General features: G+C 63.0%; 41 protein-coding genes and 3 pseudogenes. 21 read left to right on the top strand and 23 right to left on the bottom strand.

Annotation, left to right across the window (positions count from 1 at the left end; translation table 11 throughout):
• The 7 genes and pseudogenes from RIA72_RS10575 to RIA72_RS10540 all read right to left on the bottom strand — a co-directional run.
• Positions 1-294 (bottom strand): annotated as a pseudogene (locus tag RIA72_RS10575) (IS66 family transposase); the annotation flags it as partial.
• 40 nt (positions 295-334) lie between these two features.
• Positions 335-892, bottom strand: a pseudogene (locus tag RIA72_RS17475) (transposase); the annotation flags it as partial.
• Positions 893-1,513: 621 nt separating this feature from the next.
• Entirely contained in the window at positions 1,514-3,001 is a 1,488-nt protein-coding gene (locus tag RIA72_RS10560) for a recombinase family protein (RefSeq protein WP_350032142.1), read from the bottom strand.
• The gene (locus tag RIA72_RS10555; RefSeq protein WP_350032141.1) at positions 2,946-3,233 is read right to left on the bottom strand and encodes a recombinase family protein; all 288 of its coding nucleotides are present in this window, start codon (positions 3,231-3,233) and stop codon (positions 2,946-2,948) included. The genes RIA72_RS10560 and RIA72_RS10555 overlap by 56 nt, the downstream gene beginning before the upstream one ends.
• Positions 3,234-3,562: 329 nt before the next feature.
• Positions 3,563-4,117: a hypothetical protein gene (locus RIA72_RS10550; RefSeq protein ID WP_350032140.1), complete on the bottom strand. Its 555-nt coding sequence runs from the start codon at positions 4,115-4,117 to the stop codon at positions 3,563-3,565.
• Positions 4,118-4,372: 255 nt separating this feature from the next.
• Positions 4,373-6,688 (bottom strand): TonB-dependent receptor, encoded by a 2,316-nt coding sequence (locus tag RIA72_RS10545; protein ID WP_350032139.1) that lies wholly within the window; start codon positions 6,686-6,688, stop codon positions 4,373-4,375.
• A 130-nt stretch (positions 6,689-6,818) separates the two neighbouring features.
• On the bottom strand, positions 6,819-9,023 hold the full coding sequence (locus RIA72_RS10540) for a molybdopterin-containing oxidoreductase family protein (RefSeq protein WP_350032138.1): 2,205 nt from the start codon (positions 9,021-9,023) through the stop codon (positions 6,819-6,821).
• Between the two features lie 627 nt (positions 9,024-9,650).
• Between RIA72_RS10540 and RIA72_RS10535 the strand changes: the two genes are divergently transcribed.
• From RIA72_RS10535 to RIA72_RS10525, 3 genes are all read left to right on the top strand, one after another.
• Positions 9,651-10,235 carry an RNA polymerase sigma factor gene (locus tag RIA72_RS10535; RefSeq protein ID WP_350032137.1) on the top strand — a complete coding sequence of 195 codons (585 nt, stop codon included), beginning with the start codon at positions 9,651-9,653 and terminating at the stop codon, positions 10,233-10,235.
• A gap of 148 nt (positions 10,236-10,383) precedes the next feature.
• A complete protein-coding gene (locus RIA72_RS10530) occupies positions 10,384-11,646 on the top strand; it encodes a spinster family MFS transporter (RefSeq protein ID WP_350032136.1) in 1,263 nt (420 codons plus the stop codon).
• A gap of 139 nt (positions 11,647-11,785) precedes the next feature.
• Positions 11,786-12,439 carry a TetR/AcrR family transcriptional regulator gene (locus tag RIA72_RS10525; protein WP_350032135.1) on the top strand — a complete coding sequence of 218 codons (654 nt, stop codon included), beginning with the start codon at positions 11,786-11,788 and terminating at the stop codon, positions 12,437-12,439.
• Positions 12,440-12,482: 43 nt separating this feature from the next.
• Here RIA72_RS10525 and RIA72_RS10520 read toward each other — a convergent pair whose 3' ends face one another.
• From RIA72_RS10520 to RIA72_RS10500, 5 genes are all read right to left on the bottom strand, one after another.
• A complete protein-coding gene (locus RIA72_RS10520; protein ID WP_350032134.1) occupies positions 12,483-13,070 on the bottom strand; it encodes a flavin reductase family protein in 588 nt (195 codons plus the stop codon).
• Between the two features lie 166 nt (positions 13,071-13,236).
• On the bottom strand, positions 13,237-14,652 hold the full coding sequence (locus tag RIA72_RS10515; RefSeq protein ID WP_350032133.1) for a TolC family protein: 1,416 nt from the start codon (positions 14,650-14,652) through the stop codon (positions 13,237-13,239).
• The gene (locus RIA72_RS10510; RefSeq protein ID WP_350032132.1) at positions 14,649-17,735 is read right to left on the bottom strand and encodes an efflux RND transporter permease subunit; all 3,087 of its coding nucleotides are present in this window, start codon (positions 17,733-17,735) and stop codon (positions 14,649-14,651) included. Before RIA72_RS10510 ends, RIA72_RS10515 begins: the two co-directional genes overlap by 4 nt.
• A gap of 11 nt (positions 17,736-17,746) precedes the next feature.
• Positions 17,747-18,874: an efflux RND transporter periplasmic adaptor subunit gene (locus RIA72_RS10505; RefSeq protein WP_350032131.1), complete on the bottom strand. Its 1,128-nt coding sequence runs from the start codon at positions 18,872-18,874 to the stop codon at positions 17,747-17,749.
• Between the two features lie 3 nt (positions 18,875-18,877).
• Positions 18,878-19,513 (bottom strand): TetR/AcrR family transcriptional regulator, encoded by a 636-nt coding sequence (locus RIA72_RS10500; protein ID WP_350032130.1) that lies wholly within the window; start codon positions 19,511-19,513, stop codon positions 18,878-18,880.
• A 267-nt stretch (positions 19,514-19,780) separates the two neighbouring features.
• Here RIA72_RS10500 and RIA72_RS10495 point away from each other — a divergent pair, with 267 nt between their 5' ends.
• Both RIA72_RS10495 and RIA72_RS10490 read left to right on the top strand, forming a co-directional pair.
• Entirely contained in the window at positions 19,781-20,689 is a 909-nt protein-coding gene (locus RIA72_RS10495) for an NAD(P)-dependent oxidoreductase (RefSeq protein WP_350032129.1), read from the top strand.
• A 378-nt stretch (positions 20,690-21,067) separates the two neighbouring features.
• Complete coding sequence (locus tag RIA72_RS10490) at positions 21,068-22,576, top strand: flavin-containing monooxygenase (protein WP_350032128.1); 1,509 nt, start codon at positions 21,068-21,070, stop codon at positions 22,574-22,576.
• A 159-nt stretch (positions 22,577-22,735) separates the two neighbouring features.
• Here RIA72_RS10490 and RIA72_RS10485 read toward each other — a convergent pair whose 3' ends face one another.
• The 4 genes from RIA72_RS10485 to RIA72_RS10470 form a co-directional block, all read right to left on the bottom strand.
• Positions 22,736-23,056: a 2Fe-2S iron-sulfur cluster-binding protein gene (locus RIA72_RS10485; protein WP_350032127.1), complete on the bottom strand. Its 321-nt coding sequence runs from the start codon at positions 23,054-23,056 to the stop codon at positions 22,736-22,738.
• Between the two features lie 68 nt (positions 23,057-23,124).
• Entirely contained in the window at positions 23,125-24,381 is a 1,257-nt protein-coding gene (locus RIA72_RS10480; protein WP_350032126.1) for a cytochrome P450, read from the bottom strand.
• A gap of 162 nt (positions 24,382-24,543) precedes the next feature.
• Positions 24,544-25,152 carry a TetR/AcrR family transcriptional regulator gene (locus RIA72_RS10475; RefSeq protein ID WP_350032125.1) on the bottom strand — a complete coding sequence of 203 codons (609 nt, stop codon included), beginning with the start codon at positions 25,150-25,152 and terminating at the stop codon, positions 24,544-24,546.
• Positions 25,153-25,304: 152 nt separating this feature from the next.
• On the bottom strand, positions 25,305-26,480 hold the full coding sequence (locus RIA72_RS10470) for an acyl-CoA dehydrogenase family protein (protein ID WP_350032124.1): 1,176 nt from the start codon (positions 26,478-26,480) through the stop codon (positions 25,305-25,307).
• Between the two features lie 424 nt (positions 26,481-26,904).
• Between RIA72_RS10470 and RIA72_RS10465 the strand changes: the two genes are divergently transcribed.
• The 5 genes from RIA72_RS10465 (at position 26,905) to RIA72_RS10445 (ending at position 32,166) form a co-directional block, all read left to right on the top strand.
• Entirely contained in the window at positions 26,905-28,161 is a 1,257-nt protein-coding gene (locus RIA72_RS10465; RefSeq protein ID WP_350032123.1) for a D-amino acid dehydrogenase, read from the top strand.
• 39 nt (positions 28,162-28,200) lie between these two features.
• Positions 28,201-28,545: a RidA family protein gene (locus RIA72_RS10460; RefSeq protein WP_350032122.1), complete on the top strand. Its 345-nt coding sequence runs from the start codon at positions 28,201-28,203 to the stop codon at positions 28,543-28,545.
• A 145-nt stretch (positions 28,546-28,690) separates the two neighbouring features.
• Positions 28,691-29,332, top strand: a complete 642-nt coding sequence (locus RIA72_RS10455) for a 2OG-Fe dioxygenase family protein (RefSeq protein WP_350032121.1) — start codon at positions 28,691-28,693, stop codon at positions 29,330-29,332.
• A 451-nt stretch (positions 29,333-29,783) separates the two neighbouring features.
• Positions 29,784-30,740 carry an aminotransferase class IV gene (locus RIA72_RS10450; RefSeq protein ID WP_350032120.1) on the top strand — a complete coding sequence of 319 codons (957 nt, stop codon included), beginning with the start codon at positions 29,784-29,786 and terminating at the stop codon, positions 30,738-30,740.
• 133 nt (positions 30,741-30,873) lie between these two features.
• The gene (locus RIA72_RS10445) at positions 30,874-32,166 is read left to right on the top strand and encodes an MFS transporter (RefSeq protein WP_350032119.1); all 1,293 of its coding nucleotides are present in this window, start codon (positions 30,874-30,876) and stop codon (positions 32,164-32,166) included.
• 15 nt (positions 32,167-32,181) lie between these two features.
• On the opposite strand, the gene RIA72_RS10440 is transcribed toward RIA72_RS10445, so the two are convergent.
• Positions 32,182-33,624 (bottom strand): tetratricopeptide repeat-containing sulfotransferase family protein, encoded by a 1,443-nt coding sequence (locus tag RIA72_RS10440; protein WP_350032118.1) that lies wholly within the window; start codon positions 33,622-33,624, stop codon positions 32,182-32,184.
• Positions 33,625-34,233: 609 nt separating this feature from the next.
• Between RIA72_RS10440 and RIA72_RS10435 the strand changes: the two genes are divergently transcribed.
• Positions 34,234-36,672 carry a TonB-dependent receptor gene (locus RIA72_RS10435; RefSeq protein WP_350032117.1) on the top strand — a complete coding sequence of 813 codons (2,439 nt, stop codon included), beginning with the start codon at positions 34,234-34,236 and terminating at the stop codon, positions 36,670-36,672.
• Positions 36,673-36,822: 150 nt separating this feature from the next.
• Here RIA72_RS10435 and RIA72_RS10430 read toward each other — a convergent pair whose 3' ends face one another.
• Positions 36,823-37,584 (bottom strand): TetR/AcrR family transcriptional regulator, encoded by a 762-nt coding sequence (locus tag RIA72_RS10430; protein WP_350032116.1) that lies wholly within the window; start codon positions 37,582-37,584, stop codon positions 36,823-36,825.
• A 513-nt stretch (positions 37,585-38,097) separates the two neighbouring features.
• Here RIA72_RS10430 and RIA72_RS10425 point away from each other — a divergent pair.
• From RIA72_RS10425 to RIA72_RS10415, 3 genes are all read left to right on the top strand, one after another.
• Positions 38,098-38,508 (top strand): acyl-CoA thioesterase, encoded by a 411-nt coding sequence (locus RIA72_RS10425; protein WP_350032115.1) that lies wholly within the window; start codon positions 38,098-38,100, stop codon positions 38,506-38,508.
• 128 nt (positions 38,509-38,636) lie between these two features.
• Positions 38,637-39,308, top strand: coding sequence for a TetR/AcrR family transcriptional regulator (locus RIA72_RS10420; RefSeq protein ID WP_350032114.1), 672 nt, complete (start codon positions 38,637-38,639; stop codon positions 39,306-39,308).
• Positions 39,309-39,392: 84 nt separating this feature from the next.
• Positions 39,393-40,631 (top strand): MFS transporter, encoded by a 1,239-nt coding sequence (locus RIA72_RS10415; protein WP_350032113.1) that lies wholly within the window; start codon positions 39,393-39,395, stop codon positions 40,629-40,631.
• A gap of 183 nt (positions 40,632-40,814) precedes the next feature.
• On the opposite strand, the gene RIA72_RS10410 is transcribed toward RIA72_RS10415, so the two are convergent.
• Complete coding sequence (locus RIA72_RS10410; RefSeq protein ID WP_350032112.1) at positions 40,815-41,465, bottom strand: hypothetical protein; 651 nt, start codon at positions 41,463-41,465, stop codon at positions 40,815-40,817.
• Between the two features lie 311 nt (positions 41,466-41,776).
• Here RIA72_RS10410 and RIA72_RS10405 point away from each other — a divergent pair, with 311 nt between their 5' ends.
• Both RIA72_RS10405 and RIA72_RS10400 read left to right on the top strand, forming a co-directional pair.
• Positions 41,777-43,960 carry a PQQ-dependent dehydrogenase, methanol/ethanol family gene (locus RIA72_RS10405; RefSeq protein WP_350032111.1) on the top strand — a complete coding sequence of 728 codons (2,184 nt, stop codon included), beginning with the start codon at positions 41,777-41,779 and terminating at the stop codon, positions 43,958-43,960.
• 375 nt (positions 43,961-44,335) lie between these two features.
• Positions 44,336-45,613, top strand: a complete 1,278-nt coding sequence (locus tag RIA72_RS10400; RefSeq protein ID WP_350032110.1) for an aminotransferase class III-fold pyridoxal phosphate-dependent enzyme — start codon at positions 44,336-44,338, stop codon at positions 45,611-45,613.
• 198 nt (positions 45,614-45,811) lie between these two features.
• Here RIA72_RS10400 and bioD read toward each other — a convergent pair whose 3' ends face one another.
• The 3 genes from bioD to RIA72_RS10385 all read right to left on the bottom strand — a co-directional run bounded on the left by bioD (position 45,812) and on the right by RIA72_RS10385 (position 48,223).
• The gene (gene bioD, locus RIA72_RS10395) at positions 45,812-46,468 is read right to left on the bottom strand and encodes a dethiobiotin synthase (protein WP_350032109.1); all 657 of its coding nucleotides are present in this window, start codon (positions 46,466-46,468) and stop codon (positions 45,812-45,814) included.
• Positions 46,461-46,784 carry a EutQ-related cupin domain-containing protein gene (locus RIA72_RS10390; protein WP_350032108.1) on the bottom strand — a complete coding sequence of 108 codons (324 nt, stop codon included), beginning with the start codon at positions 46,782-46,784 and terminating at the stop codon, positions 46,461-46,463. Before RIA72_RS10390 ends, bioD begins: the two co-directional genes overlap by 8 nt.
• A gap of 236 nt (positions 46,785-47,020) precedes the next feature.
• Positions 47,021-48,223 carry a hypothetical protein gene (locus RIA72_RS10385; protein ID WP_350032107.1) on the bottom strand — a complete coding sequence of 401 codons (1,203 nt, stop codon included), beginning with the start codon at positions 48,221-48,223 and terminating at the stop codon, positions 47,021-47,023.
• Positions 48,224-48,510: 287 nt separating this feature from the next.
• On the opposite strand from RIA72_RS10385, the gene RIA72_RS10380 reads away from it, so the two are divergent.
• From RIA72_RS10380 to RIA72_RS10365, 4 genes are all read left to right on the top strand, one after another.
• Positions 48,511-49,389 carry a phytanoyl-CoA dioxygenase family protein gene (locus RIA72_RS10380; RefSeq protein ID WP_350032106.1) on the top strand — a complete coding sequence of 293 codons (879 nt, stop codon included), beginning with the start codon at positions 48,511-48,513 and terminating at the stop codon, positions 49,387-49,389.
• A gap of 419 nt (positions 49,390-49,808) precedes the next feature.
• A complete protein-coding gene (locus RIA72_RS10375; protein WP_350032105.1) occupies positions 49,809-51,086 on the top strand; it encodes an NAD(P)/FAD-dependent oxidoreductase in 1,278 nt (425 codons plus the stop codon).
• A gap of 5 nt (positions 51,087-51,091) precedes the next feature.
• Positions 51,092-51,313: a hypothetical protein gene (locus tag RIA72_RS10370; RefSeq protein ID WP_350032104.1), complete on the top strand. Its 222-nt coding sequence runs from the start codon at positions 51,092-51,094 to the stop codon at positions 51,311-51,313.
• Positions 51,314-51,431: 118 nt separating this feature from the next.
• Positions 51,432-52,190, top strand: coding sequence for an SDR family NAD(P)-dependent oxidoreductase (locus RIA72_RS10365; protein WP_350032103.1), 759 nt, complete (start codon positions 51,432-51,434; stop codon positions 52,188-52,190).
• A gap of 90 nt (positions 52,191-52,280) precedes the next feature.
• Here the strand turns inward: RIA72_RS10365 and RIA72_RS10360 are convergent, their stop codons facing one another.
• The gene (locus RIA72_RS10360) at positions 52,281-53,156 is read right to left on the bottom strand and encodes a phytanoyl-CoA dioxygenase family protein (protein WP_350032102.1); all 876 of its coding nucleotides are present in this window, start codon (positions 53,154-53,156) and stop codon (positions 52,281-52,283) included.
• Positions 53,157-53,376: 220 nt separating this feature from the next.
• Here RIA72_RS10360 and RIA72_RS10355 point away from each other — a divergent pair.
• Positions 53,377-53,517, top strand: a pseudogene (locus RIA72_RS10355) (NAD(P)(+) transhydrogenase (Re/Si-specific) subunit alpha); the annotation flags it as partial.

Here is a 53,517-nt window from a genome sequence, read left to right as displayed (position 1 = left end):
CCAGGCCGCTCGCCCGACCCAGTCGGCCAAAGTGGATCGGTCGAGCCGGATGCCCTGCCGGGCGTATATCTGGGCCTGCCGGTAAAGCGGCAGGTGATCGGCATACTTGGATACCAGCACCTGGGCGATCAGTGCCTCGGTGGGAGTACCGCCCTCGATGATCCGCGCTGGCGCCGGAGCCTGCACGATCGCGCTCTCGCACGAACGGCAGCCATAACGCGGCCGCCGGGTGACCAGGACGCGGAAGGTGGTCGGCACCACATCGAGGCGCTCGGCCACATCCTCGCCGATCTTCCGAATGTGCCGATGGCAGGATCACACCCTCGGCCTCAAGCTGTTTACGCAAATCCCGCCGCCAGGCGTATAGCTGCGAGGGATCCAGCCCATGCCGGCGCGCCACAGGACTGACGCCCTTGCGGCCCGAATAGCACTCCGCGACAATCGAGGCCTCCACCTCGGGCGGCCACTCCCGCCGCTTGCCCGCGCCGATGAACACCTCAAGGCGGCGCGCCAAGCTGGCCGCCGGACGCCCACCCAGCGCCAGCCTAAGGTGATGTACGATAGAATCCAGGCGGGCCGTACGCCGGGCAAATGTTGCAGTCACATCTGGAGGAAAGCGTTCAACGAAGATCCGCGTGGTGCAGCGGGATGTGGCGCAGCGAAAACGCCGGGCGACAAGAGTAATCCGAACCGGTCGGCCATGAGAGAGTAGATCGGCGAGTGTACAGTGATATCGACTGTGGACACGCGCAGATGGGCGGCAGCAGTTCGGGTAAATCGAAACTCGAAATCGGGATCGCCGGGTGATCCGTATCTGATCGGCGGCATACTCGACCTTGTCGATCACCAATCCTGTTGGCGCAATGGCTTCGCGAAAACCTCTCCCATGCATGGCGATCTCCTCCTTCGGGGAAAAACTCGCCACTATCAACGCACTTGCACCAAAAGTGAGTCAGAGCCCCATTCTGGCGCTAATCCACATCCTAACGCGAAGGGCTCGGGCGCTTTAGCGTACGAAAGCCTCTGATGGGGGAACCCGCGTGGGCTCTGGGATTGAGCTATGGGATTTGTTTTGGCCTGGTCGGAAGGGCACCGTACATAGTTGCAAGACGACCCGGGCGACAGCGCGAGGCGCGAACTCGACCGTTATGATCGACGCTCAAAGCCTCCATTTGTCGTCCTTTGGCGGATGTGCGGCAACTCTCTGAGGCGATCGGCGCAAGGCGGCCCGTTGGCCAGCGCCGGGCGCGCGCGGTCGTTCTTGGGAATGGGGGCAATTGCCGCACTGGCCGAACTCGAACGCGTGGTCTCGACCTTATTGGCCTCGTCAACAGGACTGGGCCGCAATAGCTAGCAAGTTGCCAGCTCGAATTCGACGCTCATAAAATGATTACTCGGTCGGCGATTTTTCTGCCGGCGAGCTTGAAAAGCTGCGACTGCGATCGCGAGCGAATTTGCAACCAAAAATCGGCTTCCGATATCGTCCAGCCCTTGCCAAATTTTGTGATGGTTTCTATGATGGTTTCAGCGGTATCTCGTTGTTGATTGCATCGGATTTCCGCCGCTTTGATGCCCAGTTCAGTTCCTCTTCTGGGCACCATTCCCGGTCAAAACTGGGCACCACCCCGCCGGGGTGGCGGTCACCCCGAACGAGGGCATGCTCGAGCGCGAGTTTCGAACCGCAGATCGTGATCTGATCGTTGCCGAGACCGACCTTGCCCACGATGAGACGGACATAGGCTTTCCGAAGAACGAGGTCATCGGCCTCGAGCTTTTCGCGGAGCATGTTCCCGAAGCGGTCGATGATTTCGGGCGTAATGCGGCGCTTGCCTTTCGCAATCTGCCGCTCGAGGCTCTCGATCGTATCGTTCAGCGAGGCCACTTTGGTGCGATGCTCAGCGAAACGCTTGGCGACGGTCGGGTCACGAGGCGACATGAGATCAGTCTCGACGAGTTCGAACAACTTTCCGATGGCGGTTTCGGCACGGGTGCGTTCGGCGCGAGCCTGTTGGAGATCGTGTGCACGACGCTCATTGGCTTCGTCCAAAGCCTCGACCACATGGGCCAGCAACTCGCGGAGACGGGGAGGTTCGAGAATGCGCTCTTTCAGCGCTTCGAGCAAGACATCGTCGAGCTGCTCTTCACGAATGGCCTTGCAGGAGCAACGGCTCGCGGACCCATTGATCTTGGCGCTACAGGCATAATAGCTGTATTGGCCGCCCTTGCCGGTGCGGATCGTCAGCCCGCGACCGCAGGCGGGATTGTCGCAAACGGCAAGACCCGTGAGCAGGGTAGGGCCGTTGGTGATACGCGGCGGCGTCTTTGCCGGCGCTGCCTTTGCGCGGATCGCGGCTACGGTCTCGGCTTCTTCGGGCTCGACGATCTGAGGGCATTCGACCCAAATCCAGTCCTCGGGCCCAGGGACGCGACCGTTATCGGCGGCCGTCTTGTCCGGGTAGGCACCGCGGTAGTGCGGCTGCGTCAGGATGCCGTCCAGCGCGCTATGGAAGAAGGGCTTGCCGCGCATCGTGTAGCCGTTGGCGGCTAGCCATTCAGCGATGGCGCGCGTTCCCATTGGCTGGCCGCTGAGGCCATGAGGCGCCAAGGCATAGATACGGCGAACGACAGCGGCCTCATGCTCGACGATCGCGAGTTTCTTGCGTTCCTTATTGCCTTCCACAGCAGCGGTTTCGGTCTTGTAGCCGAACGGAACGGTGCCACCGTTCCAATAGCCGGAGCGCGCATTGGTTCGACGATCGCGCCGCGTGAACAGGGATGCGCCATTCGCATATTTTTCGTTCATGATTGCAACCATGGAACGCATCATTTGGCCGTTCGGGCCGGGCCCAAAATCCTCGGTGATCGAAATGAGGCGGACGCCGGCATTCTGCAGACGGTGCTCCGCGACAAACTGTGTGAGCAGGTGCCGGGCAAAGCGATTGAGATTATACACGATGACAACCTGAACCGGGTGCTCGGACCCGGTGGCGAGATCGATCATCTTGTCGAACTGCTTGCGGGCAAGTTTGCGGCCTGAGACCCCGGGGTTCTTCAAAAATTTCGAGAAGCTCGATCTCTTCCTTCTCGGCATAGGCTTCGATCGCTGCCTTCTGGCTGGCGATGCTGGCGTTATTGCCGTCCTCTTCGTCGACGCTCACGCGCACGTAACCAAATGCTTTGGGTGCAACCTTCGACTTCACCATTTCAATTTCCTTCGATTCAATGTTTTTCACTATTTCTGCCGCTTCATTCGAAGAGCAGGCGCAGGCGGTCAGCGAGATGACATTTGACGAGCCGGGCCTCTCCCGGGAACAGCGACAGCATGTCCGGCAGGTAGCAGGCCACAGGACGCGCGACCGTCGCCCGGGACCCTCGACGGGGCCCGGCTCGGTTTTGCTTCTGTGTCTTTGGAGCATCGTCGGACATGGCGATACTGATGCATCAGCCCCCGAACCCGATTCGGCGTTGGCGGCGCGAGGCGATCCACCGTATGCAAAAAGCGGCGGAAACCCGCTGTACCGCTCCTGATTGGTGCCCGCCAGACTGGTTTACCGGCTATCCGTTAGAGGACATACCCAAGGCGCCAGCCGATCGGACCCCAGGCCTGCTCCGCGATAATGCTACTTTCACCGGTCGGGTTGCGGACAAAATCCTTGGCGAAAACCTTCCCGATACGGGTGTAGGCGTGCGAATAGGCCTCCTTCGGATCGCGGCGTTCGCCGGTTCCGATACGCGACTGCTGGTGCGTGTGAATCTCTTCGAAGGTGAACGGTTCGCCGCGGTGAACTTCCGCGGCCTCGCGCGTCCCGGCGATCATGGATTTGCCGGCACAGTTGGTGACCGCCAGCAGGCCCTTGGGGAGATGTCCCGGATCGCGTGTAACCGTGCAGCGGAGCAGGAAGAAGAGGCGGTTTGCGAGATGCACATTGTGACGCTTGATCGCCGGGAGCGCGAGCCCCACTGTGGGAACGAAAGAGGTAGACACGCCGAACGGGAGAAATCGGCTGACCTGCAGCGATCCCGAAACAAGGAGGTCCATCGTGGCAATGCCGAGGGGAATAGCGAGCATCGCCAGCGCCGTTCTGGTTTTTTCCGGCGATCTCAGGATAGTGCTCACAAGGACCTCCTTGTCGCGAATTGATCGTCAGCATCTGGTGCAGGTCGCGGCGTGCAGAACCCGCTGCCGTCCGAGGCTCGCTCCTCAGGTCAGCTATCCGCCGCGGGCTTGCCCGGCAAGTCCGGAAGGCCCGTCTTTCCGGAAACGCCGATATCCGGAGCGGAAAGATGTGCTTTTCCGCTCCGGACGAAAGTTCCGGCTTCCGATATCCCTTTTGTCTTGGGCCGCTGCCGCCTGGCCCAAGACGGGCGATGTCTAGAAGCGAGCCCCGAGCGTGACGCCATAGGTCCTCGCCGCGTTGACATAGGCGATGTTGCTGCCCCAGAATTCGCTGGGGTCGTCAACAACAAGCGCCACGCGCTTGTTTGTCAGATTTCTGATCCACAGCGATCCGTACACGCCCTCGCCGGGGCTGGTGTAGGAGAGGCGGGCATCGACGGTCGCGAAATCGCCGAGCCGGACGATATTTTCCTTCGACGTGTAATAATGGCCGCGATATTTCAGGTTCACCTCGGGCGCGAAGGTTCCGAGGCTTGTCTCGAGATCGTAGCGCATCGACGCGTTGAGGTTGAAATTCTCCGCGAGCGGCAATTTGTTCCCGATGAGCGCGGGATCGGTGGATCGCCGGATCGAGGTGTCGGTAAAGCCCGTGCCGAGGTTCAGCCGGAGATTGTCGACCGGCACGGCCTCGATCTCCAGCTCGGCCCCGAGCATCCGTGCTTTCGGTAGGTTGCTGAGAAGCTGGAGCCCGCTGTTGGGGACGAGCTGGTTCGTCTGATAGTCGCGGAAGTCGTAAAGATAAGCGCTGGCGTTCACGCGCAGCCGGCCGGGGATGAGGCTGCTTTTCACGCCCATTTCATAGTCGGTGACCGTTTCAGGGCGCACCGAGAGAATGCTCCCGTCGGCGTTGAGCACTTCGCCCCGGACGTTGGCGGTCGGCTTGAACGACCCGCCCTTGAAGCCGCGCGAGACGAGCGCATAGACCATGGTGCCCGGGCTGACCTGATAATCGAGCGCGATCTTCCAGCTCAGATTTCTCCAGCTTTCCTTTCCGCCGAGCGATGGCTGCGCTGCCTGAAGCAGCGTGCCCAGATTCTGCGTTTCCACCGCGCGCTTGAAATCGGCGACCTGGAAAGACGTGCGCGGCACGCTCGTCGGAAAATCCCAGCGCGACCGGAAGATATAGAAGATGTCCTTGTTCTCCCAGGTATAGCGCGCCGCCGCCGTGAGCATGAGTTCAGGGGTGATCTCATAGGTCGTATGCGCAAAGACGGCGTAGGATTCGGTGCCCTGCCGCTGGCCGCGGGTATAGAGCACCGTGTTCGCATTGGGATAAAGCGTCTGGCCGAGCCATTCGGTCGCATCCCAGCTCAGCCGCGCCTTGATCTTCTCGTCCATATAGAAGCCGCCCACGATCCACTTGAACGGACCGGTTGCATTCGAGGCAAGGCGAAGCTCCTGCGTCCATTGGCGCACATTGGTTATGTAGTATGCGTTGAGGATCGGCACGGGCGATGTGTCGCCGTCGGTCATATAGGCCTGCTTGGCTTTCAGATAACCCGTTGCCGACGTGAGCGTGACGGGGCCGAGGTCGATGTCGGTCGTGAAGGAAATCGGGAGATGCTTCAGATTTCCGTCGGGGTTTCCGTCGATTTCGGTCACGCGATACTTTGTCGAGGCTCCGAGATTCTGAAACCCGTAATCGGCTTGCAGCTCCGCCACGCTGCGCCCGTCGACCAAGGGTCCGAACCCCGGCTTCGACGCGAGGCCCGGCGTGCTCTTCCACGACAGAACAGGGGAGTTCCTGTTGAAATATTGCGCGCGCAGGACAGCGTGCACACGGTCGCTCGGTTCCCACTCCACGATGCCGCGAATGCCATAATAGTCATTGCCGATCCTCTTGCGGGTGACGGAATTATAGACATCGCCGTCGGACCTCTGGCCGGTATAGGCGATGCGGATGCCGAGCGTGTCGCTGAGCGGACCGCTGATGGCGCCGTTGACGATATTCTGGTTGAACCGCCCCAGTGTCACGTCGGCATAGCCGCTCCACGATTTGGTGGGCATCGCCGAAATGAACCGAATGGCACCGCCGGTCGCATTTCGGCCGAAAAGCGTGCCTTGCGGGCCTCGCAGGACCTCGGCCCGTTCGATGTCCCAGGTGAGTGCCGATTGGGCGAGCGCGGCATTCAACGGCACATCGTCGAGATAGACCATGTTCGAGGTCGTCGCGTTCGGGTTGAAATCGGACTGCGCGATACCGCGGACCGACAGACGCGGCACGCCCTGCGCCTCATCGATTTGTACGTTCGGAATCTTCGCTGCGAGGTCGTTGATCGTCTGCATCGTCGCCATCGCCTCGGTGCCGAGGACGGTCATCGAGATCGGTACCTTCTGGGCGCTTTCTTCGCGACGCTGCGCCGTCACGAGGATTTCGCTCAGGCCGGCACTCTCGTCGGTCGCGGTTTCTGCGTCCGGTGCGCGGGTTTCCTGTGCGTCGGCCCGCGCGGCGGTCGTGAGCGCGATGGCGCAAGCGCTCGTTAGAAGAGTCGATTTCAGCCAGTTATCCATAACCATCCCCTTTCGTTCGGTCCCTCGGCGGTGCCGGCAGAAAGAAGGACAAGGCTCGGAGCGACTTTGGTAACGCGAAGTTGCTTTCAAGCGATCCGGTGCGGGCCGGATCGGGGAGGAGGCAGAGCTGCTAGACGCGGATACGGCAGGGAAGACCGCGCATCAGCCACGACCCCATGACCGGATCGAGATCCGCGTCCGCGTTGCTCGTGCACATGTTGATACTGGTCTCGGCGACGCCGAACGGGTCGGCGGGCATAGGGCCGCGCTCGGGATACCACCAGCGGTCGGCATGAACGACATCCGGAGCGAAGCGCTCTTCGATCCGCACCATCTGTCGCACCGACCCGATGGGGGTCTCGATCGTCACCCACTGTTCCGCCTCGATTCCGAGCTTGCTCGCGAGATCGGGATGGAGGGTGACGAAGGGGTGCGGATTCTTGCGCCGGAAGGCGAGTGTCTGCTGCGAGCTCTGATGAAACCCCTCGAGCTGCCGTCCGCCGGTGGTCAGGATCAACGGGTAGTCGGGTGCATGATCAAAGACGCTGGACCAGCGGAAATGCGGCAGCGGGTCTTGCCCCCATTCTTCCATCATGGTGCTTCGCAGTTCGACCTTGCCCGACAGCGTGCCGTAGGCCCGTCGCGAGGGGGGCGGGGGGGCGCTATTGTCCGGGTGGCGCGCAGCCGCTCCCGTCAGGGGGCCGAAATGCTCGGCAACCGCGTCGAATGTCAGCCCCGCGGGTTCGAGCATCCGGTCGTAAAAGGCTTCGGCGCTTTCGGGCCACCAGTCTTCCTGCCCGCATCGCCGGCCGAGATCGCGAAATAGATAATAGTCGCTGCGATGCTCGTGCTCGGGCGGGATGGTGGCGGCGTTTGCCTCGACATAGTCGCCGGACCATCCCATGAACCCTCCGCCGACCGAGAAATACGGTTTCTCCAGCCAGTGCGCGGCGGGCAGCAGATAATCGGCGAGGCAACTGGTGGCGTTCAGGAACAGATCGTGGACCACCAGCAATTCCAGATTGTCGCTGAGCAATGCCGTGCGCGCTTCGCCGCTATTGGCGCTGCCGCCAACCGGATTATGCGTCTGGATGACAAGCGCTTTCACCGGATAGGGGCGGCCGGACAGGATCGCCTGCCACAAGGTCGGTTCGTGCGCGCTTGAAATCCATTCCGGAATACCGCGCTTGCCGTACCAGGCCTCGGCCATCGCCTCGTCCAGCCGGTCATAGCCCCCGATGCTTCCGAAACGATCCGCGCCCAGCGCCTTTGCGCGCTGTTCCCTCGATATCGTCTCAGGCGCCATCCAGTCGGCGTTCGCGAGAATGTCGCGCGGCGGTCCCTTGAGCATATGGCCGCCCGGCCGGTTCAAATTTCCGGTGATCGCGATGAGGCACGCCATGATGCGTCCTTGCTGCACCGCCGTCACGCCTGACTGGCAAAGACCGTTGCCGCAGCCGAATACCGTCGGCCCATCGCCCGACATCATGTGGGCAGCGGTGCGAATGTCGGCTTCCGGAACGCCGGTGATGGCGGACACGCGATCGAGGGGATATTCGGCGGCCCGCGCCTGCAAAGCCTCGAAGCCGATCGTCTCGCGGGCAACGAAATCGGCATCGTAGCGACCGGACGCGATGATCTCGCGCAGCAATCCCATACCGAGCGCGGCGTCGGTGCCCGGCCGCGACTGCAGCCAGAGGTCGGCGCGCGCCGCCTCGTCGGTGCGCGCGGGATCGATGACGACCAGCCGGGTTCCTTCGGCGAAGGCCTTTTCCATGACGCGCCACGCGGGCCGCGCCGACTGCGTCGGCCGGCGACCCCAAAGGACCAGTGTTTCGGTCACGCCGGGCACGGGCGAGGACGCATGGGTCGGCCCGAAGCCATAGGTCAGATATTCGCCCATGGCCGTCGGCCCGACGCAGATCTTGTCCTGCGCGACCATATTGGGGCTGCCGAGAAGGTTCATGAACCGCTTGCCGATGCCGGCGTCCGAACCGCGCGTGGTGCCGCAGGAATGCGCGATGCTCTCCGGGCCGTGGTCGGCGGCAAGCTGCATGAGCTTTGCGGCGATTTCGTCGAGCGCCTGATCCCACGAAATCGGCTTCCACTCGCCGCTGCCCCGCGCGCCGATCCGTTTCAGCGGACGATGAATGCGATCGGGCGAATAATGCAGTTGAGGAGCCTGCGCGCCCTTCGGGCAGATAAAGCCGCCCGTCCTCGGGTGATCGCGATCTCCCTGAAGCCGCACCACCTCGCCCTCCTTCAGATAGGCGATATGGCCGCACTGCTGCGAGCAGGTGAAGCATATGGTGCGCTTCTGGATCGTTCCGGACACCGGGCAGCCTTTTCTTCAGTGAGTCCTCTATTCTGGCGACAATCGAAGTGCCTCGACTGGTAACGCGCGGCCCTCATTTTTTGAGCCGGTTCCGGAGGCGGGTGTTCGCGCGTGCCGGCGGCAGGTGCTCCGCCTGCCCGATGCTGCGGGCGTGCGGGAAAACCGGAAGCGATTCTCTCGCCTCTTCGTCTGGTCCTGGCCGCTTTGGCAAGCCCCCCTGATTTTCGATGCGGAATTTTGTCATCCGGAACAGCACCCTATCCGAAAAACGGCTCACGACATTTTTTTGTTGACTGATCAGTCAGTCAGCGAAATACTCGCACGGTAAGCAGGGCCGGGAGCGGAACAATCCGACGGCGGCCTGTCGCGGCTTCGGGAGAGGATTCTTGAAAATGGCAAATGCGTGCCAAGGTGCAAAACCGCAAAATCAGCGAGGGAGAGATACTTTCCACCGGCCCGGCGCTCCGCGACGGCCTCCGGAAGATTAGTCATCCGATGATCTGAAGGCGCGCCACCCGTTTCGGCCGCCCGGACAATCGCTGCACCCGTCCCGTTCGGAATCTTTTCCGTTTCGTCCTTTCGGGCTTCGGCCTTGTTCCCCGATTTTTGGGGAGGGGAGACTATTGCATGATCGACGATCACGCGCTGGCATATTGGTTCCGTACCGAAGTCCTGCCGCTCGAGGGCGCGCTGACCCGCTTTTTGAGGCGGAACTGGCGCGCATCGCAGGACGTCGGCGACCTTCGGCAGGATGTCTATGAACTCACCATTTCGGGCGCCCGTCGAGAGCTTCCGCACAACGCACGCGCCTATCTGTTTACGGTTGCGCGCAATCATCTGATCAATCGCAGCAAGCGGGCCAGGATGGTCGCTTTCGATCTGATGGCCGAACCGGAGGTCGTCATCGCCGATGTCGATTTTCATGCCGCCGAGCGGCATCTGACCGCGCGGGATTCGCTCCGGCGCATACAGGATGGCATGAACCGCCTCTCGCCGCGCATCCGTGAAATTGTCGAGCTTCGCAAGATGGACGGCCTGAGCGCCCGCGAAACCGCCAGCCGCCTCGGCATCGGCCTCGATGCGGTGAACAAGCAGACCGGCATGGGCGTGCGCGCGCTTGCGAATTTCGTGCAGGGAGGTCGCGGACTGGTCGTTCGCCAGCGTCGCCGCATTCCCGAGCGAATGTCCGTCTCGGCCGGCGCGAACCGATGACGCACGAGACACCGGCATTCGACCGAATTTGTCATTCCCATTTTCGCCGGACCGGTTGTCTCCAACATGAAGCGCGGCCTCCGCGCCGGGGCCTCGCGCCGGACGACCGTCCGCCCCTTCCAGCAACGAGCTGCACGAGTTGAACGTAATGGCCTCGATCTCATCACGACCCTGTTACCGGTTCATCGTGCTGGCGCTGCTTCTGCTCGTTTACGCATCCAACTATATCGACCGGATCCTCGTCGCCGTGCTGGCGGAAGACATCAAGGCGGACCTGCAGCTTTCCGACGCCCAGCTCGGTGTCCTCGGCGGTCTCGCCTTTGCGATCCTCTATACCACCCTTTCCATCCCGTTCGCGATGCTCGCCGATCGGCTGAGCCGAACCTGGGTGATTACCGTCTGCCTCTCCGTATGGAGCATCTTTACCGCGCTTTGCGGCATCGCGACCAGCTTCTGGCAGATTCTCTCGTTCCGGATGGGAGTCGGGATCGGCGAAGCCGGAGGCGTCGCGCCCTCCTATTCGGTCGTGTCGGCCTATTTCCCGCCCGACCAGCGCGCCCGGGCGCTTGCTGTCTACAGCCTCGGTGGTCCGATCGGGGCATCTTCGGGCTATTTCCTGGGCGGCTTCGTCGCCGAGGTCGCCGACTGGCGCACCGCGTTCATTGCCGTCGGGCTTCTGGGCCTGTTGCTCGCTCCGATATTCCGTATCGTCGTACGCGAGCCCGCACCCCAGCCGGAAGTCAAAGAAGTCAAAGAGGTCCCGGTTCCGGTCAACCGCGTATTCTCCATCCTGGCGCGTCAGCCGAGCTTCTGGCTGCTGTCCTGGGGCGCCGCTATCGCCAGCATTCCCGGCTATGCCGTCCTGTTCTGGCTGCCGAGCGTCATGCAGCGCAGCTACGCGCTGCCGATGGAAGCGGCGAGCCAGATCGTCGGCATGCTCGTGCTCGTCGCCGGTGTTTCGGGTCTGTTGGCTGGCGGATGGCTTTCCGAAAAATCGGGCAAGCAGGACATGGCGGCTTATGCGCGGCGACCCGGTCTCGCGCTTGTCGCTGCGGCGCCTCTCTTCCTCGCCGGGCTGTATGCCGATCAGCTGTGGCTGACCCTCCCGTTGGTGATGGTGGGGCTTGCCATGTTCTACGCATGGATCGGGCCGAGCCTTGCGATCGTCCAGAATATGGTGCCCGCCAATATGCGATCTACCGCTCCGGCCTGCATGCTTCTCATCATCAATCTCGTCGGTCTCGGGGCAGGTCCGTGGATCGTCGGTCTGATCTCCGACGCCTTCTCGGCGCTTTCGGGTCCCGATGCGCTGCGGCAAAGCCTGCTGGCGAGTTTTCCTCTTTTCGCGGTCGGAGGCCTGATGCTGATGGCGGCGGCGCGGCGCCTCGATCTGCGGGCCGCAGCGGCATGATGTCGAAATCGTTTCGGTCTCGGCATTTTGCGGACCGGCGAAGCGCGGACCAATGCGCCATGGCAATTCGCCCGGATGGCATTATGCCTGAGCTTCCTTCCGCGACGATCCAATCGATGAAAGGCTATCGAGCGATAATATGGCGAACCTAACGCAAAGCGCGCCGCGTGAAACGGCCGGCCGCAGGAAGAGCCGGAGCGAGATCGCGGCCGAACGGCGCAGCGAGATCATCGATGCGTTCATCGATTGTGTCCGGCGCCTTGGAATTCACGGCAGTACGGTCGAGCAGGTCGCCAAGGCCGCGGGCGTCAGCCGGACACTGATATTTCACTATTTCGGCGACATGGACTCGCTCTTGCAGGCGGCGCTGGAACGGATCGTGTCCAGTTCGGTCTATGGCCTCACCCTCCACGGGGAAGGGCTGGGCGCGCAGGAGCGCCGCAAGCGGCTGGTCGACTTCATCGTCAGCGGCGAACATTTCCAGACGCCGAGCGACGTGGTGCTGATGGCCGAACTTGTTTCGCTGGGCGTGCGCGACGCGGGCGTCGGCGACCTTGCCTGCCGCGGATATGGCGAGTCCATAGCGACGAAAGAAGCCGAACTGGCGGCCTGTTATCCGGAGGCCGATATCCCGGCGCGCCGGGCGGTCGCCTATGCGTTGATGTGCCTCTCGGAGATGCACTGGCATTTTACGGCGATCGGCCTGGGCGGCGAGGCGCGGAACCGGGATGTCCGGCTCGCCTGCAACGCGCTCCTCGGCATATTGGAGAAACCTCCGGTGAGCGGCGCCTGAAAGGGGAACGGCGAGCGGCTCCCTGGGATAGGCCGCGCGTCGCTTACGGCATATGCAAGATGGTGCCCAGCGTGGCGTAGGTCGGCCCGCCGAGCCGCGCGACCGGTGCCAGCCGCCGCTGATCGATCTTGCCATCCCCGATCAGTTCGTCGTCGATATGAAAGCGGACGACCTCGCCGACGATGGCCTCCGCGCCGTCGGAGCCATATTGGATGCTCGAATGGAAGATGCATTCCATCTGGACCGGAGAGCCGGCGATGCGCGGCGCGGAGATCAACTCGCCGGGCATGAGCTCGACTCCCAGCAGCTCGGCCTCGCTCGCTTCCGGAGGATAGGGCGCCGATGTCGCGTGAGCGGTTTCAAGCAGCTTTTCGCTTACGATGTTGATGACGAAACATCGCTGCGCGAAAATATTGCGCGCGGTGTCCTTGCGCCGGCCATTCTCGCGCCAGATGCCCACCTGAAGCAGCGGCGGCTTGTTCGAGACAAAGGTGAAGGCGCTGAACGGCGCGAGGTTCACGATGCCCCGGCTGTCGATCGTGCTGATCCAGGCAATGGGGCGCGGCACGACGATCCCGACCAGCAATTTGTAAATATCCAGCTCGCTCAGGCTCTGGGGATCGATTCGCATGGGGCGCCTTCTTCGCTTCCGCCGGGGTGTCGGCACCGGGAAGGACAGCCAGGACCCGGAAACTGGTAATCTCACCCATCACCGCGCTGCAGGATGGCCGGCAACCTGGCGGGGCACTCTGGCGCGGCACTTTCGAGGTTGCTGCCAGGGCCGGGCTCGATACAGCCTAGTTCCTCCAGCCCGCGCCCAGCGCCGTCTGAACATCGATCCACGCCGACAGCGCGGCCGTTTCTGCGCGAAGTGTTTGGTTCGCTGCCACAAGCCGCGCGTCGCGGCGCATTGCCGCTTTCAGATAGCTGTCCTGGCCAGCCCGGTGCCGTGTCCCGGCAAGTTCGGCGAGCCGGGTAGCGAGCGCAAGATCGTCGCGTGCCATGGCTGCAGTCCTTCTGGCCGCGTCGAACAAATCGAGCGCGGCATCGGTTTCCTCAAGCGCCTTCATGAAGCTGGCTTCCCAGCGGGCCCCGGCGGCCTCGGCCGAAGCGCCCTCCGCCCGGATCCTCGCCCGGATCCGGTCCATGTCGAACAGCCCCCAGCTCAGCATCGGGCCGATTCCGAAGCGAAGCGCGCCTTCGTCGGTCAGGCGGCCGGGAACCGCGCTCACACCCGCCGACCCGAACAGGCTGAGCCGCGGATAGAGATCAGCCTGCGCGATCTTGATTCGGGCCAGCGCCTGCAACAGCTCCTGCTCGGCGGCCGCCACATCGGGCCGCAGGCGCAGGATGCGCTCGGGATTGCCCGCGCGGACGAACTGCGGCGCCGGAAGCGCACGGGTCTTGAGGTTTGCGAAATTCCGGACGCCGTCGGGAGCCGGCGTGCCCGTCAGCGTCGCGAGACGGCGAAGCGCGTTGCGGCGCGCGAGTTCGAGAGCGAGGCGCTCGCCATCGAGCGCGCCAAGAGCCCGTTCGGCCTCGACGAGATCATCCTGCCGGATCCCGCCGATATTGCGGGCCTGGCCGAGCCGTGCGGCGATATCGGCAAGCAGGCTGCGGCGTTCGGCCAAGAGGACGAGCCGCTCGTCGCTCTCTGCGAGGTCGGCCCAGGCGCGCACGACCGAGGCGGCGACCGAGGCTTCGACGCCGCGCCGCACCCATGCCTCCTGCTCGCCGCGGGCTACCGCCGCGTCCGCGGTTGCGGCGAGGCGACCCGCAAGGTCGAGTTCCCAGTTGAGCGAAACGCCGCCGTCGATGAGTGTCTGGCTCGGCAAGACTTCGGGTCCGCCTACAGTATCGAGCTGGAGCGATGCGCCCGCGGTTCGCGAACGCGACACGGAGGCGTCGACGCTGCCGACCGGTAGTTTCGCGGCCCTTGCTTCGCGCACCAGCGCGCGCGCTGCCTTGAGATTTGCCGACGCCGCGCGAAGATCGGCATTGTTGCGCAATGCGAGTTCGACAAGGCGATCGAGTTCGGGCTCGCCGAGTTCGGTCCACCAGTCGAGCCGCGGCGCTTCCGCGCTGATGCCCGTTCCGGTCGACCAGCCGGCGGGCGGTGCGGGCAGGGGGGCGGGCTTCTCGATCTGCGGGCCCGCGCAGGCGGCGAGCAGGAGCGCGAGACAGGACGCCGCGGCGGGCTTTGAACGGATCATGTCATATCTCCAGAGAGGGGCTGCGCCATGTCGTCCGACTTCTTGCGGAAGGCGAGCGCGTACAGCGCGGGGATGAGGACGAGGGTGATGAGCGTGCCGAGGGCGATGCCGCCGATCATGGCGGCGGCCATCGGTCGCCACAGATCGCCGCCGAAGATATAGAGCGGGACGAGGCCGGCGATGCAGGCGAGCTTCGTCATCACGATCGGGCGCAGGCGAAGCTCGGCCGAGTGGGCGATCGCCGCCATGAGATCCATGCCCGCCTTGCGGTCGTCGGCAATCTGTCCGAGGAGAAGCACCGCATTGTTCACGATGATCCCCATCAGCGCGAGAATGCCGATCGTCGCCGTGAAGCTCAGCGGCTGCCCTGACAGGAAGAGGCCGAGCGTCGCACCGATCACGACGAAGGGCATCGAGGCGAGCACGATCAGCGTCTTTCGCAGGCTGCCGAACTGCCACAGGAAGAGCAGGAACATGGCAACGAGCGCGAGCGGCGCGAAACGGTTGAGGCCTGCGTTGGCCTTTTCGCTTGCATCGATCTCGCCGCCGAAGGTCACCTTGTGGCCCGCCGGCAATCCGAGTTTCGCGAAGCCCGGCGCGACGCGGTCGACAATATCCTGCGCGGTCATATCGCGATGGCGCGCGGTCACTTCGACCACCGGCAGGAGATTGCGCCGGGTCATCAGCGAAGCCTGGTCGGCAAGTTCGATATGCGCGACCGATCCGAGCGAAATTCCCGATTGGGTCGGACCGACCGGCAGCGAGTTCAGTCGTTCGATCGTCGCGCGATCGCCGCGGTCGGCGCGGACGATCACCGGTATCTCGATGTCGCCGTCGCGGATCACCGTCGCGAGCGAACCGTCCTGGATCGCGTTGATCGCAGAGAAGACTGCGGCATTCGACAGCCCCGCCGCGGCGACCTTGGCCTGGTCAACACTGACGGTAAGGCGAAGGAGCGATCCCTCGAGCGTGGTCTTGACGCGGACCATGCCTTCGACGGTGTCGAGCTCGGCCTTCAGCCGTTCGGCCGATCGTTCGAGCACTGCGCGATCCGGACCAGTGAGGCGGAACACCGCAACGCCTGTCTCTGCCGACCCCAAAAAGAAGCGCTTGGTATCGAGCCTCGCCTCGGGAAAGCGCGGTTGCAGCGTCCGGTCGATCCGCGCGATCGCGGCATCGACGTCGGCGTCCTTGTCGAGATTGATGATCGCATAGGCCCGGTTGAGCGTGGGCGAGGGCGGGTTCAACCCGAGAATGAAACGCGGGCCGCCATCGGCGACATAGGTGATGTGGCTGGCGACGTCCGGGAACAGCTTGCGATCGTTGAGCAGCGCCGAAATGCGTGCAGCCGTTTTCATCGTCTCTTCCGCGGTCGCTGACGGGGCGAGTTCGATCGGCATCTGGATCTGCTTGCGGGCCGAGGGCGCAAGCAGTTCCTGCGGCACGAACTGCATCAGGACGAGCGCACCGGCCAGCAATCCGGTCATCCCCGCCGCGACGCGTCCCGGCCCGGCGAGAATCTTGCCGACCAGCCCGCCATAAAAGCGCTTGATGCGTCCGAGCGTACCCGCTTCTTCGTCATGGTGGGCGTCGGCGCCGATATAGCGGAGCGCGAGGAGCGGCGTGACGGTCAGCGCGAGCAGCAGCGAAAGGAGGAGCGTGATCGCGAGCACGATGCCGAGGCTGCGCATATATTCGCCCGTCTCGGTCTCGCCCGCGACGAGAGGAACGAAGGCGATGATGATCGCCAGCGACGACACGAGCAGCGGTGCGAACATCGTCTCGCCCGCGACGCGAGCGGCCGGAAGACGCTCTTCGCCTTCGCTCAGCCGGCGTTGATAGTCCTCGACGACGACGATGCCGTTGTCGACGAATATTCCGAGCGCGATGATGATCGCCGCGATTGATATCTGGTGAAGTTCGATGCCCATCGCCATCATGATGATCGCGGTGCCGAGTACCGTCATGGGCACGATAGTTCCCGTGACCAGCCCGCTCCGCCAGCCAAGGAAGAGCATGACGACGGCGAGCACGACGATCACGGTTTCGACGAAGACCTGACCAACCTTCGTCAACTCCTTCTTCACCACGCTCGCCTGATCGGTGATCGTGTCGATATGGAGCCCCGCGGGCAGCGTCTTCCGGATCTCCGCGAGCCGGGTGTCGATCGCGTCGGCGAAGCTCAGAACATTGAGGCCGTTCGCCATCGAAACCCCGAGGACGACCGAGGGCTTGCCGTTGAAATAGGCGCCGCCTTGCGGCGGATCCTGCGGTACCTGGCGGATCGTGCCCAGCGACCCCAGCGGCACGACGCCCTCGCCAACGGGGATGGGAATGGCGGCGAGTTCGCTCGATGTCCGGACCCGGTCTCCGGTCTGGATCGCGATTGCGAGCCCGCCCTGCGACAGTTGGCCCGTCGGGGCGAGCTGTTCGCGCTCCGACAGCGCGCGCGCCACCGCCGATACGCTGGTGCCGGCGTTGCGTAGAAACTCGGGATTGAGTTCGACATAGGCGACGTCCTTGCGCACGCCATGCAGCGATATCGTCGCGACACCCTCGACCGCCTGGAGCTGATTGCGGATATGCTTCGCCCAGAGTTCGAGCTGGCTCGCGCTATAGCCTTGACCAGTCACCGCGATTGTCCGGACCGCCACGCGGCCGAAGTCATCATTCAGGCGAGGGCCTATGGTGCCCAAGGGCAGCGAGGGCTGTACCTCGGCAAGGCGCGAGCGGATCTTCTGCCACACCGCCGGAACCTGTTGCGCGGCGACATTCTCGTGCAGCGATACATAGACCAGGACGCTGCCCGGCCGGATCTGCGTATCGATGGTCATGACTTCGCTTTGACCGCGGATCGCCTCTTCGATCGGGCGGGCGACTGCCTTCTCGATACGCTCGGGCGATTCCCCGGGCAGATAGGCGTCGACGGTCGCCATACGCAAAGTCACGCTCGGCTCTTCCGTCGCGGGGAAATCGAGCAGAGCGACGAGGCCGACGAGGCACATGATGATCGCGGTGATGAGGACGAAGCGCGGGCGCGCGATCGCGGCGCCGGTCAGCGACGCGGGTTTGGCGAGGGACATGGTCGTTTCCTTCAGGTGCCGGGTTTGGCGATCAGCACGCGCTGGCCATGCCGGACGAAGGCACCGCCGGCTTCCACAACGCGCGCGCCGAGAGGCAGGGCGGCGGTTACGCGCGCGTCGCTGCCGGTGAGGGCGATGAGGGTCACCGGAACGCGCACGATGCGGCCCTCGCTGCCGATACGGTAGACAAAACGGCTGCCGTTGCGCTGGACCTGGACGGCGGTGGCCGGGACGCGGACGACGCCGGCCCCGCTGCTTTCCACCGTCATTGTCAGCCGGACGATCGCACCGGGCATCGGCTGACCGCTCCGGATCGCGAGGCGGACGGGAACGACGCCGCCGTCCTCGACGCGCGGAGATACGCCGATGACCTCGGCTTCGCCGGCACCGGTTTCGCTGCTGTAGCGCACGCGATTGCCGGGCTTGACCCGGTCGGCGAGTTTCTGGGGAACCGCCGCGAGTATTTGACGACCACCGCCGCCCTCGATGACGAACAAGATCTGGCCGGGCGCGGCAACCCCGCCCACCTCGATATTGCGGCCGGCTACGACGCCGGATCCCGGAGCGCGGACGATGCGCTGCCCGGCTGCATCCTGGGCGAGTCCGAGGCCGGCCCTCGCCGCGCGCAAGGCGCCCGTGGCAGCGCGCGCTTCGGCCTCGATCGCTGATCGCTCGGCCTCCGATACGGTGCCTGTCGGGACCAGCTCAGCGGCGCGCGCCGCGGCGGTAGCGCGCTCGGCTGCGATCGCGGCAGCGCGATCGAGCTCGCCCTGGGCCTGTTTGACGCGGAGCGCCGCACCGGTTCCGTCGAGGACCGCCAGCGGGGTTCCCGCCGCGACCCTGTCTCCGATCTGGGCAAGAAGCCGGACGACGCGTCCACCGTCGACGCTGCCCGCCTGAAACGGCGTCGCCGACTGGACAATGCCGGTCAGCGAGTCCTCGGCGGCGGCATCGCCGCGCACCTCCGCCGCCGCGACGAAGGCGCGTGTCTCGGCGACCTGGTCTTCGTCGATTGCCGAAAAAGCGAGGGCGGTTGCGCTCCAAAGCGCGCCGGCGCCAAGGACGCCTCCAATTAATATACAGGACTGTTTATTTATATAATAGAAGCGCCGAAGGGCGGCGAGATGACGTTTCGTCATGGGTCAGGGCTTTCTTTCGGAAGGGGATAAAACGGCATCGATATGGGCGAGATAGTGCGCGAAGATGTGTCGGCTGCGATCGGGGGCGATCAATATCTGCCGCAGGATCGCTTCGAACATGAGCCCCATCTGCTCGGCCACCGCGTCGCTGTCGACACTCTTCCCGACCAGGCCATTCGTCTTCGCCTGCTCGATGGCGCGGGCGATGGCGGCGATCGATTTGGCATCGTTCGAGGCGACCATTGCCATGACTGTGGCGTTGCGCGCCGCTTCGCTGATGATTTCGGCCCGTAGCGCGGCGACGGCGCGGCCGCTCTCGGAATAGAGAAAGGGTTCGAGAATCTGCTGCACCGCGTGGGACGAGAAATCGGTTCGGCCGATCATGCCGATGAGTTGAAGGTCGACCTCCAGGTCTTCCTCGATGAGGGCCAGGATCAATGCATCCTTGTTGGGATAATATTGATAGATGTTGGCCGTGCTGACACCGGCCGCGGCGCTGATCTCTGCGATCGAGGAGGCATGGAAACCCGAACGCACGAAGCAGGCGCGGGCGCCGGCGAGAATCTTTCGCATGCGTTCGAGGCGAGCTTCCTCGTTCACGGGGCGGCCGCGGGTAGTAGAGAGGTGCGAATCGTTCATATGGATATATATAAACGATCACTCACTTATGTCAACAGATCCCATTCGCCGGTCTCGCGGGCACGAAGGCGGTGGGCGATGGACGCGTCCGTATCGCCGAATTGCCATCATGGGAATGCGGTATGGCCTGGCAGGCATTGCAATCATAAACGATATTTATCGAAAATGTTTGCGATCATCTTCCGGGCCTGTAAGAAGGAGGAGGCGCGAAGAGTCGCATGAGAGCTTTGTTTGGCGTGGCCGGCTCGCGCTTTGGGAGGATAAATCTTGCGCGAACAGAACAGTGGCAGCTCCGGTTTCGATGTATCCGTTCTGGGGCTGGGCGCGATGGGAACGATCATCGCACGCACGCTGACGGAAAGGGGAAGGCGCGTCGCGGTCTGGAACCGGTCCCCTGGCAAGGCGGAAGGTCTGCGCGCGAGCGGCGTCCATATCTCCGATACGGCCGAAGATGCGCTCAGGGCCAGTCCGGTATCGATACTGGTGCTGCTCAACAGCGAGGTCGCTCGCGAAACGCTCGGCGCATTACGCGCTTCCGGTGCGCTCGCCGGGCGCACCATCGTCAATTATAGTTCGGGCAGCGCGGAAGAAGGCCAGGAATTGCAAAAGCTGGTTGCGGGGGCCGGCGCGCGTCTCGTCAAGGGGACGATCATGTCCTACCCGCGCAACATCGGTCATCCCGAGAGCTATTGCATCCATACCGGCGATCCGGGCGCCTTCGAGGATCATCGTGAAATCCTCGAGCTGCTCGCCGGCCACGCGATCTTCCTTCCGTGGAAGGAAGCTTATGCTTTCGCGACCGCGATCAACGCCCAGACCTTCACGGCTATGCTTTCGTTCTTTGAGGTCGCGGGCGCGGCGCATCGCATGGGCCTGCCCGTTCGCCAGATGGCCCGGCAGATCAACGACGCTTCGCGCTTCTTCGCGGCCGACGCGATCGAGGACGCTATTTGCCGTTTCGAGGGAGCCGGGTTTGCGGGCGACCAGGCGACGATCGATGTTCATGAGGCCGGCTTTACCTATATCAGGGACTATATGCAGTCGCAGGGCGCTTCGACGCCGATTTTCGACGCCGTGTGCGAGGTGGTCCGCCGCGCGCAGCGCGAGGGCCACGGGGAGGCGGACATAGCGGCCACGACGAAAATCTTCGCGCCCCCAGAGGCATTCACAGAGTAAAGTCGCGGGCGGTATGCTTAATTGCACTCGGCGACAGGCGTGCGCCGCGGTGAAGCTCCCGGGAAAGCTTCGGACAATTTCCTGCCTGTGACCTTACGCTTCCTTCGGCGAGGCGGACCCGCACGGACATGTTCCGGGCGTTAGAGCTGGGTTTATAGAATTTTTATCGCCATATTGGCCGGAATTCGGCACCCTCTCTTCATGTTTGAGCCGTTTCTGCGCATATAGAACCGATATTTATCGAAAAATATTGCAGCTGCGGTTCTGCGGCATTAAGGTGGCCGCAATGGCGAGGAATATGCGCCGCTATTCAAAAGCGCTGCATTGATCCGGCAGGACGGGAGCGGGCCGACAGGTGCTGGAAGCGGAAAGCAAAATATGAGCAATATCGCGGAGGAAGTTGCCGGGGACATCATCCGGGTAGACGTCTTGATCATCGGCGCCGGGATTTCCGGCATCGGCGCGGCCCATCATCTCAGCCAGCAGCTTCCGGAGAAGGATTTCCTGATCCTCGAAGCGAAGAACAGCTACGGGGGGACGTGGGATACCCATCGCTATCCCGGCGCCCGGTCCGATTCCGACCTCTACACCTTCGGCTACAGGTTCAAGCCATGGGTCGGCCCGCCCGTCGCGGGCCGCAGCGAAATCCTGCGCTATCTTGAGGAAGCGATCGAAGAGGGCGGATTCGCCGACAGGATCCTATATGGTCACCGCGTCCTGACCTGCCGTTGGAGCAGCCCGGATTCAAGCTGGCTGGTCGAAGCGGTCCGCAATGGTGACGACAAAAAGATAGTCTTCGCCGCAAATTTCCTCTGGATGTGCCAGGGCTATTACGATCACGACAAGCCCTACCTCCCCGAATGGCCCGCGATGGACGACTTCGCGGGGCGGATCATCCATCCGCAGCAGTGGGACCCCGAACTGGATTATACGGACAAGCGGGTCGTCGTCATCGGTTCGGGTGCAACGGCGGCGACGCTCGTACCCGCGCTTGCCGAGAAGGCGGCGCAGGTCACCATGTTGCAGCGCTCGCCGACCTATTTCTATTGTGCTCCGAACAAGAACGAGCTTGCCGACAGGCTGCGCGAAATCGGTATCGACGAACCTACGATCCACCGCGTCGTGCGTGCCGAAGTCCTTCATGACCAGGAACTTCTGGCGCGCCGCGCCGTCGAGGAACCCGAGGTACTTTTCGACGAGCTCAAGGGCGCCATTCGCGACTATGCCGGCGAAGACTTCGAGTTCGATCCGCATTTCGTGCCGCGCTATCGCGTCTGGCAGCAGAGGCTCGCTTATTGCCCCGACGGCGATCTCTTCCAGGCCGTCAGCAGCGGGCGCGCGAATGTCGTCACTGACGAAATCGATCGCTTCACCCGCACGGGAATCGTGACGAAATCGGGCGAAGAGCTCGAGGCCGATATCGTCGTTGCCGCCACCGGCTTCCGGTTGCTGATGATGGGCAAGATCGAGTTCGAGGTCGACGGGCGACCCGTCGACTGGCACGAAACCGTGAACTATCGGGGAATGATGTTCACGGGCGTGCCGAACCTCGTCTGGATTATGGGCTATTTCCGTGCGAGTTGGACCTTGCGGGTCGATCTGGTCGCCGACTTCGTCTGCAAGCTTCTGGCGGAAATGGACCGGCGCGGCATGCGCAAGGTAGAAGTCGCGTTGCGCGAGGAAGATCGCGACATGTCCTTGCTGCCCTGGATCGATGGCGAGAATTTCAACCCGGGCTACATCGTGCGGGGATTGGCGGAGATGCCGGTGCGCGGCGACAAGCCGGAGTGGATGCACAATCAGGATTATTGGCGGGAACGCGAAGAGTTACCGCAAATCGACCTGTCCGGCGCGGAGTTTATCTACCAGTCGGGCCGCGCAGCCTAGCCGCCGAACGGCGGGTTCCATTCTCGGGCGATGCAGCTTTCGGGGTGGCGGCCCGCGTGCCGAATATCTTCACGGGCGTTCCGACGGGCAGGTGGCAATCCCTCATGCGCAGGATGCCGGGCGCAAGCGCAGCCCGGCATCGACGGCGATCGGCGCCGGTCAGTGCTGGCTTTCGGGCATTCGGACTGTCAGCCCGTCGAGCGAGGCGTCGATCATGATCTGGCAAGCGAGGCGCGAATTGGCTTCGACGCCTTCGGCGATTTCGAGCATGTCATTCTCCATTGCGCTGCGTTCGCCGGTCCTTTCGAACCATGCCGGATCGACATAGACGTGACAGGTCGCGCAGGCGCAGGCGCCGAAGCAATCGGCGTCGATTCCAGGCACGTCGTTATTCTTCGCCGCCTCCATCACGGAGACCCCGTCTTCGGCTTCGATCGTGTGGACGGTATCATCATGTTCGACAAATATGATCTTGGTCATTGTCCGCTCGCGCGCCGTCAGGCGCGCGCCTCTTTCTGAGTGGTGGAGAACAGGAAGTGCGACGGCGCTCAGAGCCGCCGGGGAATGACGACCTGCATCGAAGTATAGCCGCGAACGAAGCTGTTCGGCACGCGCTCGGGCTCCGCGGTCACGACGATCTCGGGAAAGCGTGTCGCGATTTCTTCCCAGAGTATCTTCAGCTGAAGTTCGGCGAGCCGGTTGCCGACGCAGCGGTGGATTCCGAACCCGAACGACAGATGGCGGCGCGCGTTGGGGCGGTCGATCAGATAATCGTTCGGCCGGTCGATAACCGTTTCGTCGCGGTTGCCCGACAGATACCACATGGCGACCTTGTCGCCCTCGCGAATCGTCTTGCCGCCGAGTTCGACGTCGCCGGTCGCGGTCCGGCGCATATAGGCCAGCGGCGTCTGCCAGCGGATCGTCTCCGATATCATCGAGGGCAACAGCGCCGCGTCGCGGTCGAGCTTCGCGCGCTGCTCGGGAAACCTGTGCATGGCATAGACCGAGCCGGTCATCGAATTGCGCGTCGTGTCGTTGCCGCCGACGATGAGGAGCATCAGGTTGCCCAGATATTCTTCGGGGCTCATGTCCTTCATCGCCGGGCTGTGCGCCATCATCGAGATGAGATCGTCGCGCGGCTCGGCGTCCGCCCGCTCGTTCCAGAGCTCGATGAACACTGAATAGGCCTCGTCCATCACCGCCTGAAACTCGGCCTGCCAATTGTCCGGTGTGTATAACGGGCTCGTCGGGTCGGCCGAGATCATGTCCGACCAATAGGTCAGTTTTCGGCGGTCCTCGAACGGGAAATCGAACAGGGTCGCGAGCATTTGTCCGGTGAGCTCGATCGAGACCTTGTCGACCCAGTCGAACGGCTCGCCGACAGGTAGGTCGTCGAGGCATTTCTGCATCCTGCTGCGGATGAGCGGTTCGAGATCGCGCAGACGGCCCGGCGAGACCGACGGGGTGACGGCCTTGCGCTGGACGTCGTGCTTCGGCGGGTCCATTGCGATGAAGCCTGGTGCGAAATCATCGTCGAGCGTGATATTGGGGCTCGACGAGAAATTATTATGGTCGCTGTCGACCGCGACGATGTCGTGGAATCTCGTGACCGACCAATAGGCGCCGCCGGGATGTTGCCCGGACGGATGATAATGCACCGGATCCTCATGTCGCAGGCGCTCGAAATAGGGGAGTACCGAATCGCTCGCCCATAGCGCGGTGTCGGTGAGATTGATCGCGTCGAGCGGCACGGAGTTCGCTCGTTCGTGCGCTTCCGCACGTGCATGTGCTAGGTCTGTGCCCATGGAATCTCTCCTCTTTCCGTATCGGTTCGGCGCCCGTCCTGCGCGAACGGTTACCGGAACGCCCAACCGGAGTGGCGTTGCATCTCATATTATTACAACTGTTGTAATGTTGATCTCACAATATGGTGCTGCCGTCAATCCTGCTTCTGCGAGAGGTCGGGATCAGGCCCGGATGCGGGAGAAAAACGCGTCGATGACGGCTTTGTGGTGTTCGGCCGCGGGGAGGTCCGGATAATAGACCCCGTTGAGGCCCATGCCGTCGAAAAGATAGCCGAGGGTAGCTGTCTCATGGTCGATGTCGATATCGGGGCGTAGCAAACCCAGATCGCGCAATCGCTCCAGACTGGCTCTCCAGGTCGCATTGACCCGGTTGCTGAGATCGATCTGCCGCATCCGCTGCGCCGGTCGCGAATAGGCTCCGGTCGTGAAGGCCAGCCAGACTTTCCACCAGCGTCGCAATTCTTCGGTCGACGGCATGGAGGCAAGGAGGGCGTCGCGGAATGCCTCGACGGATTCGAAGATATCGAAATGACGCCGATCTTCGAGAAGTTCGACCATATTGTCGAAGACGAAATCGAGCAATTCTTCCTTGTTGCGGAAATGATAGGTGAGCACGCCCGTGCTGACGCCCATTTCCTGCGAAATTTCGCGCATCGACGTGCCTTCGAGGCCGACCCGCGCGATCACATTCGATGTCGCGAGGGCGACCTCGTCGCGCCGTCCCTGTTCGGAATTGTCATATCGTCTTTTGGGGTTCGCTATATTTGGCACGACGTCCGCCCGCTCCTGTCCGGGCGCTTCCATCGGGCGAAGCGCGGGGAAGTGTCAACCGTCCACGTGGCAGGAGCGGGTGGCAGGCGCTGCGGCGGAAGATTCTTGTCTTTTCCGCTCCCCGCCCGTCTGCCCGGGGTTCCAGGAGATCGCTAGAACGCCGAAATGCCGGTGATCGCGCGGCCCAGAATGAGCGCGTGGATGTCGTCGGTTCCGTCGTAAGTGCTCACGGCCTCGAGGTTGTTCATGTGGCGAATGACATCGAAACCCGCCGAAATTCCGTTGCCTCCGAGCATGTCCCGGGCCTTGCGTGCGATGTCGAGCGCCTTGCCGACATTGTTCCGCTTGATGATCGAGATCATTTCGGGCGAATATTCATGCGCATCGATGAGGCGGCCCACCCGAAGCGACGCCTGAAGGCCGAGGCCGATCTCGGTCGCCATGTCGGCAAGCTTCTTTTGATAGAGCTGCGTCGCGGCGAGCGGCCGCCCGAACTGGCGGCGATCGAGACCATATTGGCGTGCGGCCGCGTAACAGCTTTCGGCCGCGCCCATGACGCCCCAGGAAATCTCGTATCGGGCGCGATTGACGCAGTCGAGGGGAGCCCGAAGCCCGATCGCGGTTGGCAAGATCGCGTCGCGGCCGACGACGACATCGTCGAGGTGGATCTCGCCGTTGATCGATGTGCGGATCGAAAGCTTGTTGCGTATCTTCTTCGTCGACAGGCCCTTGGCGCCTTTCTCGATGATGAAGCCGCGTATGGCTCCGCCATGGGCTTCGCTTCGTGCCCAGACGATGAACAGGTCGGCGATCGGGGCGTTCGAAATCCAGGTCTTCTGCCCGACAAGCCGGTAGCCGCCGTCGATGTTGACCGCGCGCGTTTCCATCGCGCTCGCATCCGACCCCGATCCGGGTTCGGTGAGGCCGAAGCATCCGATCAGCTCGCCCCGGGCGAGCGCGGGCAGGTACCGCGTGCGCTGTTCGGGCGAGCCATAGCGAAGGATGGGATACATGGCGAGGCTCGACTGGACATTCATCATCGAACGATAGCCGGTGTCGACGCGCTCTATCTCGCGGGCCACGAGACCATAGGCGACATAGGACGCTCCAGCGCATCCGAAGGCTTCGGGCATCACGACCCCGAGCAGCCCATGTTCGCCCATTTCCCGGAACAATGCCGGATCCGAATAATCGTCGCCGAAATCCTCGTTCACGCAGGGAAGCAAACATTCCTGCGCAAAGGCACGCGCGGCGTCGCGAACGATCCGCTCGTCGGGCTCCAACTGGGACTCGAGGCAGAACGCATCTTCCCAGTCGAACGCGGTCATGGCCGGGCTGTGCGAGACATGTGGAGGCACCTTCGCGACATCGCGTCGATCAATTGACAGGCCTCCCGGTCGATCGCGGCAGTTCCTCCGCACAGGCAATTTCATCTATTATCGATTTATATCTAATAATATGTGCCGCGTCAACGAACCGGCCCCTTCGGGGTGTTCTATATCCGTCCTCCGGAAAATCGCCAGCAAATATAGCGTCTTTCGGATCATGTGCAAGGGAAGGAACTCGACGCGGATTTCAACATTCTTGACGGCGAGGCGAATATTATCGATATAAATCGATTATACGGGCATGGCTGGATAGGATGCCTGAAGGCGATTCGGTGAAAGGGGCAGGGATGAAGGAGAGCGCGAAACGCCGCGGTCCACGGCCGGGTCCGAATCGCCCGGGTGGTGCGAAATGGGAGTGCCGACGATGAAAGTGGCGATATTGGGCGGCGGCGTCATCGGGGTGACGAGTGCCTATTATCTTTCGCTTGCCGGTCACGAGGTCACGCTGATCGACCGACAGCAGGGGGCGGGTCTGGAAACGAGCTTCGCTAACGCGGGCGAGATATCGCCGGGATATGCCTCGCCCTGGGCGGCGCCCGACGTGCCCCGCAAGGCGCTCAAGTGGCTCTTCATGGAACATGCGCCGCTGATCCTCAAACCGCGGTTCGACTGTTCGATGCTGTCTTGGCTCGTCGCTCTCCTCGGCAATTGCACGGCGCGGCGCTACGTCGAGAACAAGGCGCGCATGGTCCGGCTCGCCGAATATAGCCGCGACCAGCTTCGGGAAGTCCGGGAAGCCACCGGTATCGCCTATGACGAGCGCATGCAGGGCACGCTGCAACTGTTCCGCACCGAGGCGCAGCTCGACGGTATTGCCAAGGACGTCGGCGTTCTTGCCCGCGACGGGGTTCCGTTCGAGGTGCTCGACCGGCGGGGTTGCGTGGCGGCCGAGCCGGGGCTGGCGCACTCCGCTGCGGACATCGCCGGCGGGCTGCGATTGCCCGCCGACGAAACCGGCGATTGTTTCAAATTCACAACTGCGCTGGCCGACGTCGCGCGATCGCAAGGTGCGACCTTACGTTTCGGGGAAAGGGTCGAACGGCTGGTGAGGGGCGCGGGCGGCATCGAAGCCGCCGTAACCGACAAGGGGGTCGTCAAGGCCGACGCCTTCGTCGTCGCGCTGGGCAGCTACTCGCCCGGGCTGGTGCGTAGTCTCGGGCTGCGGTTGCCGGTCTATCCCGTCAAAGGCTATTCGATCACCGTTCCCATCATCAAGGAGGCGCGTGCGCCGGTCTCGACCCTTCTCGACGAAAGCTACAAGATCGCGATCACGCGTTTAGGCGACCGTATCCGCGTTGGCGGCATGGCCGAAGTCTCGGGGTTCAATGCCGAGCTTCCCGAACGTCGCCGCCGCACGCTCGAACACTCGCTTTCGGGCCTTTTCCCTGCGGCCGGAAACCTTGAAGGTGCGACCTTCTGGTCAGGCCTCAGGCCGATGACGCCCGATAGCACGCCCGTGGTCGGCCCGACGCCTGTACCCAACCTTTTTCTCAATACCGGCCATGGAACGCTCGGGTGGACGATGGCATGTGGTTCGGCGCGCGTGATCAGCGACATGATCAGCGGGCTGCAGCCGCAAATCGAGACGCGCGATCTCGGCATCGCGCGCTATAGCGCCTGATCAAGGTGCATGGTCACGATAAATGAAAGGAAGATAGCGATGACAATCAAGCGGATCGATACGGGACCGCGGATGAGCGGAGCGGTTGTCCACAATGGCACGGTGTATCTGTCCGGGCAGGTGGGGACGCCCGGCGAGAGCGTCGGCGACCAGACCCGCGAGGTCCTCCGCGAGATCGACAGTCTGTTGGCGGCTGCGGGAACCGACAAGACGCGCCTCCTGAGCGCAACCATCTGGCTTGCGGATATCGCCGACTTTTCCGAGATGAACAGTGTGTGGGATGCCTGGGTGCCCAAGGGGCAGGCCCCGGCCCGCGCGACCGGTGAGTCCCTGCTCGCCGCACCGGGATACAAGGTCGAGATCATCGCCATTGCGGCGCTATGACCGCCTTTTGCTGACACTCGGAAGACCTGAACCCGTGCCGGACGCGGGCGCCGCCGTGCCGGAGCGCGAGGATGGGCGGGACTCGCGGGCGGATATTTCGGGCCGGCTGTCGAGGGACGGGTGGGCGCGCCAGGGCGCGGCGGAGATGAAGGCTATGCTCGGCGCCGACGAAAGCGATTGGCGGCGTTTTGCCGGCGGTTGGGATGCTATGCCACTCGACACCTATATGGCCGACGGCGGCAGCTACCGGCGGCGGCGATATGGCGTCTTCCATATAGGTTCGCGCCTGATCACGCCCGTTCCCGCGCAGCCGCATTACCAGAGCCTCGGGCACAACAGGCTCAACGGCGGTATCGATCGATGGTTTGCGCCTTTGTCGGAGGATGTGGCCGGCAGCGTCATACTCGCGCGAATTCTCGAATGCTGCCGCGAGCTATATGCTCCCTTGGCACCGATCGTGGAAAGCTGGCGCGCCGAAGTGCACCAGTTCCGGATCGAGGCGGCCGGGCGCGATGCCGGTCTTCCCACCCCCGAGGGGCGCCACCGCGATGGGGTCACGGCCGGCTTTGCGATGCTGATCGCGCGCGATGGTGTCGATGGGGGTGTGACGCGCCTGTGGACACCTGGCGGCGGCCATTTGGCGAGTTTTACGATGACCGAGCCGGGCGAGGCGCTTTTCTTCGACGACCGCAGGCTCCTCCACGATGTCACGCCCGTAAGTGCGGCCGCGAAAGTTTCCGGGGGACACCGCGATGTTCTCGTCGTCACCTTCGCGCCGGGGAACTGAGGCCGGCGCCGGAGGCGCCGCAGCTCCGGGCGGCTCCATGTCGATATATATTTTGTAAATTTCATTCGTGGCGGCGCGGTCTCCGGCGATGCGTCATGCCTGCGATCGGGCTCGCGGCCACCGAAAGCAAAAGCGAAGGGGGCGGCCGCACGCGGATGACAAGCCGGCCGGATTGTCGACCTCTGTTTGAAATGACTTTGAAAGCCGGGTTTCCGAGCGCGCGCCTCGTCTGGGCTGCCGGGCGTCTCTCGTCGGGATAGGCGCCGATCTCCTGTGCGTACGGCGCAAGGAAGGGCAGGAGGTCTCCGGACTGAGGATAATAATTAGTCGATGTTTATTGATTATCTCTTGACATCGCTCCGGAGATAGCGGAGCTTTGCATCAGACGCCGGTCGCTTGGCGGCCGCGAAATTCGATGCGCCTTGGCGCAGTTCAGGGATGGGAGCAGGACATGTATTCGATGGAAGCGGTGTTGGGCGCTCACCAGAAGCGCAACGAGCTATTGGCAGCGAGTCCGAACCCGCTCGCGGGCGGTGTCGCATGGATCGAGGGCGAGCTCTATCCGCTTGCGGAGGCGCGCATTCCGATCCTCGATCAGGGCTTCCTCCGGTCCGATCTGACCTATGACGTTCCCGCCGTCTGGGACGGGCGCTTCTTCCGGCTCGACGACCATCTCGAAAGGCTGGAAGCGAGCTGCGAGAAAATGCGGCTCAAGATGCCGATGGATCGCGCATCGGTCCGCGAGAAGCTCGTCGAGATGGTCGCAAAGAGCGGCATTCGCGATGCCTATGTCGAACTGATCGTGACGCGCGGCCTCAAGTTCATCCGCGAATATCAGTCGTACGAGAATAATCTCTATCTGATGGTCATGCCCTATGTCTGGGCGATGCGGCCCGAGATGCAGATGACCGGCGGGCCGGCGGTCGTGACGCGCACGGTGCGGCGTACGCCGCCCGGCGCGATGGATCCGACGATCAAGAATCTGCAGTGGGGCGATTTCGTGCGCGGCTGGCTCGAGGCGATGGACCGCGGCGCGGTCTATTCGCTGCTTCCCGACGGCGACGGCAATATCACCGAAGGCGGTGGCTATAATGTCTGCGTGATCAAGGATGGCGTGCTCTCGACGCCCTCGCGCGGGGTTCTCGAAGGCGTCACGCGCAAGACCGTGCTCGAGGTCGCAGCGGCGAAGGGGTACAAGACCGTCGTCGATTTCGTCCCGGTCGACGACCTGTACCACGCCGACGAAATCTTCGTCTGCACCACCGCGGGCGGCGTCATGCCGATCACCGAACTCGACGGGAAGCAGGTCGGCGGCGGCCAGGTCGGCCCGATCACCCGCCAGATTTGGGAAGGCTATTGGGAAGCGCATTATGATCCCAAATACAGCTTCGCGATCGACTATCCCTGAGCCCGGGAGACGAGAGGCATCCGGCTAGACGACAGCCCTGCTCCGGTCCGACCGGGGCAGGGCTGTCGTGTTTCAAGGCCACGGGTTCGGGCCGTAGGGCGATAGCGGAGGATATCATCAGATGGAAACGGCGATGAACGAAGCCGAGCGCCTGCAGGCAGCGCCCGCTGCGCGCATATATTTCGGGTGGCGCATCGTCCTTGCGCTCTTCCTTTGTACTCTCGCGCTCTTCGGCGTGAGCATCTATTCCTTCATCGTTCTCGCCCATCCGCTCGGCGCCGAATATGGCTGGTCGGCAACGCAGACCGGCGCGGCCGTTTCGGCGATGTGGTTCGCGGCGCCGATGGCGCTTTTGTCGGGGCCGCTGATCAGGCGTTTCAATCCGTGGCACATCATATTCGCCGGCCTGCTCATGCAGGCGGCAGGTTTTGCGATGCTTCCCCTGATATCCAGCATCGAGTCGCTCTATCTGCTTCGCCTGATGATGGGTATTGGCAAGGTGACGCTGGTCATCGCGGTTCCGATCATCGTGACGCGATGGTTTTCGCGCCGCTTCGCGACCGCCATGGCGATCATCTGGGCAGGCGGTTCCGCGGGCGGCTTCATCATGGCGCCCGCAACCGATGCCCTCCTTCAGAATTTCGGATGGCGTATGGCGGCCGCCATCATCGCTGCGGCGATGGTCGCCGCCGTCATTCTGATCGGCCTGCTTGCACGCGGGCCGGCATCGCCGTCGGCTTTGGGGCTGGCGCCGGACGGAGGCCTCGTCTCGGCGAGCGACGCCGAAACGGCGGAGGCATCGGCAGAAGATGGCGCGGTGCTCGACTGGCGTGCGGCACTCGGCCGTGTACAGCTTTGGGTCGCGGCGCCGATGCTGCTTTCGGTGATCGGCATCGGCATGGCGTCGATAGCGGTCCTGACGCAGGAGCAACTCGTTCTCGAGAGCGCGGGAATATCGGCGTCGCTGGCCGCGACCTTTCTCGGCCTGACCGCCGTGGGAAGCCTCACCGGTTCGGCGTCGATCGGCCTGCTGCTCGACCGGGCGCCCGCGCGCTGGAGCGGGCTGCTCATCGCCGCGGCGATCTTCGCGGGCCTTCTTGCCTTCGCCGGAATTCAGACGAATGGCAGCGCGGGGCTTGCGCTCGTTGCGGCGATAAGCTGCGGCTATGCCTTCGGAGCGGGCGAAGTGCTCTGGATTACCTTGACCAAGCGGCAATTCGGGACCGCGGCGTTCGCGACGACATATGGCGGATGGTATTTCGCGCTCCAGATTGGCTATGCCGCCGGGGGCGGCGTCGCGGGATGGGGATATGAGCGTTTCGGCGCCATGGGGTTCATCGGTCTCGTCGCCGTCATGTATCTTCCCGCCGCCTTGTTCAGCCTGACGCTCCGCGGCGCGCGCATCAAACCCGGACAGGAGGGCTGAGCGCGAGCCTGGCTCTCAGGTCAGCGCGATCCCGTTCGCGATCAGCTTCTCCCTGAGCGGGGCAAGATGCGTCCCGTAGTTCCGCCAGATCCCCGATGAACTGGTATAAATCCCCCCGCGCACCTGAGCCGCGCTGGCGGTGAGCGAAGCGGCGCTGTTCTGCGCAATATCGAGCGCGCTGTCGTGCCAGGGAAGGCCGCACCGGTCGGCGAGCCAGGGCGCAACCGTCCCGGGCTCGGCGACCAGCCGTTCATAATCGACGCGGATCAGGCGCTCGCCGAACAGCGAAGTCCAGTGGCGCATCAGGCGATCATAGGCGGCATAATATCGGGCAAGTTCGTCGAAGTCATAGCTGAAGGGATAGGCGGCACCGAACAGCGTGCGGAACATGGCGAAGCAGGAATCGACCGGATCGCGCCGGACCCATATGATCGGCGTGCGTGGAAAGGCTCGAAGGATGGCGCCGACATAAAGATAGTTGAAGGGAAGCTTCTCGATGATCGGGCCGGGGTGATCATTCCCGCCGGCGAGATCCTCATATTCGCCGGCGACCGCGCCGAAGTCCGCCTTCGCTGCCCGCTCGAACACATCGCCCCCCGCCGCTGGCGCGTGGCGAAGCAGCGCCGAGGAAAAATTGTTCGTTTCATTGTTCGAGCGGACGTGAGGCAATCCGCCGAGGATGCGTTCGGTGAGCGTCGTTCCCGACCGCGGCAGACCGATGATGAAGATATGCCGACCGGCGGGCTCCTGCGGTGACAGCGGCGAGGCGGATCCGAAGGCTGCGGCGATGCGCCGCATCTTGTCCTCGTCCATCGCAATATCATAGCGAAGACTGCGCCGCCTGGCCGTGGCGCCGCGTTCGAATGCCGCGAAAGCTTCGTCGAACAGGCCGAGCTCGTGCAGCTCTTTTCCGAGCGCGTAGGAAAGGAACATCGTGTCTGAAGCATGCGGGTCGCGCGCAATGCGCGCCTGCAAGTCCTCGACATTGTTTTGTTCCGGCGTTGCGCGCGCCAATTCGGATCGCAGCAGGATCGCAGGACGCATGGCGGGGTCGATTGCCATCGCGCGCTCGCACGCCTCGAGCGCGTGCGAGAGCCGACCGAGGCTGCGCTCGCTCGTCGCATAATTGTACCAGAACTGGGCGTCGTCGGGCTGCAACTCCGTCGCGCGTCGATACAGGCGGTTGGAAAGCGTGTGACGATCGAGTTGCAACGCGAAAAAGGCGAGCGCGTCATGCGCGTCGGGCGCTTCGGGTCCGGTCGCGATTGCGGTGTCGAGCACCTCGATGGCGTCCTTGCGCCGGCCGAGTGCGATCAATGCTTCGAGGTAGAGGGCGTGCGCCGGTCCAAAGGAGGTCGAACCACTCGTCCATGACCGCAGATGGTCCACGGCGACGGCTGCCCGGCCGCTCCTGACGAGACGCGCCGCTTCGGACAATTCCTCTTTCGAAGGCAACATGCGTCAGGGTTCCCGGATTTTTCGAACGTGGATGCCGATCCAGATCGTGTCGATGGTCGAGGGCGTTCGTCTTGCCTATCGAGGCCTGTGAAAAGTTCAATTAAAATCGAGTATTGTCCGGTCTTTTCGCATTTTGCGTTTCGGTTTTCGATTGCAGTTCCAATCATCGTGCCCGGCGAACGATATCCGCCCGCGCTCGATCGGAGCCTCGAAGTGCTGTCAAACGCGCTTTTCCTCGACCTCCCACTGCGAATCGCGTGGCCTCGTGCGTATCTCCAAGTCGATATGATTCGAGCGGATTTGGCGCAAATTCGAGATTGAGCTTCATGGATGGCGTGCGCCATGATCGAAGAAAGTATTGATAAAAATACATAAAATCATATGGTTATGCTAATAATTTTGACGGGTCGGCGCTCGTTCTCTCGCTGGCCATCGCGCGTCACATCGCGATCATCCATCTTGCAATGCCAACAAATATCGATTATCTGCTATGCCAACGGGTGAATGCGGCTAAAGTTTGCAGGCCCGGCGGAGGAGCGGCGGCATCGGCTAGGCGATGCTGTCTGTCTCGACATGGGAGGATTAGATATGCGGTCGAGGGACATTCATTTGGTCCGGCTTCTGGGGGTTACGGCGCTGAGCGGTGCGCTGGCTTCGCTGGCAACGCAGCCCGCGCTGGCGCAGGATGCGCCGGCTGAGACACCGGCAGTGGAAGAGGCCAGCTCCAGCAACGATATCGTCGTGACAGCCAATCGCCGTCAGCAGGATGTGACGCAGATTCCGTACAACATAACCGCGGTAACCGCGGAGTCGATCGAGCGCTCCGGCGTGGCGACGCTCGAGGACCTGTCGCGTCAGGTTCCCAACTTGGTGGTGACGTCGAGCGGTAACCAGTTCCTCGGGGCGCAGCGTCAGATCATGCGCGGGCTGAACGCGTCGGCCAACAACCGCAACGGCGTGGCGCTCGAGCAGAATCCGGTCGGGACCTATCTCGGCAATGCGCCCTATGCGAGCTACTTCCAGGTCGAGGACATCGAGCGCGTCGAAGTCCTGCGGGGGCCGCAGGGTACGCTCTATGGTTCGGGTGCGCTAGGCGGAACCATTCGCCTGATTCCGAACCAGCCTGCCCTCGGACGCTTCGAAGGTCGGCTCAAGGCGAGCGGCGCCGACATCGCGCATTCGAAGGATTATGACTATGGCTTCGGCGGCCTCGTCAACATTCCTGTCGGTGAGACGCTGGCGGTGCGTTTGTCGGCGAGCCATGATTATGAGGGCGGCTTTATCGACACATACGGAATCTTCGCGCGCGGCAGCGACGATCCGATCGGCAAGCCGATCCTCGCCGATCCCAGCCAGCCGCAGGCGAGCGCGCCCTCGGTCTACAACAAGAAGGACGCGAACACGTCGCGTGTGACCAATATCCGCGGCGCGATCCGCTGGCAGCCGGTCGCCGAACTCGATATCACGCTCGCGCACAATCTGTCGCGCCTGAAGGGGTTCGGACCGTCGAACGATACGCCCGCCTACGACGGTGGTCCCGATCCGTTGGCACCGTCGATCAGCTATCCCGACACGGGCGAATATGAGGTCGTGGCTCGCAGCCGCCAGCCGTTCGAGCGCACGTCGAACATGACGACGCTCGACATGAGCTACGATCTCGGTTTCGCCACTCTTTCGTCGACATCAAGCTACTTCAAGACCGACGGTGAGGTATGGGTCGACGGCACCTGGGGCAATCTCGGGCTGCCGCCCGCCTATCTTCCCTATTATACGGGCACGCCGATCAACCCGCGCTATAATGCGATCTATCAATATGGCGACCGCACGACCTCGAAAACGCAGGAACTGCGGCTCGTTTCGAATGGCGACGGCCCGATCGATTATACCGTGGGCCTCTACTATCAGAATGAGAAAGCGCGAACCGCGTGGAACGGTCATGCGCCCGGACAGCAGGCCTATAACCAGCTTCCCGGCGTGACGACCCCCGGTTTCGGGCCGCTTGGTCCGGAAGAGTTTATCTTTGCGGTGTCGGGAACCAATCGATTCACCGAAAAGGCTGTCTTCGGCGAAATCACCTGGCACGCGATCGAAGGACTCGATCTTACCGCCGGCGTCCGTGTGTTCGAGCAGAAGTTGAAGCGCTCGGTCGATAATATCCTTCCCGCGTTCGGAATATCCGAGAGCAGCGTCAATTCGGCGAAATTCTCGGATGCGAAATTCCGTTTGAACGCGACCTATGAATATTCGGACGGACACCGCGTCTATGCGACCTTCTCGCAGGGCTTCCGGCGCGGCGGGGCGAATGCCTTCGCGCTGACCGGCTTCATTCGCGAACCGGCGTCGCTCCTCAATTATGAACCGGACTCGGTCGACAACTTCGAGATCGGGGTAAAGGGGCGCTTCGATAACGGATGGCGTTACACCGCCGACGTCTTCCTCGCCAAATGGAAGGATCCGCAGATCGGCGGCTTCACCGCCGTCAACTTCTGGCCGGCAGTCTTCAACGGCAAGGAAGCCGAAAGCAAGGGCTTCGAGTTCGAGCTGTCGGGTAACATCACCGACACGCTGAGCTTCCAGGGCGGCTATGCCTATACCAAGGCGACGCTGACCAAGGACTTCTGTGTCGAGTCAGGGGACGGCAGCGGCGTTCCCGGCGCCGATATTCCGTGCGCGATCGTCGGGACCAAAGGCACACCCTTGCCCTCTGCGCCGCGTCACAGCGGGACCTTCTCGCTCAATTATGAGCATGACCTCAACGACGAGGATACGATCACCGCTTCGTTCAACGGCAATTACAAGGGCAAGTCGCGGATGAACCTGCCCACATTGGGCGCGCGTTACCCGATGATTCCGTCCTACTGGCTCTTCAACGCCTATGTCGGATGGAGCCATGGCCCCGTCAGCGCGTCGCTCTTTGCGCGCAATCTGTTCGACAAGCGCACGGTGTTCGCGGTCAATACCCGCATCACCCCCTATGCGCCGATCGACCTCTATGAATCCGTGGGGCGGCCGCGCACCATCGGCATCGAACTCGGATATAAATGGTAGAGTCACGGTGGCAGCAAATGGCCGGGATATTGTCCCGGCCATTTTTTTGTCGATAAACGATCATGCCCGTTGTTGTTGTGCTGGCGGAAGGATACCGCGGCGCGTCAGCGAATGCCGTGAGTCGTGTTGCGGGTCCGAGCCGCAGGCCGATCAATCGCCCTCGTCATCCGGGGAAGCGTCTTCGTCGCCGCCGTCATAGGGTAGTTCGATTGTCCCGCCATTGCGGGCGGCATCGAGAAGAAATTCGCGCGGTTCGAGATGATCGGGAATATAGAGACGGGCATAGGCGATCGCGGCCTTCGTCGACTCCTCGAAATATTCTTCGGTGATGGTTCCGTGACGGCGGACCGAGATCTGCCAGACGCTGTCGAGAATCCCGAGGCGTATCTCGAACTTCTTTTCGGGCTCGCGAATGACCGGCATGTGGAAGATGCGATTGAGCCGGTCGTAGCTCGAGGTTGAAAAGGAAAGGGCGAGAACCTTATCCACATTATGAGCGTCAACCCCCCCGTAGCCGCCGTAGATGATCTTCAGATAGGGCGGATTGCTGTTGTAGAACTCCATCGCGCGGCGCGCGTCGATGCGGTAAAGATCCTGCCAGGTTTCAATGAGCCGGGCCTCGATCGGAGTCCGGTGAACATCCAGCAGTTCCTCGCTGCAACGCGACGCGAGCGCGACATAGGCCGCCTCCTTTGTCGGGAAGAAATGATAGACCGAGGCGGGCGGAACGTCGGCCCGCTCGGCAATCTGGTAGAGGCCGATCGCGTCGGGCGCTTCTTCGCGAAGGAGTTCGGCGGTGGCATCGAGCAGCGCGGCATAGCGACGGACCCCGCGCCCTCGCGAAGGCGCCCGCGGACTCGCGCCGCGTTTGCGGGCCGTTGCCGGCTTTTCGGTCGCCTTGGTACTCGCCATCCCAAAATCCCTGTCCTGCCAACCCGCTTTCGGGTCTAGATGAGTCTCAAAAAGGGGGCAACCTCGGAGCCGTTGCTCTCTTCTTGCTCCTGCCATGCGGCCTGGGCCGTCGGGCGTTGCGCGCCGGCCCCGAAGCCTTTTGCCCGGATGGACCGCAAGGTCCGCTTTCCGCCCGCGGGAGTTCTTCGCGCGGCGCCGGGGAAGACCGGACGTGCCGAGAGGAAAGCCAGCTTGCGATCGAGCGGCAATAGCATTGGCACATCTGTATGGAATAGCTAGATAATAATCGTGAAATGGCGCGATGTGTCGCGATCCGCTCTTGGTCATGCGGCGCGATGGCGTCTCGATTGCGGCGTGGATTATCCAAACTTAACGGTTTCTTCAGGACGGAAGTGTCCTGCGTCGGCCCTATGGCCGCCTCGGTCGCCAATGGCTTGATTCTCGATAAATATTCATATTATGCTGAGGCGGCCAATCGGTTCGTAGCGGCGCCGGGGAGCAGGAGGATTGTGCATGACGACGGAATTTCACCACTATACGAGCTTTCGGGTGAGGTTCGCCGAAATCGACGGCCAGATGGTCGTCTTCAATTCGCGCTACCTCGAATATGCCGACAATGTGCTGACCGAGTTCATGCGCATGGTCGATGTTCCCGTGTCTGGCCCGCAGTCGTTCGAGATGCAGGTCGTGCAGGCCACCGTGAAGTACAAGCGCGCGCTCCGCTTCGACGACGAGGTCGAAGGCTGGCTGCGCGTGGAGCGTGTCGGCCGGTCGAGCGTCATTTTCGAGATCGAGTTTCGCATCAAGGGGGCCGCGGAAGCGTCCGCCTCGGTCACGCTCGCCTATGTGCATGTCGATCTTGAAACCGAGAAGTCGCAGGAAATTCCCGCCTCGGTGCGAACCAAATTTCTAGGCAAGCTATAATGGCGGATCGCCGGCACTCAGATGTGCGGGATCGGCCGGAGCCGTCGCAACCTGTCCCGTCAGGCAAGGCGCCGATCCTGGCCGGGCCCGCGATGCGCGAGCATGGTCGTTCAACAGCCGGCGAGATCATGGAGCCGCGCGAGGCGCACATCCGCCGTCCGCGACAGCAGCGCAGCCGCGAGCGGTTCGAAGCCATTCTCGATGCCGCGGAACGAATTTTGCAGGAGCGTGACCCGCACGAGGTGAGTATCTACACGATCGCCGAGGAGGCTGATATGCCGCCGCCGTCGATCTATCACTTCTTTCCCGACGGCAATCATGTGTTCATGGCGCTCGCCGAGCGCTATTTCGAGATGTTCCTGGGCGGGCTCGAGAGCATCGAGGGGAAGCGGTTCGATGACTGGCAGGGTCTCGTCGAATTTCGCTACGCTCTTTCGCGCCGCTTCTTCAACGACAATGTCGCGGCCCGAAAAATCCTTCTTGGCGCCGCCGCGACCTGGGCGATCCGTACGCGCGACATCGACACCAACCGCCTTTTGGCGCGCGGCGCGATCGTCGAGATCAACCGCTTTTTCATCCTGCCGAAGGTGCCGGGACTGGTGGATCGTGTCACCGAAACGATCATCATGAACGACGCCATCTGGGCCCTCTACGACCATCGGTTCGGGCACTTGCCCGGCGATGAGGAGGTTTTCGCCCGCCGCGCACGCCTGGGCCACATGCGAACCTATCTGCCCGAATATCTGGCTATGCGCGACGCCGTTCTTACCGTCGAGGAAGCGGCGGCGATCGCCTTCTAACCGCCTTGCGCCGGTCGCCAGCGCGCCGCGCGCCGAGCCGGCGAATGGAATGGCTGGCCGGAAAATTAACCGCTGGAGGCATCGTTGAACCAGACACAGACCAAGGCCTCTTCCGGAACGGCCGTCGTCGCGGCGTCGCTCTTGACCGGCGTCAACCAACTGCTCGTCAACGTGCAGCCCCTGCTCTTCGGAGTGCTCGCTGTCCGCCTCGGGCTTGACGACGCGGAACTCGGGTATCTCGGCGCGGTCGTGATTGCAGCCCTGACGCTCGGCTCCATTTCCGGTCCTTTTTGGGTCCGCCGCGCCAATTGGCGTCTCATTTGCGCTCTGGCCCTCGTCGGCGCGGCGGCCGCCTTCGCCCTCGGCGCCGTGGCAACGACGCTCGATTCCGCGCTTCTCATATTCGGTGCCGCCGGACTGTTTCTCGGTCTCCTTTCGCCTCCCGCCTTCGGTTGTCTCGGCGAAGCCGAAAATCCCCCGCGCGCATTCGCGATCTCGGTCGTGGCGCAAAGCTCGCTGGCGGCGGCAAGCACACTCGCCCTGTCGTTCGCCATCATCCCACGGTTCGGGGCACCCGGCGCTTTTGTTTCGGTTGCAGTTGCAGTCGCCGCCGCGCTACCTCTCTGCCGATCGTTGCCGCGGGGTGCCGGGTCGACCCGGGAGCTGTCGGCGACTGTCGACGGGGCGCCACTGTTGTCGTGCGCCGCCATTCCAGCCTATGCCATGCTCTTTGCCAAGGGCGTCTTCGTCGCGGGGATTCTCGGTTACTGGATTTTCGTCGAGCGGATCGGTGTCGCCCACGGTATCCCGGGCGAGCGTATCGGTCTCACGATCAGCCTTTGCGCGGTTGCGAGTGCAGCGAGCGCGGGGATTGTCGGATGGCTCGCGGGGCGCGTCCGCCTCGTTGCGATGATTGCTATCGGAACGACGATCGTAATCGGCGCCTTCATGGCGCTCGGCGTGCCCGGCTTCCTTGCCTTCGCCCTGTCCAATTTCCTCTTCGCATTCGGCTGGGGTTTCGCCCAGTCGGCCTATTGGGGCCTGCTTCGCGAGGTCGATGCGACAAACCGTCTCTTCGTGGCCGGTCCCGCCGCCGCCGGGGTCGGCGGCGTCGCCGCGGGGATGGCGGCCGGACCGATCATCGGCGCCGCCGGCCTGCCGGCGATGACGCTCGCTTCGGGTGTCGCGCTGTCGGCGGCGGCGCTCATCGCCTTTCTTGTCGCCGGCTCGCTTCGTGTCCGCCGGTCGCGGACAGCCGGTGTCGATACGCGGACGCCCGAACGGAATGATCAGACGCTCTGCCCCCGGGGCGAGGCGGTCTGAATGACCTGCGCATTGTGGACCTTTTTCCCGGCATCGTTCCTTTCGCCGCTTCGAACAGGGCCTTCGCCACGGTCCTGGGGTGGCGACCCCGCACCGCCGGGCTGTGCTCGAGCGCGTCGATGAAACCGAATGCCGTCCCGGTGGCTTGCCCCGTAGCCGGTACCGATCAATATCCCGGATGGCTTATTGGCCGGAGGCAGCCATTGGAGAGGGGGCGGCTGCTGAAGCAGGGCGCGTCAGATGACGCGCGAGCGCCTGGTAGGCGAAATATATCTCCGCGAATCCGAGCGCCCAGACCCAGCCGGCAAGAAAGAAGAAGTTCAGGATCAGGTTGGTTTCCTCGCCTGGAATGGCGATGATACCCTCGAGCAATGCCATGATCACGAAGCTGACATTCACCAGCATGATGCCGAAGGCGTGAGCCTGCTCTCCCACGCGCGCCAGCCTGACTGCGAAATAGACGAGGAAAATGTTCGCGACGATGCCGCAGGCAAAGAATGCATAGGGGAGAATGGGCTGTATTGGCGGATAGGCGAGGAGAGCATAGGCAAGCGGGAAACCCCCGACCAGCAGGAGCCATTTTGTCGTCTTTGAAGCGTCGAAACCGTGCGTGAGCTTGGCAAGGCCCAGCGTTGCAACGACGGGAATGCCGATGCTGCGCGAAAAGGCGTCGCAGACCATCGAAATTTCGAAGGAAAGCTGGAAGCCGAACGTGACCCAGAGCGCGAAATTGAGCGCCGAAAAGCCGAGAATCGCCCATTCGGCGCCGAGTAAAATGTTGCCCTGACGCCAAAACCGGTAACCGAGGCCAAGGCCCGTCGCGACCAGCGCCAACATGCCGCTGGCGATCAGAATGTCCCGCAGATCCACAATTGCCCTCCCGTCAAAGATATATCCGATTATTATCAGTTTTCTCTTGCCTGCCTAGCGAAATATTGCTTCGTGGCTGGTTGACGCGTTGCGCGACGCGAATCCATTTGTCTGAGGATATGCAAGGATTATGGGCGGTAAAGCCTTCGCCTGCCATGGGCCGCCAACATGATGGCTTTCAGAAATAAGTGGATGTTTATCCGTCAATATGGTCCCTTGCCCAAGAGGCCGGCCGCCGGAAACAGGGCGGCGGCACGATCAGATGGGAGAAGATGATGAGCGTGAGATTCGGTTCGATGGCGCTTCTGGGCTGTGCGGCGCTGGCGCTGGCTTCCTGCAACGCGTCGAAAGATGGCGGCACCACGGGCGGATCGCTCGACGCGGCCGAAAAGGCCAGCGAGGCTTTGCTCAGGACCGGCGGCAACGGCGATGACTGGGCCGGCATCGGATATGGCTATGACGAGCAGCGCTTCAGTCCGCTCGCCGACATCAACGACAGGAATGTAGGCCAACTCGGCATCGCCTGGTTTGCCGATCTCGAGGACGCGCGCGGGCAGGAGGCAACCCCGGTCGTCGTCGATGGGGTGATGTATGTCAGCCACGCCTGGTCGAAGGTCGATGCGTGGGACGCCGCGACGGGCAAGCAGCTCTGGTCGTTCGATCCCAAGGTTCCCGGCGAGCATGCGGTCAAGGGGTGCTGCGACGTCGTCAACCGCGGTGTTGCCGTCTGGGGCGACAAGGTTTTCGTCGGCGCGTTCGACGGGCGCCTGATCGCGCTCGACCGCAAGACCGGAAAGGAAATCTGGTCGACGCAGACGGTGGACGCCTCGAAGCCCTATACGATCACGGGCGCGCCGCGCGTCGTGAAGGACATGGTGCTGATCGGCAATGGCGGCGCCGAATTCGGAGTGCGCGGTTATGTCACAGCCTATGACGCCGACACCGGCAAGGAACGCTGGCGCTTCTACACCGCCCCGAACCCGACCAAGACAAAGGACGGCGCCGCGTCGGATGAGATTTTTGCGTCCAAAGCCAACGCGACCTGGTCCGACAAGGGCGAGTGGCAGACCTCGGGCGGCGGCGGCACCGTGTGGGACGCGATCGTCTACGACAAGGATCTCGACCAGATTTATCTCGGCGTCGGCAACGGCAATCCGTGGAACCACGGCACGCGCTCGAACGGCGAGGGCGACAACTGGTTCCTCTCCTCGGTCGTCGCGCTCGATGCGACGACGGGTGCGTATAAATGGCATTATCAGGAAACCCCGGCCGAGACGTGGGACTATACCGCCACGCAGCCGATCATCCTCGCCGAGCAGCAGATCGGCGGCAAGCCGGTCAAGGTGCTGTACCATGCGCCGAAGAACGGTTTCTTCTTCACGATCGATCGCACCAGCGGCAAGCTGATCGATGCCAAACCCTTCGTCGACGGGATCAACTGGGCCACGGGCTACGACCTCGCCACCGGCCGCCCGATCGAGAACCCCGAAGCGCGTTTCTACAAGACCGGCAAGCCGTTCATCGCGATCCCGGGAGCGATGGGCGCACACAACTGGCATCCGATGAGCTTCAACCCGAAGACCGGGCTCGTCTATATTCCCGCGCAGCAAGTCCCGCAGGGTTATCTCGAGGATATGAACGAGCTTGATCGGCGCCAGCTTCTCGGATTCAATACAGGAAGCTCGATGACCGGGGGCGTGCTCCCCGACGACAAGGCGGCGTTCAAGGCGGCGGTCGCCGCGACCACCGGCCGCCTCGTCGCCTTCGACCCGCGCACCGGCAAGGTCGCGTGGGGCGTCGATTATCCCGCCGCGTGGAACGGCGGTACGATGACGACCGCGGGCAATCTCGTCTTTCAGGGAACGAGCACCGGCCGCTTCCGCGCCTATGCCGCGGATACGGGGAAGCAGCTCCTCGACCTCGACATGCAGTCGGGAATCATCGCTGCTCCCTCGACATTCCGGGTCGGCGGGGTGCAATATGTCGCGTTCATGACGAGCAAGGGCGGTGTCTTCCCGCTTGCCGCCGGGATCGCCGGCGGCGTCACGAGAAAAATTCCCAACATTCCCCGCCTCGTCGTGCTCAAGATCGGCGGCACGGTGAAATTGCCCCCTCTGCCGGCGACGACCGCGCTCGCATGGAACCCGCCGCCGCAATTCGGCACCCCGGTGCAGGTCGCCGCAGGCAAGGCGCATTTCGCCCGCTATTGCCTGGTGTGTCATGGCGACAGCGCGATCGGTAACGGCTTCACCCCCGACCTCCGCGTATCGGGCACGCTGGCCAATGCCGATGCCTGGAAGTCCGTGATCATCGACGGTGCGCTCAAGGACCGCGGCATGGTCAGCTTCGCGAAAGTGATGACGCCCGCCGACGCCGAAGCGATCCGTGCCTATGTCATCGACCGGTCGAACTGGACCAAGGCAAACCTGCAGGGAGCAGGTCAGCCTTTCGGTCGCTGATATTCTGCCTCGCCTTTTTCGGAGCATGCGGTGCCATGCTCCGAAAGGGCCAGGCGATCTACTTCGCCGATCGCGCGTTGCTTGCAGCATTGGCTCGGTGTCGTCAAGAGAGCGCCACATTGCGCGCAGCTGCTTTCCGATAATAATATAATTCGACCGAAGCTGGAGGCGTACGGCCGATGCGATTGGCTCGGACAAGCCCGTTGCGGGGCGCTCGCCCAATCCTCGGCGGGGCCGCGCCAACGGCTGGTTTTCGAGGGATTTTAATCTGCGTCCCGTGCGCCGATCCACCCGTCGACCATGCGCCAGTTGATATTGACTCCTACGCTTGAATGGACAAATATCGATTTATATCGAAAAAACGGGAGACGTCATATGTGGTCCGGCAAGCGTGCGAGGGAGCTCAAGGAACGCGCCGAAAAGGTCATTCCGAACGGAATGTACGGCCATGAATCGACCCGGCTCTTGCCCGAAGAATTCCCTCAATTCTTCCACCGGGCTGAAGGCGCGCGGCTCTGGGACGCCGACGGCAACAGCTACATCGACTATGTGTGCGCCTATGGCCCCAATCTCTTCGGGCATGGCTATGCGCCGATCGAAGAAGCTGCGCGCCGGCAGCAGGAGCTGGGCGATACGATGACCGGCCCGAGCGAAATCATGATCGATCTCGCCGAAGCCTTTGTCGCACAGGTGCAGCATGCCGACTGGGCGATGTTCTGCAAGAACGGCACCGACGCGACGACGATGGCGATGACGCTGTCGCGCGCGCATCGTGGTCGCAAGATCATCCTCTATGCGACGGGTACATATCATGGGGCGGCGCCCTGGTGCACGCCGCGCCTGGCCGGGATCATTCCTGAGGATCGCGCGGCGATCGTCTATTATAATTACAATGACCCCCAGAGCCTCGAAGAGGCCTTTCGCCAGTATGAGGGCCAGATCGCCGGCGTGTTCGCCACGCCGATCCGTCACGAGGTCTTCGTCGACAATTACGAGCCCAGCCTTGAATATGCGCAGACCGCGCGCCGTCTCTGCGACGAAAATGATGCGCTCCTCATCGTCGACGATGTCCGGGCCGGCTTCCGGCTCGCGCGCGGATGCAGCTGGGAGCCGCTCGGCGTCCTGCCCGATCTCGCCTGCTTCGGAAAATGTATTGCGAACGGCTATCCGATTTCGGCGCTTCTGGGTTCCGACAAGACGCGCGCCGCCGCGAAGGAAATATTCGTGACGGGTTCCTTCTGGTTTTCGACGACCCCGATGGCGGCTGCCATCGAAACGCTGAAGCAGATCCGGACCACTGACTATCTCGAGCGGACGCGCGCATCGGGCGATCGGCTGCGGGCGGGGCTTGAGGCCCAGGCTGCCGCGCACGGCTTTTCGCTGCGTCAGACGGGGCCATCGGTGATGCCGCAGATGCTGTTCGACGACGATCCCGATTTTCGTGTCGGCTATGCCTGGACCGTCGAATGCCTGAAGCGCGGCAGCTACATCCACCCTTATCACAACCAGTTCATCTCATATGCGCATGACGACGCCGTGATAGACGAGACACTGGTGGCAACCGACCTCGCCTTTGAGGCGCTCAAGGGACGCATGGGGTCTCTCGAACCCCATCCCGTGCTCATGCAGCTGCTTTCAGCCAAAGCGGCCTGACCTGGGCGATATTTTGCAGATGAACCAGCGTCGCTCCGCGGAGCGACGCTGGTTTTGTATATCTTCCATCGCGCAGCGACGGTGCTCCTGTTTCCCGCAGAGGACAGTGAGCAGCGCCGGTCGCAAGCGGCAGCAGGCTGCCTTTTCGGCGCGGGGCCGGAACCGAGGCTCCGCATCATGAGGGGCTCGGCGAACGCTTCAGTCCGCGGCGAAATCCCGGATTTGGAAATTGCGGCTGAATGCGGTGGCCAGTGTCCCGGCATCGAGGGGATCGAGCCGGGGAAGCCGGCCGAGCGAACGAACATTGCCCATGGTGGCAATTGTCGTTTCGCTGTCCGGATTGGCGTCCCCGACGAAAGCGATGCCGGCGATCGATATCTTCCGCGCCCGCAACGCCTCGATCGAGAGCAGGCTGTGGTTGATCGTCCCGAGGCCGGTTCTGGCAACAAGGATCACGGGGAGGCCCCAGCTTGCAAACAGGTCGGCCATGGTGAGTGAGCGCGTGAGCGGGACAAGAGCCCCGCCCGCGCCTTCGATCACCATCGGACCGTCAACCCGCGGAACCACGAGACGCGCCGGATCGATCGCGACGCCGTCGAGTTCGGCCGCGCGGTGGGGAGACAGCGGGGGCGTGAGCCGATAGACTTCGGGCAGGCGCCGTTCGATGCCGAGCGACCGCACGGTGTCGGTATCGGCACCATCGGCGAGGCCCGTCTGTACCGGTTTCCAATATGTAGCACTCAGTGCGCCGGCGAGCGCGGCGGCGAAAACCGTCTTGCCCACATCGGTATCGGTTCCGGTAACGACGAAACGGGCAGCCCTCGTGTCCTGACCTGTCGCCCGCGATTCAGCCATTTGTCGGGATCATGTAAAGGAAGCGGGTCGGGACCTTCGCGCGATAGACGATCTTGCGGCCCTCGGGCATCCACAGGAACTCGCCGGGGGAAACGGCGTGCGTCTTGCCGTCGCCGTCGATCTCGAGTTCGCCGTCGATCACGAAAATGCCTTCATTGAAAGGAAGCTCGAAATCCACTTCGCCCGGCGTGATCTCGGAAATGCCCGCGCGCATGCCGGCCTGATGATCGGCGGTCAGGAATGCAAAGGCGGTCGCAACGCCCGATGGCTTTCCAGGCTGGCGCGGAAGCTTTTCGATCTTCGAGATATTGCCCATTCATCGTCTCCTGCGAGCGGGTCGGTGTCCCCGAGGTGGTGATGCCCCGGACAGAGGGAGGCCGTCGCCCGGCCTCCGGTCCGACCGCTTTATCGGCGTGCGTATCAGTCGCTACGCCAATACTCAATTAAAATCGATTATCTTCGATGCGGCCAGGCGATAGCGGCGACTTTCCGCCGCGGCCGATTGCCCGATCAGGCCTCGCCCGAGGCCGCTGCGGGCTGCCGCGCCCGCCGCTATCGATCCGCGCCTGCGCGGCGACGCCTCTCTTTGAGCCACGCGATGATCCTTCGCGGCCGCCGCGCGAAGCCGAGCAGCAGGCCGGAAGCGATTGCAGCGCATCCCGAAACGAGCACCAGCTCGACATCGCGCGCCGCCAAGAGAAAACCCGCGATTGTGGGGATGATCGCAATGCCCGCGAGCTGCGCGGCCGGGGCAAAGGGCAGGGCGGCACGACGCGGATCGGCGTCGCTCAGGATGCTCGAGAGAACCGGCACCGACGACAGCCACCATATCCCGAACCCGGCGGCAGCGATGGCGGACCCCGGCCATGCGAACCACGCTCCGGCCGAGAGCAGGAGGAGCAGCGTCGTGCCCGTCAATCTCAGGCGGTCGTGCCTGCTGCTCGGGATCAGGCATGCTGCGAACGCTCCCACCGCCTGACCGGCGAGGCTCGACGAGAGGATGGTCGCAGCCGCCGGGGCGCTCACATTCTCGCTTTCGAGCCAGACGCCGGCATAGGCCCAGATCGTCAGCACGCCGCCGACGAACAGGAACATCACCGCGAGCCAGCGAATGCCCATGGCATCGGGTCTCCCGGTCCCTTGGTCCGTTCCCATTTCGGTCGCGGGCGCCGGGCCCGCGCCGAGGCGGCGCGGCAGGAAGGGAAGTCCGGCGAGCATCGCGGCGCTGGCAATCGCGAGCGAGAGGAGAAGCTCTTTGCTCGTCGGCGCCGGCCAGAAGAGAGCGAACCATTGCAAATGGAGAAACTGGCTCGTCGCCTGTGCGAGAAGATAGGCGGCAGCCCACTGTCCGACCCGGCTCGTCGCCGCGATCGCCATGCCGGCGATGCCGACGAGAAAGCCGCTGCCAAGGCCGGCGACCATCCGGAAGACAAAAAGCATATCCGCGCTTCCATGCAGCGTCTGGTAATAATTGGCGGCCGCAACGAGCAGTATCGCCAGCCCGGCGATCGCCCTGACCGAGGCGTGCTTGAGGGCGGGAATGGCAAGGCTGCTCCCGATCGCAATGGCGATGACCTCGGCGGCCGACAGCAGGCCGAGGCGATCCGGTTCGATCAGGCCCTCGCCGACGAAAGCCGCATAGAGAAGGGGCTGGATGCCGAAAATCAGGATCGCGAGCGAACCGAGAATGATGCTCGTCGCCGTCTGCGCCGGTCTTGGCGAAGCGCAATTTTCCTCGAACGCTGGTCCAGTCATTCGCGCTCCCCCTTTTTGCCCAGGTCGCCGGGCGATATTTGCCTGCCCGCCAACCCGTCTTCTGCCCGCGATCCAAATTTGCAGATATATATCGATTATTGTTACCCTTCAATTGCCATAATTCGGTTGACTCGAATGTGGATGTGGTCATATTTTCAACTAAAATCGGTTATTGGGTCGTCGTCGGCCACATGGAAGAATTGCCCGGGTGATAAAGGGGGCGCCCTCTAAAGGCGGCCGTCCCGGGCGATGGCCAGTGCGCTTGCTTGGCTGAAGGGAGAGTCCGAATGAATGCTGCCGTGTCCGCTACGAAGAAATCCGATTTTGTCACGGCACCCTTCGGGACGCCGGTCGGCGACGTGATGGAAATTATCCGGCGCGATGGCGGGATTGTCCTCGACGGCGTGCTGTCGCGTGACGAGGTCAGGCAGGTCAACGACGAACTCGATCCCTATCTCTACGATTATCATACCGGATCGCAGGGTGGCGACGAACTCATGAAGGAGTTCTGGGGCGCCTTGACGAAGCGGCTCACCAATGTTGTCGTGTTGAGCAAGACCTATCGAGAACGCTTTCTCTCGCGGCCCGAACTCCACGACTATATGACCGCCATGTTCAAAGGGGTGAGCGACAGCTTCTGGGTGCAGGCGACTCAGGCGATCGAGATCATGCCGGGCGAGAAGGCGCAGATGCTCCACCGCGATGTCGGCAACTATCCCGTTTTTCGCAATTCCGGCCCCTCGGCCCCGGAAGTGACCTGCAACACTCTGCTGGCACTCGTCGATACCGACGAGGCGTGCGGGGCGACGCGCGTCATACCCGGGAGCCATGAGTGGGACGCCGAGCGCGAATATGACGACGGCATGACGGTTCCGGCCGAGCTGAAAGCAGGCTCGATCTTCTTTTATTCGGGCAAGCTGCTCCATGGCGGCGGAGCCAATCGCTCGCAGAATGTCCGGCGGCGCGTCATCGCGACCGCGTTCAACGCGGGCTTCCTCGTTCCCGAAGAAGCCTATCCTTTCACGGTCCCGCTCGAACTCGCGCGAACAATGCCGAAGCGGCTTCAGCAGGCGCTCGGGTTCCGTTCCTTTCACCAGCGCGATCCGGTTGGTGGAAGCCTCTGGCAGCATAATTACGAAGAACTCGCCGACTTTCTCGGTCTCTGAGAGACCTGGCTGCCTGATCCATGCGGCCGAACCGGTAGCGAAGGTCCGTGCCGGCGCGACGACGCACCGCGCCTTTGCCGACCCGATGTCCGCATGTGGCCGCTCGATCGGGCGCCGCCCGGTGGGCGGCGAGCGGCGTCTCCGCGAGAAGAGGCAGGAGAGACCTTCGGATGGCGACCATCGATGGCCGGGCGCTGCGGCTGCACGCGCGCGGCCGGGAAGCGGTTGGCGCGGTGATGCAGGCTCTCCAATCCCGACCCGCGACAATGGTCTTGATTCTCGATAAATAACGATTAAAGTTTTCGCGGTCAGGTCGGCGCTATGGCGACGACGAGTCCGCTTGCTCGTTCCGACCGCGACGCCCTCTGCCGGGCCGCGTCCCGGCAGGGTCGGGGGTTCTTCTCGGGGAGATGATGGCAATGGCGGAAGAGAGCGGCAAATTTCCCTGGAGAACCAGCTTCTGGTGCCCCGAAGCCGTCGAGCCGGAGAATCGTCTCGGCCAGCAGGATATCGACGTCGATCTGGCCGTGATCGGCGGCGGATTCGCCGGCATGTCGTGCGCCTATTATGTGAAGAAGGCGCGCCCCGATCTCTCGATCGCGGTTTTCGAATCGGAATATATCGGTTTTGGCCCGAGCGGGCGTAACTTCGGAGGCGTGGCGCCCGGCGTCCGCGAACTGCGCGCCGGCATCCTCGATCTGCCCGATCCCGTGGAGGATCGGTTTGCGGTCCAATGGTATCTCGGCAAGCGCGAAGAACTGGAACGGCGCATCGCCGAAGGTGGCATCGATTGCGAATATCGCGACGAGCAATTGATGATGCAGGCGCTCGACGAGCCGGCATGGGAAGCGATGCAGCGCGAGTCCAAAGTCCTGAAGGCCCGCGGCACGCCTCATCTGCTGCTCGACACGGCGGCGCTCGAGAAGGAAATGGCGCTTCCCTACCGGCCGCTCGGCGGGATCGTCCGGACGGCCTGGCGCGCCGTGCAGCCGTTCAAGCTGGCGCGCGGCTTCGGCCGGCAACTCCGCGACATGGGCGTCGCCGTCCATGAGGGAACCCGCGTGACCGATTTCTCGGACTCAGGCGAGGGAGTGGTCCTTCGTACCGCCGACGGTGCAACGATCACCGCGCGCAAGGCGGTGCTCGCGACCAACGCCTATACCCATCACCTTCCGAAGGCTGCCGATCTCGTCAACCCGCGCCACACCTATGTGATCGCGACCGAGGCGCTCGACGAGGCGCGTCTCGCATCGCTCGGCTTCGGAACCTACAAGTTCGTCGAGGACTCGGGGTTCGTCTTCTATTATTCGCGGGTCTACAAGGGCCATCTGCTGATCGGTGGCGGCGAGCTGACGACCGGCTTCTTCACCCCTTCGACTGTCGACCATGATGCCGACACCAAGACGGTGGAATTCCAGCGGCTCTATGACGAAATGGTGCGGCGCTGGCCGCAACTCGACGGCGTGAAGATCGAGGCGGCGTGGGCCGGCCCGATCGACATGACCGAGAATTTCGCGCCGGTTATCCGGACGCTTGACACCATGCCCAATGTGACGGCCTGCGTCGGCTTCAACGGCGAAGGACTGATGTCCGGGAGCCTCGCCGGCTTGCTCGCGATCGGGCAGATCCTTGGCGCCGACTATGTCGATCCGGATGCCGAGCGCGTCAGGCAATATCTGCTCAAGCCGATCGATTGACGGCCATGAAGATCAGCGCCCCGTCTCTGAAACTCGATCTTGCGGTTACCGAAATCGTCGTCCGCGACGGCGAGCCCGTCGTGATGTGCCGTGTCGGCGTCTATGATGCCACGGCGAAGCTCGACGGCAAGGATGTCGTGGCTGCGCTTCGCTCGTTGATGAAACCCTCCGTGCTGCTCTCGATCGTGCGGTTGGCGTTACGCGGCAAGGCGCGCGAGAAAAAATAGATGCCCGCGTCCGCAGATCAGGGGACGGGCTCCGATCGATTCCAGGATGCTGGTTGTCGGCAATCTCCATCGCACCGCGCCGGGACAGGCAGCGGACGCCTACATGAAAGGGAGCGGAATGAGTCAGCTTGATGGCAAGAGGATATTGATCACGGGCAGTACGCGCGGGATCGGGTTCGGCATGGCTGAAAAGATGGCGGCGCTCGGTGCGTCGCTCATTCTGACGGGCCGCGACCAGACCGCCGCCGCCGCCGCCGCGGCGGAGCTCGCTTCGGCAACCGGTGCGAAGGTCGCCGGCCTCGGCGCGCCGCTGACCGATGAGGACGCGGTGAACGGCCTTGTCGACCGGGCGGCCGCGATATTCGGCGGCATTGATGTCCTCGTGAACAATGCGGGAATCGATTCCGACGGTCCCGCGCTCGACCATGCGCTCGAGGATTGGCGGCGGGTGATCCACGTCAATCTCGAGGTTCCCTTTCGCCTTGCGCAGCAGGCGGCGCGGCATTTTCTCTCGGAGGGCAAGGGCGGTGTCGTCATCAACGTCGCCTCGGTCGCCGGGTTCAAGGCCATCGACGAAGCCAGCTCCTATGTCGCTTCCAAGCATGGCCTCGTCGGCCTGACCAAGGTGCTCGCGCTGGAATGGGGCCGCAAGAATATTCGCGTCTGCGGGATCGCGCCCGGCCTCATCAAGACCGACATGACCCAATATATCTGGGGCAACGAGGCCGGCCAGGCTTATGTGAACAACAAGATCCCGATCGGCCGTATCGGCCTGCCCTCGGACATCGGGGCGTTGACCGCTTTCCTCGCTTCCGAGGATGCGGGCTTCATTCATGGCGAGACGATTATCGTCGACGGCGGGGCGACGGTCGATTGATTCGGCCGCGGGGCATCGGGGGCGATGCAAGACCGGCGGCCATGGGCCGCCGGTCCGAAAGCGCGCGCGGCGCCGACTTCGCCGAACGCCCTAGGCGCCGACGGCGGCACTTTCTTCCAGGGGCTTGAGCAGGAAATTGGGATCCGCGAGCACGCCGTCGACCTCGATCCAGCCCAGCGCGCGGCCGGACATCGACCAGCCGAGCAACCGCTGGACTTCTTCGGGGTAGCTCGCGACGAGCTCCGGCGTCAGCGCAAGATAATGATTCTCTTCCTGTCGTACGAAAGAGGCGTCGAGCGCGAAGGTTACACCGGTACGCCACTCGCTCCCGGTCCGGTTGGTCCCCCCGCCATGATAGACGCCGCCAAGGAAAAGGAGCGCCGAACCCGCCTTCATTTCGGTAGGAATCGCCTCCTCGGCGAGAGGTTTGCGCTCATCGTCCCAATGATGGCTTCCCGGAACCACCATGGTGCCGCCATTCTCCGCGGTGAAATCGGTAAGGGCGATCATGACCTGCAAGCGCGCCTCGCGGCCGAAATTGCGGCTCCAGAAGAAGGCCCCGTCGTCGCGGTGTAGCGCTTGCCCGCCTTCGCCGGGGCCGATCTGGATCGCTTGGCTGACGCCGACCTGAAGATCGCAGGTCACCTCCATATAGCTGTCGCCCGACCAGCGATGCTGCGGCACGCATACGAAATGCTTCGCGGCCGGAAGGTAAAGGGGATGGGTGACGACATCGGCGCTGTAGCGCGTCTTTGCGAATAGCGCCGAAAGCCGGCGCGTATTCTGGCCGAAGAAAGCATCTCGCCCGGTCGACTGCTGCTCGATCAGCGGAAGCAGGTCGTCGCGCATGCCCGCCAATTGTGCAGGCGTCAGGAAGTTCTCGATGATGACCCCGCCGTCGCGGTCGAGCACCGCGATGACATGTTCGATCGACGCTGTCGTCCCATCCAGTCGTTCCATGGTCATCTTCCGCTCTCCTTACCGCGCCTTATCATGACTACAGCAAAAATTTATACAAAACTCAATAAAAATCGATTATGAACATCGCGTCGCGCTAGGAATCAAGATGCGCGGGTAGGTCAGGGGATAGGTTTATGGCCAGCTTGGAGCCACAACTGGCGGCTGCAGACAGGAAGCGCGAACCAGGTTTCATCCGGTCGCGCCCGTTCTGCGAGAGGAATTGAGGATGCGCATCGCTGTTCTGAAAGAGCTCGCTCCGGGCGAGACTCGCGTCGCTGCGACCCCCGAAACCGTGAAGAAATTCATCGGGCTGGGCGCGGAAGTTGCCATCGAATCGGGGGCGGGGGAGACCGCATCGGTCGCCGAC

Source organism: Sphingopyxis sp. (assembly GCF_040216815.1).
Lineage (GTDB): Bacteria > Pseudomonadota > Alphaproteobacteria > Sphingomonadales > Sphingomonadaceae > Sphingopyxis.
This window is presented reverse-complemented; position numbering and strand designations above follow the sequence as displayed.

Excerpts from the sequence above, each read along its gene's own strand:
- RIA72_RS10560 (WP_350032142.1), bottom strand. The coding sequence starts at position 3,001 with ATGATCGATCTCGCCACCGGGTCCGAGCACCCGGTTCAGGTTGTCATC.
- RIA72_RS10545 (WP_350032139.1), bottom strand. The coding sequence starts at position 6,688 with ATGGATAACTGGCTGAAATCGACTCTTCTAACGAGCGCTTGCGCCATC.
- RIA72_RS10535 (WP_350032137.1), top strand. The coding sequence starts at position 9,651 with ATGATCGACGATCACGCGCTGGCATATTGGTTCCGTACCGAAGTCCTG.
- RIA72_RS10530 (WP_350032136.1), top strand. The coding sequence starts at position 10,384 with ATGGCCTCGATCTCATCACGACCCTGTTACCGGTTCATCGTGCTGGCG.
- RIA72_RS10525 (WP_350032135.1), top strand. The coding sequence starts at position 11,786 with ATGGCGAACCTAACGCAAAGCGCGCCGCGTGAAACGGCCGGCCGCAGG.
- RIA72_RS10520 (WP_350032134.1), bottom strand. The coding sequence starts at position 13,070 with ATGCGAATCGATCCCCAGAGCCTGAGCGAGCTGGATATTTACAAATTG.
- RIA72_RS10515 (WP_350032133.1), bottom strand. The coding sequence starts at position 14,652 with ATGATCCGTTCAAAGCCCGCCGCGGCGTCCTGTCTCGCGCTCCTGCTC.
- RIA72_RS10510 (WP_350032132.1), bottom strand. The coding sequence starts at position 17,735 with ATGTCCCTCGCCAAACCCGCGTCGCTGACCGGCGCCGCGATCGCGCGC.
- RIA72_RS10505 (WP_350032131.1), bottom strand. The coding sequence starts at position 18,874 with ATGACGAAACGTCATCTCGCCGCCCTTCGGCGCTTCTATTATATAAAT.
- RIA72_RS10500 (WP_350032130.1), bottom strand. The coding sequence starts at position 19,513 with ATGAACGATTCGCACCTCTCTACTACCCGCGGCCGCCCCGTGAACGAG.
- RIA72_RS10490 (WP_350032128.1), top strand. The coding sequence starts at position 21,068 with ATGAGCAATATCGCGGAGGAAGTTGCCGGGGACATCATCCGGGTAGAC.
- RIA72_RS10485 (WP_350032127.1), bottom strand. The coding sequence starts at position 23,056 with ATGACCAAGATCATATTTGTCGAACATGATGATACCGTCCACACGATC.
- RIA72_RS10480 (WP_350032126.1), bottom strand. The coding sequence starts at position 24,381 with ATGGGCACAGACCTAGCACATGCACGTGCGGAAGCGCACGAACGAGCG.
- RIA72_RS10470 (WP_350032124.1), bottom strand. The coding sequence starts at position 26,480 with ATGACCGCGTTCGACTGGGAAGATGCGTTCTGCCTCGAGTCCCAGTTG.
- RIA72_RS10465 (WP_350032123.1), top strand. The coding sequence starts at position 26,905 with ATGAAAGTGGCGATATTGGGCGGCGGCGTCATCGGGGTGACGAGTGCC.
- RIA72_RS10460 (WP_350032122.1), top strand. The coding sequence starts at position 28,201 with ATGACAATCAAGCGGATCGATACGGGACCGCGGATGAGCGGAGCGGTT.
- RIA72_RS10455 (WP_350032121.1), top strand. The coding sequence starts at position 28,691 with ATGAAGGCTATGCTCGGCGCCGACGAAAGCGATTGGCGGCGTTTTGCC.
- RIA72_RS10450 (WP_350032120.1), top strand. The coding sequence starts at position 29,784 with ATGTATTCGATGGAAGCGGTGTTGGGCGCTCACCAGAAGCGCAACGAG.
- RIA72_RS10445 (WP_350032119.1), top strand. The coding sequence starts at position 30,874 with ATGAACGAAGCCGAGCGCCTGCAGGCAGCGCCCGCTGCGCGCATATAT.
- RIA72_RS10440 (WP_350032118.1), bottom strand. The coding sequence starts at position 33,624 with ATGTTGCCTTCGAAAGAGGAATTGTCCGAAGCGGCGCGTCTCGTCAGG.
- RIA72_RS10430 (WP_350032116.1), bottom strand. The coding sequence starts at position 37,584 with ATGGCGAGTACCAAGGCGACCGAAAAGCCGGCAACGGCCCGCAAACGC.
- RIA72_RS10425 (WP_350032115.1), top strand. The coding sequence starts at position 38,098 with ATGACGACGGAATTTCACCACTATACGAGCTTTCGGGTGAGGTTCGCC.
- RIA72_RS10420 (WP_350032114.1), top strand. The coding sequence starts at position 38,637 with ATGGAGCCGCGCGAGGCGCACATCCGCCGTCCGCGACAGCAGCGCAGC.
- RIA72_RS10405 (WP_350032111.1), top strand. The coding sequence starts at position 41,777 with ATGAGCGTGAGATTCGGTTCGATGGCGCTTCTGGGCTGTGCGGCGCTG.
- RIA72_RS10400 (WP_350032110.1), top strand. The coding sequence starts at position 44,336 with ATGTGGTCCGGCAAGCGTGCGAGGGAGCTCAAGGAACGCGCCGAAAAG.
- bioD (WP_350032109.1), bottom strand. The coding sequence starts at position 46,468 with ATGGCTGAATCGCGGGCGACAGGTCAGGACACGAGGGCTGCCCGTTTC.
- RIA72_RS10390 (WP_350032108.1), bottom strand. The coding sequence starts at position 46,784 with ATGGGCAATATCTCGAAGATCGAAAAGCTTCCGCGCCAGCCTGGAAAG.
- RIA72_RS10385 (WP_350032107.1), bottom strand. The coding sequence starts at position 48,223 with ATGACTGGACCAGCGTTCGAGGAAAATTGCGCTTCGCCAAGACCGGCG.
- RIA72_RS10380 (WP_350032106.1), top strand. The coding sequence starts at position 48,511 with ATGAATGCTGCCGTGTCCGCTACGAAGAAATCCGATTTTGTCACGGCA.
- RIA72_RS10375 (WP_350032105.1), top strand. The coding sequence starts at position 49,809 with ATGGCGGAAGAGAGCGGCAAATTTCCCTGGAGAACCAGCTTCTGGTGC.
- RIA72_RS10370 (WP_350032104.1), top strand. The coding sequence starts at position 51,092 with ATGAAGATCAGCGCCCCGTCTCTGAAACTCGATCTTGCGGTTACCGAA.
- RIA72_RS10365 (WP_350032103.1), top strand. The coding sequence starts at position 51,432 with ATGAGTCAGCTTGATGGCAAGAGGATATTGATCACGGGCAGTACGCGC.
- RIA72_RS10360 (WP_350032102.1), bottom strand. The coding sequence starts at position 53,156 with ATGACCATGGAACGACTGGATGGGACGACAGCGTCGATCGAACATGTC.